Source organism: Pseudomonas sp. StFLB209, from assembly GCF_000829415.1.
In the GTDB taxonomy this organism is placed as follows: Bacteria; Pseudomonadota; Gammaproteobacteria; order Pseudomonadales; family Pseudomonadaceae; genus Aquipseudomonas.
Window position 1 is genome coordinate 4,305,801 of the sequence record NZ_AP014637.1, and the last position, 57,671, is coordinate 4,363,471.

The following is a 57,671-nucleotide window of genomic DNA, read 5'->3' on the forward strand; positions in this document are numbered from 1 at the left end:
TACCGAAGGCTATCTGACCATGGATACCCTGGGCGCTCTGGTATTCGGGATCGTGATCGTCAATGCCATCCGTTCTCGTGGTGTCGAGTCCCCGCAACTGATTACCCGCTATGCAATTATCGCCGGCCTGATCGCTGGGGTAGGGCTGGCGCTGGTGTATGTCAGCCTGTTCCGCCTGGGCTCGGGCAGTCATGTGATCGCCGCCGGCGCGAGTAACGGGGCAGCGGTGTTGCATGCCTACGTGCAATACACCTTTGGCTCACTGGGCAGTGGTTTTCTCGCGGTCCTGATTGCTCTGGCTTGCCTGGTCACGGCGGTGGGCCTGACCTGCGCTTGCGCGGAGTACTTCAGCCGTCTGCTGCCCCTGTCGTACCGCACCCTGGTGATCGGTCTGGCGGCCTTCTCGCTGCTGGTGTCCAATCTGGGGCTGACCCGCCTGATCGAGTTCTCGGTGCCGGTGCTGACCGGCATCTACCCGCCGTGCATCGTGCTGGTGGCGTTGAGCTTCTGTCAGGGGGCATGGCACAGCGCAACCAGAGTAGTCGCGCCGGTGATGCTGGTGTCGTTGCTGTTCGGCACTGTCGATGCGCTGAAAACGGCGGGTCTGACCGCCTGGCTGCCGGAGTCGCTGGCCAACCTGCCACTGAGCGCAGAGGGGCTGGCCTGGCTGGTGCCGTCGGTCATTACCCTGGCCGCTGCGGTCGTGGTCGATCGGATGATCGGCAAGCCGCGCGAAGTACTGGCATAACGATGAGTCATTTATAGGGAAGTGTAAGTTTTCGGCCTCCCCAACTGTAATGCTTACATGACGCTACAAATAAATAAGGCCCGCATTGAGCGGGCCTTATTTATTTAAGCCGGGTAATTAAGGCTTGGTGCCGGTTTCCGGAGTGGTGGCCGGTGCCGGAGTGGTCGGTACCTGGCTTGCGTTTTCCTCTGCACGTTGCTGAGCGGCCTCGCTGTTCTTCTGGGCCGCTTCCTGGCTTTCCTTGGCCGCGTCATTCACTTTTTCCTGAGCCTTCTGCATCGACTCCTGGGATTGTTCGGCGGCTTTGTTAGCCTCTTGCTGAGTGTTTTCTGATTTTTTGTCGCAAGCAGCCAGGCCTACAGTGGCAGCCAGCATCAAGGCATAAGCAAAAGATTTACGCATGAGGTGTTTCTCCTTATTGAATACCTAACGTGCCTAAGAACGCGGTGCCACAAGGGAAGTTCCGACGCATTGTCAGAATATTAAAATGCTATGATCGGGGAACTTTCTGGTGTTTCCATTACTTTACAAACGCCGAAAATAGCGTCGCGCTGACAGTGTCTGGAAGCTGGTGTGCGCGGCCCTGTGTGCCCAGCTGCAATCTGCCCCTTGAAATCCTGCGCACCGCCCCCACCTAGATGACAACCCGCTGCCAGCCGTGGTGCTTCCGGCAGCTCGTACCATCTGATTGGAGTTAGATGACATGAGTGTGGAAACTCAAAAGCAAACCCTGGGCTTCCAGACCGAGGTGAAGCAACTGCTGCACCTCATGATCCATTCGCTGTATTCCAACAAGGAAATCTTTCTGCGCGAATTGGTCTCCAACGCTTCCGACGCCGTCGATAAACTGCGTTTCGAAGCCCTGGCCCGCCCTGAGCTGCTCGAAGGTGGCGCCGAGCTGAAAATCCGTGTCAATTTTGATAGCGACGCCAAAACCGTCAGCATCGAAGACAACGGCATCGGCATGAGCCGTGACGACGTGATTGCCCACCTGGGCACCATCGCCAAGTCCGGTACTGCCGACTTCATGAGCAACCTCACCGGTGATCAGAAGAAGGACTCGCACCTGATCGGTCAGTTCGGTGTTGGTTTCTATTCGGCGTTTATCGTTGCCGACAAGGTTGATGTCTACAGCCGCCGTGCCGGTGCCCCGGCCAGCGAAGGCGTGCATTGGTCGTCCAAGGGTGAGGGTGACTTCGAAGTTGCGACCGTGGAAAAGGCCGAGCGTGGCACGCGCATCGTTCTGCACCTGAAAAGCGGTGAAGAAGAGTTTGCCGATGGCTGGCGTCTGCGCAACATCGTCAAGAAATACTCTGACCATATTGCCCTGCCGATCGAGCTGCCCAAGCAGCAGGCTGCTGCCGCTGAAGGCGAACAAGCGCCGAGCGAAGAATGGGAAACCGTCAACCGTGCCAGCGCGCTGTGGACCCGTCCGCGTACCGAAATCAAGGACGAGGAGTATCAGGAGTTCTATAAGCACATCGGCCATGATTTCGAGAACCCGCTGAGCTGGAGCCACAACAAGGTCGAAGGCAAGCTGGAATACAACTCGCTGCTGTACGTCCCGGCCCGTGCGCCGTTCGACCTGTACCAGCGCGAAGCGCCACGCGGCCTGAAGCTGTATGTACAGCGTGTGTTCATCATGGACCAGGCTGAGTCGTTCCTGCCGCTGTATCTGCGCTTCATCAAGGGTGTGGTCGATTCCAACGACCTGTCGCTGAACGTGTCCCGCGAGATCCTGCAGAAAGATCCGATCATCGACTCGATGAAGTCGGCGCTGACCAAGCGCGTGCTGGACATGCTTGAGAAACTGGCCAAGAACGAACCCGAGCAGTACAAGGGCTTCTGGAAAAACTTCGGTCAGGTCCTCAAGGAAGGTCCGGCCGAAGACTTCGCCAACAAGGAGAAGATCGCCGGTCTGTTGCGCTTCACCTCCACTGCAAGTGAGGGCGGCGAGCAAGAGGTGTCGCTGGCCGATTACCTGAGCCGCGCCAAGGAAGGTCAGGACAAGATCTACTACCTGACCGGCGAGTCTTATGCGCAGGTCCGTAACAGCCCGCACCTTGAAGTCTTCCGCAAAAAGGGCATCGAAGTACTGCTGCTCACTGACCGCATCGATGAGTGGCTGATGAGCTACCTCAGCGAATTCGACGGCAAAGGCTTCGTCGATGTCGCTCGTGGTGACCTGGACCTGGGCAAACTGGACTCCGAAGAGGACAAGAAGGCTCAGGAAGAGATCGCCAAAGACAAGGAAGGCCTGGTCGAGCGGCTGAAAACCGCACTGGGTGAATCGGTCAGTGAAGTGCGGGTTTCCCATCGTCTTACCGATTCGCCAGCGATCCTGGCCATCGGCGAGCAGGACCTGGGTCTGCAAATGCGCCAGATCCTCGAAGCCAGCGGTCAGAAAGTCCCTGACTCCAAGCCGATCTTCGAATTCAACCCGGCCCACCCGCTGATCGGCAAGCTCGATGGCGAGCCGGATGAAGACCGCTTTGTCGAGCTGTCGCACATCCTGTTCGACCAGGCGGCGCTGGCTGCCGGTGACAGTCTCAAAGACCCGGCCGCCTACGTGCGCCGTCTGAACAAGCTGCTGGTCGAACTGTCGGTTTGATGAGCGCTTAAAAAAACCCGCTTCGGCGGGTTTTTTTATGAATCCAGTAATCAGGAGTCAGTCATGAGCAAACTGAGTGTACGTTCCGTTATTTGGCACATCGAAGGCCAGGCATTTGAAGGGCGTCTGGTATATGACGCAGACGCCGCGCAACTGCAGCCGGGCCTGCTGATGGCGCCGAACTGGATGGGTGTCAGCCAGGGCGCTGAAGACATTGCCAGGCAGGTGGCCGGGCAGGGTTATGTGGTGTTGCTGGCCGACCTTTACGGGCAGGATGTGCGCCCGGCCAATGGCGATGAAGCCGGGGCGGCGATGATGCCGTTGAAGAATGATCGTGGGCTGTTGCGCCAGCGCATGCAGGCCGCGCTGGCGCAGTTGCTGGCCCAGCAGGATGTGCATCTGGACCCGCAGCGCATCGCCAGCTTCGGCTTCTGCTTCGGCGGCTGCTGCGCACTGGAGCTGGCCCGTAGCGGGGCCGATCTGAAGGCGGCGGTGTCGTTCCACGGCACGCTGGATACACCGAACCCGCAGGACGCCCAGAACATCAAAGGATCGGTGCTGGTGTTGCATGGCGCTGCCGACCCGTTGGTGCCCAACGAGCAGCTACCGGCGTTCGAGGCCGAGATGGACGCTGCCGGCGTCGATTGGCAACTGCTCAGCTACGGTGGCGCGGTGCATTCGTTTACTGACCCGGCGGCTAATGTGCCCGGCAAGATGATGTACGACGCCAGGACCTCGCGCCGGGCGTTTGCCAGCCTGTACAACCTGCTGGATGAAGTCTTCGCCCGCTGAGGCGCAGACTGGCGCAGGAATGGCTTGAGCCGCGAAGGCTCCCTGACGTTCGCAGCTAAAGCCAATACTGTTCAGTTAAGTACACAAATCTCGGTGGGAGGCAGCTCTGCTGGCGAAGACGGCGGCGCATTCGCTGCGGATGCTGGGACTTTACTGGCCTCTTCGCGAGCAGACCGGAGCGCCGGCCGGCTCTTCCCACCGGGTCCGCAGTGCTTATCTGAAAAGTATTGCAGCTAAAGCCGCTATCGGGGTAATTCGATCCGGCCGGTCTCGCCCGGCACCTGCGGCCAGTCTCCGGCGGCCCAGCGTTGCCGGGCGCGGTCGATCAGGGCGATGTCGCTGGCGACGAAGTTCCAGTTCATCCGGCGTGGCCCGTCCAGCGGCGCGCCACCGATCAGCACCGCATGGCAATCACTCTCGGCGCACAGGTTGATGATCTGGCCCGGTGGCAGGACTGCCAGGGTGCGTGGCAGCAACGCTTCGCCGTCCAGCGAGGCCTCGCCGGCCAGCAGATACACTGCGCGTTGTTCGTGTTCGCAAGGGATGGCCAGTGTGGTGGCGGTGCCCAGATGCAGTTCGGCGTACAGCGTGGGTGACAGCACCGGGACCGGGGAGCTCAGACCAAAGCCGTGGCCGGCGATCAGTCGAACGCGAATGCCCATGGCGTCGCTGACCGGCAGTTCGGTAGCCCGGTGATGGCTGTAATGGCCGGCACCTTGTTCATGCTCTTTGGGCGATGCCAGCCATACCTGCAGCCCGTGCAGCCGTGAGCCGCTGTGCAGGAGTGCCGGCGGGGTACGTTCGACATGGGCGATGGCTGCGCCGGCAGTCATCCAGCTGACCTCGCCAGGCCCCACCGGCTGGTCGCTGCCCAGGCTGTCCTTGTGCTGCAGCTGGCCCTCGAACAGGTAGGTGAGGGTCGACAGGCCGATATGCGGATGCTGCAAGATGTCCATGCCGCTGCCTGGTGCATAGACGTGGGGCAGCATGTGATCGAAAAACACAAACGGGCCGACACTGCGGCATCCTGCTGACGGCAGCGGACGCAGGATGGGCTGGCCTTCGACGGTTTCAGGGCGTGGGGTTACGATCAGCATGGCGGCTTATCCGTACGGTTGAACATCGCCTGATTTCAGTAGGCCAGCGCTACTTCCACACCGGCCGGGGCCGCGTACTCGGCCATGCGTCGGCGTGACAGTTCGAAGTGGGCGCGCACCACCTGGGCGGCGGTGTCCGGGTCGCGCTGCTCGATGGCCTCGATCATCTGGTCGTGCTGGGCACAGGCCAGTTCCAGGTCCTGCTGCATGTCACGGGTAGTGGGGTGGCGGTAAAACGTCTTGCCCAGCCGTGCGTGATCGATCAGCAGGCGGCGCAGGCTCGGCATCAAGTAATCGTTGTGCGCCATCTTGCCGATTTCAAGGTGAAATTCATCGTTGTAGATGATGCGGTTTTCCACGTCCTTGTCTTCGATCGCCTGACGGAAATTTTCCTGGATGGTACGTAGCCGGGTGATCTCGGCAGGTGTGGCATGCAGTGCAGCCAGTTGGGTGGTGGCGATGTAGATCAGCGGCGCAGACAGGAAAAAACTGTGCAGTGACTCGTGGCTCATGGCCGCCACGCGAGGCGCGCGGTTGGCCTCCAGCTCGATATAGCCCTCGGCCGCGATCTGGCGCAGCAATTCACGCACGGGCGGGCGCGACAGGCCGAACTCGTCGCACAGAGCCAGTTCATCGACCACCGCGCCGGGGGCCAGCTCCATGCTCAAGATGCGCCGACGCAATGTATCGCCCAGTACCACTTTACGGTCCGGAGAAATGTCGCTGCCTGCGGGTTCGGCATCGGCCTGGGCTTTGATCGCGGGTTTTTTGCTTGCCATGGTTTATTGTCTACTTTTTGTATTACGGATATTGAGAGCTGCCGGGTTGCCTGTCTAGCGTTTTTTAAAGCGCATCCGGCCATCGTCGTCCGGGCGAGCAGGGCGATATTTGAGCATATTCCGGCGATTGGTCGGGCGGGCTCATTGCAATGCCGGGTGTTTCAGATATCAAGGCCAGAAAAAGCATAAATAGATGTTGGTGAAAGCGACTGGATCATATCCATTAGCGACATGCCCGAGGCGGTTTTTTTCCACCCTAACGCCTTGAAAGCCATGAAAAATACAGCTTCTGATGTATTTGTGTTGAATTTAATAGGTATACACAAAGAATACATTCCCATTGACCGGCGTCGGTGCGCATGCGAGTCTCATCGCATCCGCCATCGGCAACGGCCTCCCGCAGCGCTCCACAGCATGCCCGCGCCTTGCCCATAGATGGCTGCGGCACCACGACAACAGGGTTGTGTTCTCTACACCGATCGTTGCTTCTCTGGGCGCTGATAATCGGGCGTAAGCCTTCGAGCAGAACAACAAGAATATGCAGAGCTGCGGCACCCGCGGGTCTGTTTTTGAAGAGCAGGGCTTAACGCATAAAAGCCCGGACAGCAGTGTGTCAACCAGAGGATGAACCATGAAACGTTTATTGAAGACGCTTTGTGCAATGACGGTCGTCGGCATGACGGTAACCACCGTTCAGGCCGAAGAAAAAGTCATCAACATGGGCACGATTTCTTATGAGGACGTGACCCCGATCACCGGGATTACCAAGAAGGTTCTGGAAGACTCTGGTTACACGGTCAAGGTCACCACCTTTTCCGAATGGGGCATTGCCTACGCGGCCCTGAGCAAGGGTGATATCCAGATCCTCGCTTCGCAGATCGACTACGTGGCCCAGGACTACTGGAACAAGAACAAGAACCGTCTGGAGAAAATCTCCCCGGTTTCCCACGGCCTGTACCAGGGTGTGGCCGTGCCGGCCTACGTTCCGGTCGACTCGCTGGAGCAGCTCAACGATAACGCGAACAAGTTCAATAACCGGATTGTCGGCATCGAGCCGGGTTCGGGTCTGATGAACGAGGCGAGCACTGCGGTCAAAGAATACGGCATCAAGCTCAACCTGATCGAAGGCAGCAGCTCGGCGATGAGCGCGGCGCTCAAGTCGGCTGTCGACCGCAAGGAATGGGTCGCCGTGACCGTCTGGGAGCCGTCGTGGATGGCCCAGAAATATGAACTTAAATTCCTTAAAGATCCCAAGGGTATTTTCGCCCCGCCACAAAGTTACTACTGGATTGGTCGCAAGGGCTTCTCGGCCGAGAACCCGCAGGCGCGTGAAACCCTGGCCGGTATCTATGTACCCCTGTCGGTGATCACCGCCATCAATGGCGAGGTCAAGGACGGCAAGACCATGGACCAGGCCGTTAAAGACTGGACTGACAAAAACGCCGACCTGATCAAGCGTTGGGAGAATATCAAGAAGTACTGACTGCGCCTTGCGCCTTGGCCTCTAGCTTTTTAGAGGCCTCTTAATCTGCCGAACTCGCTATCAATAATTAGACCAGAAGCTTCTGGTTCGACGGGTGTGAAATGAATACAGTCAAAAATGACACTGATGAGGTGTTGGTCAGCTGTCAGTCGGTCTGGAAAGTGTTTGGCGACAATGCCCAGACCGCCATGCAGGCATATATAGAGCGTGGCTTGAGCAAGAAGCAGATCCTCCAGGACTTTGGCTGCGTGGTGGGTGTTTCCGATGTCAACATCCAACTGCGGCGTGGCGAGATCTTCTGCATCATGGGCTTGTCCGGCAGTGGCAAATCCACGCTGATCCGCATGCTCAACAAACTGATCGCACCCACTAGCGGACAGATTCTGGTCAAGGGCAAAGACCTGGCCAAACTTGATGGCGCCGAACTGCGCGACATCCGTGCCCGGCACATCGGTATGGTGTTCCAGAGCGTGGCGCTGCTGCCGCACCGCACGGTGCTGGAAAACGCCGCCTTCGGTCTGGAGGTGCGTGGGGTTGCCAAGGCAGAGCGGCACAAGGTCGCCGAGCAGGCGCTGGCCAAGGTCGGTCTGTCTGACTGGGTCAACCGTTACCCCTCTGAATTATCGGGCGGCATGCAGCAGCGTGTCGGCCTGGCGCGGGCGATCACCTCCGACCCTGAGGTGATTCTCATGGACGAGCCGTTCAGCGCCCTTGACCCGTTGATCCGTCGCCAGTTGCAGGATGAGTTCCGCGAGCTCACCAAGTCGCTGGGCAAATCAGCGGTGTTCATTACCCATGATCTGGAAGAGGCGATCCGTATCGGTGACCGCATCGCGATCATGAAAGACGGCATGATCATTCAGGAAGGTACGGCTGAAGAGATCGTCCTGCACCCGGCCGACGATTACGTGGCCGAATTCGTGGCGGGTATTTCGCGGCTGCACTTGGTCAAGGCCGAAGCGGTCATGACCCCTATTGCCGTGTGGCGCGCCGCGCATCCGCAAACCGATGTCAGCAGCCTGCCGGTAGCGGACATCCAGGCTGACCTTGATGATCTGATCAACCTGCTGATTCGCAGCGATTGCGAAGCCCTGGCGGTGCTTGACGGTGGCGTCGTGCAGGGTGTCGTCAGCCAGCGTGATCTGCTGCGCGGGGTACAGGGCAGCGCCAACGAGTTCCAGGACCTCGCTCATGGCACGGTTGTGGAGTCGACGCCATGAATCCCGCCGATTTTGCCTCGGCTTTCGATGCGAAAGTCGACGCCGCCCTGGAATGGACGGCGGATAACTGGTCGACCGCATTCGATGCCCTCAACGATGCCTTGAAAAGCTTGTATCAGGCGGTCTACTGGGCGCTGGCGGTGGCCCCCTTCTATGTGGTTGCAGCGCTGATCGGCGCGCTGGCCTGGCGTCTGACCGGCAGTTGGAAATTTGCCGTCGGCACGGCGCTGAGCCTGTGCTTCTGCGAGCTGATGGGCCTGTGGCCGGAAACCATGAGCACCCTGGCACTGGTCTTGACGGCCACCAGCCTGGCGCTGCTGGTCGGGGTGCCGGCGGGGGTGGCCGCTGGTTTGATGCCAGCGCTGGATCGGGTGACCGAACCGACCCTTGACCTGCTGCAGACCTTGCCGCCCTACATCTATCTGTTGCCGGCCATCGCCTTGTTGGGCTACGGCTCGGGCACCGCACTGGTGGCGACTTTCATCGTGGCCGTGCCGCCGGTGTTGCGCCTGACGTGCCTGGGTATCCGGATGACGCCCCGCCAGTTCATTGAGCTGGGCGAAGCCAGCGGCACGACGGGCTGGCAGCAGTTCTTCAAGATCCGCTTGCCGTTTGCCTTGCCGAGCATCATGGCCGGGGTCAACCAGAGCCTGATGATGGCGTTCGGCATGGTGGTGATTGCCGGCATCGTCGGTTCCGGCGGGCTGGGTGAAGCAATCTATGCGGCGATCCGGACCCTGGATATCGCCAAATCGATCAATGCGTCGATTGCCATTGTGGTTCTGACCCTGATTCTGGACCGCATGACCCAGAGTCTGATCCGTGGCGATGACGCTGGAGGCCGCCCATGAGCCTGTCCGATATCAGATTCTCTCCAGGTCAATACCTGGCACCGGTGGTGGACTGGCTGAATGCCAACCTGCACCCGCTGTTTGCTGCGATCAGCCGAGTGATCGAGTTCATTCTGGGTGGTTGCGAAGCCGCATTGCTGGCGCTGCCGGCCTGGCTGATCATGCTCGCCGTGGCCGGGCTTGCGTACTTTTTCATCAACCTGCGGGCGGCTTTGCTGGCGCTGGTGATGCTCGGCTTCTGCCTGATTTGCGGGCTCTGGACCGCGTCGATGCAGACCATCGCGCTGGTCACGGTGTCGGTGCTGATCTCGGTCAGCGTGGCGTTCCCGCTCGGCATTCTGGCGGCGCGCTACAAGCGCATGGACGCTGCGGTCGGCCCGTTGCTCAACGTCATGCAGACCGTACCACCTTGGGTCTACCTGATTCCGGCAGTCATGGTGTTCAGCCTGGGCAAGGTGCCGGCGATCATCGCCACCATCATCTACGGCGTGCCGCCGATGATGCGCCTGACCACGCTGGCCTTCAAACAGATCCCCAAGGACTTGCTGGAACTGGGCCAGGCCATGGGCGCGCCGCCCCGGGCGATCCTGTTCAAGATCGAGATTCCGGCGGCCATGCCGACCCTGCTGGTGGGGTTGAACCAGTGCATCCTGTTGTCGCTGGCGATGGTGGTACTGGCCGGCCTGGTCGGTGCCGGTGGCCTGGGGGCGGAAGTCACCCGTGGCCTGACCCGCATGGAAATGGGCCTGGGGCTGCGCGCCGGGCTTGCGATCGTGGCAGTGGCGCTGCTGCTTGATCGTCTATCACGCGGTGCGCTACAGCGTAGCAACATGTCGTCCGCAGACCAGTGAGTGTCGGCCAGCGGCGTATGATGCTGCGGGTCACGATCAAACAAAGCCGGGTAACCGGGCCAGTTGTGCCGGGCCCGGTTTTCATATGAATAACAAAAGTGTGTAGAGGCCGCGATTGGTCGAGAGAAGACAGTTCAGCGGAGGCATGCAAGGGCAGAACCTCCGCTACGTGGGCGAGAAGAGTGAAGCGCCACGCCAGGCTCGAATCGGTTTTCTGCTGCTTGAGCATTTCTCGTTACCGGCCTTCACCCAGGCGCTGGACACCCTGGTGACGGCCAACCTCATCAAGGCTGGCGTGTTCGCCACCCGAACCTTCAGCCTCGATGGAGAGTCAGTGACCAGCGATCTGGGCCTGGTGATCTGCCCGAACTCAATTGTCGACCCCGCCCAGGTGCAGGATCTGGACTTGCTGGTGGTGTGTTCCGGCTTGCGCACGCCATTGCGCGCCAATCCGCTGCTGACCCATGTGCTGCATTTGGCCCAGGACAAGGGCGTTGCCCTGGCCGGGCTATGGAGCGGCGCCTGGTTTCTGGGGCAGGCCGGGCTGCTCGATGGCTACAAATGCGCTATTCACCCTGAGCAGCGTGCTGCATTGGCCGAAACTGCCCGCGAGAGCCAGGTGACCAGCGAAAGCTACATGGTCGACCGCGACCGGCTCACCGCGGCCAGCCCCACCGGCGCCTTTAATATGGTGCTGGAATGGATCAATAAACTGCACGGCCGCGGTCTGGTGGATGCGGTCATCGATATCCTCGCCTTCGAAGAGTCGCGCTATCGCCGGGCGCGCCCGTCGCTGCACGAGAAAATGAGCGAGCCACTGCGCGAAGCGATCAACCTGATGAGCGCCAATATCGAAGAGCCGTTGAGTCAGGACCAGCTGTCGACCTATGTCGGACGTTCCAAACGCCAGATCGAGCGCTTGTTCAAGGAACAGCTCGGCACCACGCCGGTGCGTTACTACCTTGAGCTGCGCATCACCGAAAGCCGCCGCCTGCTGCAGCATTCCGATCTGCCGATCGTGGAAGTCGGAGTCGCCTGCGGGTTTGTTTCACCCAGCCACTTCAGCAAGTGCTACACCTCGTTCTACGGCTACCCGCCGTCACGCGAAGTGCGCTTTGGCAACGTCAGCGGCTTGCGCACCGCTCGGCAGCGGGCGCTGGCCAAACAGGCTCAGTAGCGCTTATGCCGATCGCTTGGCCGTAGGAGAAGCTTCAGCTGCGAAGCCTTTCGCGGCTAAAGCCGCTCCTACGCCGATCCCGTTGCCCTTGATTGTCGCCTGTGCCCGTCGTCAGGCCGCCGTATCCAGATAACGACCTACCGGTTTGCTGCCTTCGGTGTCGTAACGCTCACCGAGGGCGGCAATCATCCGGTTCAATGCCTGGGTGTCGAGCTGGCGGGTATTGCTGCTGTCAGCGTCGGCGGCCTGGTTTTGCGCGGGCGGCGGGCCGGCCGGTGGCTGCTGCGGTTGCAGGGCGGCGGTCAGCTCTTCAAGGCTGACTGTGCCGTCTTCGTTGCTGTCCAGGGCGCTGAACACTTTACTGCTGTCGGCGCTGCTGCCGGCATTGCTCAGCGCAGTGGTCAACTCATCGTTGCTGACCGCGCCGTCGGCATCACTGTCCAGTGTGCCCAGCAGGTCTGCGGCCAGGCTGGCGACATCGAAGCCTTTCTGGTCGGGTGGTGGCGGTGGGCTAAAGGCGGCCAGTTCTTCTGCGCTCAGGCTGTCGTCTTCGTCGCTGTCCAGCGAGCTGAAGGCCTGGCTCAGGCTGACACTGATACCGTCCTTGCTGTCGTTGCTCAGCGCGCTGCTGAGTTCTTCCTTGCTGACACTGCCGTCCTGGTCGGCATCGAGCTTGTTGAGCAGCATTTCCTGAAAGCGTTTGCTTTGGCTGCTGGCGGTCGTGCTGCTGGTGTAGCTTGAGTAGCTGCTGCTGATTGCATTGATCATCGGACTGACTCGCTCGGCTGATGGGCGCCGATAACCACTTATCGGCGCATACAGGCTCAGCGATCCAGGTGTCGCCGCGATGTAGGCTGTGTATCGACGCTGCTACAACCGGCCTCAGGCGCGCGGCAGGTTCAGCACGGCGGTCAGGCCGCCGCCCGGTGTCTGGCTCAACTGCAGGTCGCCGCCCATTCGCCAGGCCGCTTCGCGGGCAATGGTCATGCCCATGCCGACCCCGCCGGAATTGCGGTTGCGCGAGCCTTCAAGGCGATAGAACGGCTCGAATACGCTTTCAAAGAACTCCGGGGCGATACCGGGACCGTTATCGACCACCGCGATGCGTACCCGATCAGCCTCATCGAGGATGTCGACGTGGGCGCTGCCGGCATAGCGCAGCGCGTTGTCGATCAGATTGTGCAGGCACGAGCGCAGCGCCATCGGCTGGGTCTTCAGTGGGCGGCAGATGCCCTGATAGGTCACCTCGTCGCCGTTGTCCTGGGCGTTTTCGGCCAGCGACTCGATCAGTGCCTGCACATCGAACTGCTGCATGGCCTCGCTCTGGCGGTTCTGGTTGAAGTAGCTCAGGGTCGCATCGATCATGCCGATCATGTCGTTGAGGTCCTGGCTCATCTGATCATGCAGGCGCTGATCGTCGATTTGCTCGACGCGCAGCTTCAGGCGCGCCAGCGGGGTGCGCAGGTCGTGAGACACGGCGGCCAGCATGCGCGCGCGCTGCTGCAACTGTTCGCGGAGCTTTTCCTGCATCAGATTGAAGGTCTGCGCGGCCTGGCGCGCTTCGCGCGGCCCGGTGATGGCCAGTGGCGGGCTGTCGAGGTCGTCCGACAAACGCTCGGCCGCATCGCTCAGGCGCCTTACCGGGTTGGCCAGCGCTTTTGCGCCATACCAGGCAGCAATCACCAGGGTCACTAACTGAAAGACCAGCGGCACCACCGGCCCGCCAAACAGCGGCGGTTTGGGGCGTTCGGGCGGCTGCCTGGGGGTGCCATCGGCTTGCAGTTCGGCAACCGGCGCTGCGGGGTGCGGCGGTGGTGGCGGGCCGTAGTGGGTGAACCAGGCAAAGGCCAGCAGATGGGCCAGCAGGATCGCGGCCAGAGCACCGCCAAACAGCCGGGCAAACAGCGTGTCGGCCGAACGGATCAACTCAGCTCCCGAGCGTCGAACAGGTAGCCTTCACCGCGCACGGTCTTGATCAGTTGCGGATTCTTCGGGTCTTCACCGAGCTTCTGGCGCAGGCGCGAGACCAGCAGGTCAATACTGCGATCGAAGGCTTCAATGGAGCGCCCGCGTGCGGCATCGAGCAGTTGCTCGCGGCTCAGCACCCGGTGCGGGCGCTCAAGGAAGACCCGCAGCAGCCGAAACTCGGCGTTCGACAGCGGCACCACCAGGCCATCCGGCGCAATCAACTGGCGCAGCACGCTGTTCAGCCGCCAGGCGTCGAACCGTATGGTGGTGCGTTGATCACTGCGGTCATCACGAATGCGGCGCAGCACGGTCTGGATCCGTGCCACCAGCTCACGGGGTTCGAACGGCTTGGCCATGTAGTCGTCGGCGCCCAGTTCCAGGCCGATGATCCGGTCAGTCGGTTCGCAGCGTGCGGTGAGCATCAGAATCGGGATGTCAGAGCTGCTGCGCAGCCAGCGGCACAGCGACAGGCCGTCCTCGCCGGGCAGCATCAGGTCCAGCACCACCACATCGAAGCTGCCATCGGCCAAAGCCTGGCGCATTTGCACGCCGTCGGTCACGCCAGTGGCCTGAATATTGAACCGTGCCAGGTAATCGCACAGCAGTTCACGAATTGCCACGTCGTCATCGACGATCAGGGCGCGGGTAGTCCAGCGCTGTTCGTTGGCTGAGTCGTCGGCGAGGCTGTCGGAGAGTGCTTGCATATGCGTTTGCTGCCTGAAAGGGCGCCTGAACAGGCGGCGAGTCATGATCGAGCGGCTGGCCATTATGGTGCCAGCGAGCGGTGCGCAAGCTTGCCGTCGGGGAATGTCTGGCGAATGTCGCCAATGTATCAGGCCTGACACATTTTGCCATGCGCAGGCAGCGCTGTGTGCTGCGTCAAGCTGGCAGAACCGGCAGTGGGGCGCGCGGGCGCGGGCGGGTTAACTGTCAGGTCTGGCAGCCGCGGTGCTGCCTGGAAGCTTCGAAACCCATCAGCAACCGCCCAGGAGGCACTGCCCATGGACACGGAACAGAAACGCAACGCCCGCAAGACCCGGGAAAACTACCGGCGCAACCGGCCGCTGCTGGAACTCGATGTGGCGCATATCGTCGATGCCATTGCCGGTGATCCGGATGGTTTGATGCCGGTGGCCAAACTTGGCGAGGCGATCCAGCTTGAGTTGAGCAACTGGATGGACACGATTCCTCCTAACGGTCGTACCTATGGTTTGAGGTTGTGGTGGCGGGCCGAGGGCGCGCTTGATCCGGTACTGCTTCATGAAGAAATCCTGTCGGCGCCGGTGCAGTTCCCGGTCAAAGAGCAGATTCTGGAGGCACATTTCCGCGGTCGTGAGGGGCGCTTTACATTCTGGTACAGCGTACGCAACTGGAATGACACTCAATTCACCGATGCGCCACAGCAGTTCATCACCCTCGACCGCACGCCGATCTGGGGCCAGGATGACCCGCCTGCGGTGGAAGATCCAGGCCCGGTCAACGAGGCGGTGCTGGCCGCCGATGGCGGTGTGTGGCTGACCGTCCCGGCGTTCGAGGAAGCGAAAAAGGACAGCGTCAGGGTCTCGGTGGTCTGGACCAACGCCGTTCCGGACCCCGATCAGCCCATCAGCCCGTCGATTGTTGAACTGCTGCCGGAGCAAACCCGCCGCGTGCTGATGCCGCGCAGCGTCATTGATGCGCTGGGCTCGGGCGATCACTACGTTGCCTATGAGCTGTACGACAAGGCCGGCAACCGCAGCCGGGTGTCGCGGGTGCGTCCGGTCCAGGTGGTGCTGGGACCGGTGCCGGAAAACCTCAAGCCGCCTTTTGTGCCGCTGGCCCCTGGCGGTGGCGACACGCTGATCGACCTGGAGGACGCAAACCTGGGCGTCACGGTCGAGATCGCCGACTACACCGGCCACCTGCCCAATGACGATATCGTGGTCCAGTGGGGGATTGGCGAGTTGCCCGCGCAGCGGGTCGGTGGCGGTAACCCGTTCCCGGTATCCGTGCCGGTGCCCTGGAACCACCTTAAAGCCGAATACACCGACCACCCACTCGACCAGGTCACGCCGGTGACCTACACCATCCTGCGTGGCAGCGCGCCGTTTCCGTTGCCTGCGGCCGATGCCATCGAGGTCGATGTCAATTTTGCCTACACCGGGCCCGATAATCCCAACGAGCCAGACCCGGTCAATCCGGCGCTGGATCTGGTCGTGGTCAGGGGCGATTCCGGTCAGGACAATCACCTGGTTCCCGGCGATGCCAACCTGCCGGCAACGGCCAGCTTCACCCTCTACGACCCCGTAACTGCCGGGGATGTCATCACCCTGTTCTGGAAGGGTGTCGCGGTGCAGCACGTCATCACCTTGGTGGGCACTGAGGCGCCAGGTACCACCCTGACTTTCGACGTGCTGTGGAGTGAAATCGAGGCGGGCGGCACCGGGGTGGTCGAGGTGCATTACAGCTTGAGCAATCCTGCCTACCCCAACGATGTCCGTTCCACGCCTACTGATGTCACGGTGCATGCCATTCCGATATTACTCGATAAGCCGGACTTCCCGGATATCGTTGATGTCGGTGGCCTGCCGATTCTCAACTGCTCGGCGCTGCGCCGCCGCAGCAGCGACGGCGCCATCGGCTATCGGGTGCAGGTGCCGCCGTCTGCCTATCTGGTGGCCGGCGAGCAAATCAGCCTGCGCTGGGTGCTGTATGAGTATGGAACGTCCACTGAAGTACCCGGCACCGAGCTGCTTGCAGACCTGACGATTGCCGTCGGCGCGGAGGTCGATGGGGTGGAGTGGTTCGTGACCCCTTACGACCTGCACATTCTGCCGGCACGGGAGGACACGGCTGATGGATACGCGACAGGTCATCTGGCTTACACGCTGACCATCAATGCCGCCCCGGTTACTTCCGCAGCGGCTGAAGAACTTGTTTCACCAGAGCAACTGGGTACGCCGGATGGAACTTGTGATCTTGGTGTAGTGCCGGGCATGCCATGAAATAGCAAGTGCCACTAATGGCTAATTAGTTATCGATGAGGGGTTGTTTATTAATGGTCTCAACAGTAGGAATATTCCTACATTAGTTGCGGATTGATCTGATAGCTCGTGGAGCGGTGTCTTATTAGTCTTGGCGCCCCTTCGTAATTGGCCGGCTCGTTACAGTATCGAGCCGGCTCTTTCAATCTGGAGACGCCGTAATGTCCTTTCGCCCGCCCTTTCGCCGAGCGCCGCTTTCTGCCGCCCTGCAACTTTTACTCATGACGCCTATGCTGCCCGCGATGTTGGTCGCGCAACAGGCCCGCGCCGAAACAGTACGATTTGACAAGACCATTGACGCCTCGACACCAATTACCGATTACCGGGTCATTAATGGCGCCACTTTGACAAGCAATGGTGCCAGCACTTCTGCAATCAAGGTCGAGCGTGACTCGGCGCTGGTGTTGAACAACTCCAGTGTCACCAGCACGACGCAAGGTATCTATCTGTCTGCCGCCACTGCCAATGTGACTGGCAGCACCATCCGTGCCAGTGACACCGGCCTGTTCATGGGGCGTGACGCCATCGATGCCGAGGGCTCCACGGCCATTGTGCGCGCCAGCATCATCCAGGGTGGCGACACCGGCGTCAGAGTGGGCAGCAGAAACACGTTTACCGCCTTCGATACCCAGATCAGTGGTGGCGCCTACGGCCTGTGGATCAACAATGGCCAGGCTTCGGTGCAAGGCGGCTCGATTACCGGCGACATCGGGGTGCACTTCAATCCCGGCGAGGACCTGTCGCGGCCGGCCAGCCTGGTGCTCGATGGCGTGGCCGTGGAAGGCACCGGTGGCGCCGCCATCGACGTCGCTGACTATGGCCTGCCCTCCAATCCGGTGGAGATTCAGGTCAATAATGGTTCGACCCTCAAGGGGGCCAATGGTGTGCTGCTGAACGTCAACACCGGCGCCACTGCCAACCTGAATGTCAGCAACAGCCAATTGACCGGTGATGTCCACGTTGAGCAGGGCTCCACCGCCAACCTGAAACTGCACAATGCCGCCAGCCTGACCGGCAACCTTTACAACGTCGCCAGCCTGGCGGTCGACAGTGGCGCGCAATGGGTGATGGCCGGCGACAATCAGTTGGCCAGCTTGAGCCTGGACGGCGGCAGCGTACGTTTCGGCCAGCCAGGTGCGTTTCATACCCTGTCGCTGGGTGAACTGTCTGGCAATGGAACCTTTGCCATGCAGGCCGATTTCATACAGGGCCGCAACGACTTTCTCGATGTGACCGGTCATGCCAGTGGCAATCATCAGTTGGCGGTCACCGCCAGCGGTCAGGACCCGCTCAAGGACGCCAGCCTGCACATGGTACGGATTGCCGACGGTGACGCGCAGTTCAGCCTGCTGGGCGGGCCGGTCGACCTCGGCACCTGGTCTTATGACCTGCTGCGCCAGGGCAATGACTGGTATCTGGACACCACCACCAAAGTCATCAGCCCGGGTACGGCTTCCGTGCTGGCCCTGTTCAATGCCGCGCCCACGGTGTGGTATGGCGAACTGAGCAGCCTGCGCACGCGCATGGGCGAGCTGCGCCATAACCCCGGCCAGGCGGGCGGCTGGATGCGCGCCTATGGCAATAAATATGACGTCAGCACCGATGTGAGCTACCGGCAGACCCAGCAGGGCTTGAGCCTGGGGGCTGATGCGCCGCTGCCTTATGGTGACGGGCAATGGCTGGTCGGTGTACTGGCCGGTTACAGCCAGTCGGACCTTGACCTGCAAAAGGGCACCAGTGGCAGTGTCGACAGCTTCTACGTCGGTGGCTACGGCACCTGGCTCGATGCCCAGAGCGGTTACTATCTCGACGCGGTGGTCAAGTTCAACCACCTGCGCAACAAGGCCGATGTCGCCATGAGCGATGGCCAGCGCAGCAAGGGCAGCTACCACAACAATGGCCTGGGCGCGTCGCTGGAGTTTGGCCGCCATATCAAACTGGACGATGGCTACTTCATTGAGCCCTTTGGTCAGCTCTCGGCGCTGACCGTCAGTGGCAAGGATTACCGTCTGTCCAATGGTATGCGTGCCGAAGGCGAGCGCAGCGGCTCGGTGCTGGGCAAGCTCGGTGCCACCGCCGGGCGTGATTTCGATCTCGGCCAGGGCCGCACGGTACAGCCTTATGTGCGTGCCGCACTGGTGCATGAGTTCGCTGACGACAATCAGGTGCGGGTCAACGACAACCGCTTCAACAACGACCTGTCCGGCTCGCGGGGCGAGCTGGGTGTCGGCCTTGCCATGTCGTTCGCCGAGCAGTGGCAGGTGCATGCTGATTTCGACTACAGCAACGGCAAACGCATCGACCAGCCCTGGGGCGCCAACCTGGGGCTGCGCTACAACTGGTAAGCGGTTGCATTCGTACACAAGTCACTGGCAGCCAACCTGATGGTTCTGCCAGTGCCGCACCTCGGTGTACAGCGGTTAAATGGGCCTTAGCCACCCGCGCACCGAGGAGCGTCCAGCATGAGCCCGTCTGATCAAGCCCCGTCTGTGATCACCTTGCCGGTACCGGTGGTGCCGGCCTTGTTGCCCGATGACCCGCAATGGGATGAAACCGGCCTGCTGCCGGCGACCGATGCCTACGCACCGCTGCCGGTGGAGGTGCCGGCCTGGGAGCACACGCCCATTTCTGGCAGGAGCACCATCCTGCGCGTGTACTGGACCACCGGCGCCAGTCATCACCCGGTGTACGAGAAACAATGGCCCAGCGACGCCTATCCGGACATTCCGCCGCAAGATCTCCTGTTTCAAGTGCCGGTAGTGCGGCTTGCCCAGGGCGAGCATCAGCTCTGGTATGAACTGACCACCCCCAGCGAATTCTACCCCCACTCGCTGGAGCAGAAGGTCACCATTGACCTCACCGCGCCGGTACTGGGCAACAATAGCGGGCGGCTGATCTTCGACACCGACACCATTACCGAGCAGTACCTGATTGACCATGGCGACCAGCTACTGGGGCAGGTGCCGGTTTACCCGTTGGCGGCGCCGGGGGATGTGATTACCTGGTACTGGAGCCGCGATCCGCAGCAGGTTCTACCGGCCGATGAAGTGGCCAGCCGGCCCTTGCCGCGCGGCACCGTCCAGCCCATCAGCCTGGCGTTTGCCGGGCAGATGATCCGTGATCGCGGCGATGGTGAGCGCTATGCTTGCTATCAGCTCAAGGATCGGGCCGGCAATACCAGCCCATATTCCAACCCTGTGCGCCTGACCGTGCGGGCCCAACCCGTGGGGCGTGTATTGCCGCCGCCGACGGTGGCCGAGGCTGTCGGGTCAGGCAGTCAGAGTTCGCTCAATCCTGACTCCGCGCGCAGCGGGGCCACGGTGGTGATTGCGCCTGAAGCGGTGCTCAAACCTGGCGATGTCATCGAAGTGTTCTGGGCAACGCCCGGCACCCATGGCGCCTACCAGACGGATGATGCTGAAGCCGAACGCCGCTACAAGGTGCCCGCCGAGTATGTGCCAGCCCACATGGGCACGCAGATTGCGGTCTACTACCGGGTCAGTGGCAATGGTCCGGATGAAGAGTCGCAGCATCACACCCTAAGCGTGCAGCAAAAGGGCAGCGGTTGGCCGACCATCCAGTGCACCCGGCCGACTATCGCGTCAGGGCGCCTGAGCCTGGCCACGGTCATAGATCACGCCACCTTCCGGTTGCCAAAATGGATGTTCATGGCCGCCGAACAGCGGCTGACCATCAGCCTGCTCGCCAGCGGCGCCACCCGGGTGTTGCTCGATGACTATCGCATTACACAAGGCGATGTCGATGCTGCTCATGTATCCACCAATGCGCTCAAGAGCCTGCTGGAGGGCCTGCCGCTGGGGGCGCTGACGGTGCAGGCCAGGGTCAGCTTCGATGGTGGCAGCAGCACCGTTACCTTCCCGACCCTGAACCTGCAACTGGTGGCTTGAGCGGTCACTGGTAACTGATGGTGAAGCTCAGTGAGCCTTTGGCCTGGCCGGCCTTGACGCCATTGGCCTGAGCGGTCTGGTAGTAGCGGGCACTGAGGTCCAGTACGGTGTCGCCTGGGGTCAGGGTGGCGATCGGCACCTCTTGTTGCAAGGCAATCGGGGTGACGCCATCGCCGCGCAGAATCTGGACCGCGACGCCCTGGGCGGTGGAGTCGCTGGTCAGGGAAAAGGCCCCGTCCACTCCCGGCACCGGAGTCGAACCGTTGACGCCGTCCAGGCGCACCGTGGCCCAGGCGAGATTGTCATCATTGGGGTCGCTGTCACAGTTGCTCAAGCGAATGCTGAACGGCGTGGGGGTGGTGGTGGTGCCCGGTGCGCTGAACTGCGTGGCGCGCCATTCACCGAGCTTGACCGGGTCGTCACTGACGGCCGCAGCGTTGCACTGGGCCTGGATCACATTGGCGCGGATATGGAAGTCGATGGCGCGCGGCACCAGGCTGAACTGGCCATGAAACAGTGCGGTGTCGACCATGTGCGGCCCCGCCGCGATCGGGCCGGTCTTGACCAGTGTCACCTGGCCCTGCAATGGGGTGATCGGCAAGGCCGCAATATTCGCGCGCAGCAAGGCCATGAACGGCACCAGCGGCTCACCCTGCGGCTCAAAGGCGTCCGCTGCCAGGCCATCGAACGGATGGCCCAGGCGGATCACTGCACCGATGCCCGGCACACCGGTCTCGTACACCTTGCCATTGAAGTCCTGACCCAGCACCGGTGGCAGGTTGCCGGGGAAAATCGGTGCCAGCGAGCGGGTAATGAAGGTCAGTACCGACACGCCATCGTTCTGGCACTCTACATAGCGGCCCTCATTGGAGATCAGGCCAAATGGCTGCTCGAAAATGCCGATCACACTGCCTGCGACCGCGTCTCTGGGTACATACACCGCGCCCAGATTAAGGTCGTAGGTCATGCTCGGGTTGTTATCGGGCCTGATCCAGCAGGTACTTTGCGCTATGGCCGGCTGGATCTGTAACGCGCCGACCAGGGCAAAGGCGCCCAGGGCGCCTCGTGAAACAGGTTTCATAGGGGCAATCCTGTAGAGCGCCAGGCGGGCCTGGCGCAGGGTAAGAAAGTCAGGCACGGCAGGTCAGCGCTTGCAGGCGATAGCCCTGGCGCTGCTGCATGGTCGCCGGGTCCAGCAGCAACTGGCAGCGTTGCTGGTGCTGTTCACCCCAGCGTACCTGTAAGGTCTGCGGCTGCTCGTGACTGACCAGCAGCACCTGGCCGCCCTGGCCGGCGTTACCCAGCAGCGTGCCTTCGGCATCGAGCACCTGGGCGCCGAATGGCAACGGCTGGCCGTTTTCCAGGCTCAGGGTCAACACGAAGCGGTTGACCTGACGGGCGCTGAAGGTGTTTTTGATGACCGCACCCCGGCGCGGCACCACTTGCGCTGCACCGTTGTCGATTTCCACGTCGGCACCCAGTGCGTCGGTGTTCAGCGTCAACTGGTTGACCCGATAGGGGCGCAGGTGCGGCATCAGCGCGTAGCCTCGGGCATTGGTCTTGACCCCGGTCACGTTGTTCAGACCGACGCCGGGGATGTCCGGCACATGGACCAGCGCGACGGTTTCGCCCAGGTGCGGGCCCAGCTCGATACCACCGGCATGCAGCAACACCGAGCCGCTGGCGTTGACCGAGCTGCTGCGGTAATCGCGGCCCTGGGTGAAGCCGGCGCCCAGGCTGGCGAACGGTGCCTGCCAGGTGGCGGACAGCGAGCCGGACTGGCCGCTGTGCTGGTCATTACCCAGCGAGGTGGCGTAGTTCAGGCGCTGATCCATGGCGCTGCCGGTCAGCCGTGCGCTTTGGCTGTGACGGCCACCGCTGTCGAGGTAGCCCAGCGTGGCGCGGTTGGAGTGGCCCAGGTCCAGCGGGAACGACAGGGTAATGCCGAACTGACGGTCCTGGCCGGCGCGGCTGTCGTCCTGCAGGGCTTGCGAGGCGAACAGGTTGTAGCTGACCCCGCGATGCATATGGCTGAAGTTGAGCTGGAACTGGCGCTGCTGGTAGGTGCTGTGCCAGAAATCTTCCTGCGACAGGGTCAGGCTCAGGGTGCTGGCCTTGCCCAGATTCTGGAACACTGAAGCCTCCAGGCGGCTGCGGCGGCTGCCGCGCCAGGTACTCTCGTGGCTGCGCTCGCGCACCGCCTCGGCAAAATCGCGGTAGCCCTCGGTGGAGTAGCGGTAGCCAGCAAAGCGCAGGCTGGTATCGGTGGCAAACGCCTTGCCGTATTTGACCGCGTAGCTTTGGCCCGACACGCTAGTGGTGGTGCGGTTGTCGATGTCCGCCGCAGAATGGCTGACGTCCAGCGCCAGCGCGCCAAACTGACCCAGGTCGCGGGCCACGCCCAGGGTGGCGGCGCGATAGAACCCCGCACCTTGCAGGCCGCCGTACAGGGTCAGGTCCCAGGCGGTGCCCAGCGCCAGGCTGGCTTGTGCCAGCAGCGGCTCGTCGAGCCTGCCCGCCGGGTTGTAGCGGCCCAGCGCCAGGCCGTAGCGCCACACCCCCTCGCGCATCAGGTTGCCAAGGGTCGAGTAGGGCTGGGTAAAGCGCCGCACCTGGCCGTCGGCTTCGGTCAGCACCACTTCCAGCTCGCCACTGCCGCCGCCGATGCTCAGGTCGTCGATCAGGTAGGGGCCGGCGCTGACATAGGTGGTGTAGATCGGATAGCCGTTGTTGAACACCTCAAGCCTGGCGCGGCTGTTGGCCACCCCACGGATCAGCGGGGCGTAGCCTTGCAGCACGTCGGGCAGCATGGCCATGTCGGTGGCGATCACCAGGCCCTTGATCGGCAGGCTGCGGAACACCTCGCCGCCGGTCGAGGTCTCGCCCAGGGTCAGGTTGGCGTGGGTGCCCGGCAAGTCCCGCTGCGCGTAAGTGTAGGCGCGGGTCCATTGGCGCTGGCCCTGAGGGTTCTGCCGCAGGGCCTGGCTGCTGCGCAACCGCCACTGGCCGAGGTTGAAGCCGCCATTGAGGTACAGGTCGTCGCTGTTATGGCGTGCGCCGTTACGCCCGCTGCCCTGTTGCGCCGCCAACTGATAGTTGACGAACGCCGCATTGATGCCGCTGTCCCAGCGTGCCGGGTCGATCTGGCCGCTGACTTCGCGGCGCATCGCCACTTGCGGAATCGACAGCGCCATGCTCAGGCGCTGGCTGTCGAACCGGGCACTGGCCTGGGGAATCAGACGCGGCAGGTCGATACAGGTGTCGGCTGCGGGCAGCGGCTCGGCCAGCGCCGCCGGGTTAACGCCGATGTCTTGCAGCAACTGCGCTGGCAGGCAGGCGGTCAGTTGCCCGTTGACTTGATCGAGATGGAAATCCAGGCTGCGTGGCTCGAACGGCTTGAGGTTGACCGTCAGGCTGACCGGGTAGCGGCCCGGCGCCAGAGGGCTGTGTCCGCTCAGGTTCGACAGCGCCAGTTGTGCGGCGGCCGCACCCTCGGTGCCGGCCTGACGCATGAAACCGGCCTGGAACTGGGGTGGCGACCCGGCTTGCAATGGCGTCGCGGTGGCCATGAGGGGGGTGAAGTAAAGGCAACCGCCACTGGCGCCCAGCAGTAATGTCAGGCGCAAGCGGGCGGTCAGCCCTGTGGGGCCGATAAGCAAAAGCATGTGGGGATATTCCTGGCAGTACGGCTGGAAAGGCTCAGGGCCTGAACTGAAGTGCTGCGCTGTGATCGTCGCTGACACCGCCGTAGTCGTTGATGGCGGCGAACGTGACCTGCAGGCCGCTGGTGGCCTTGACACCCGGTAGCGGGTAGCTTTGCCGGCTCATGGGGGCGACCATGGGCGGGCTGTTCAGGCGCTGGGTTTGGCCATTGCCGCTGATGTCCATGCGGGTGAACGACACATGGAAGGGACCGGGGTTGTCGACCTGCAAGCGGGTCTGGCCGCCGACCTGCTGCACTGACCACTGCAGTTCTTTGAGCTGGCTGGTAGGCCCGCCCTTGAGCCCGGCAGGCCGGTAGAACAGCTTCAAACGGGTGCGCAGGGCGATGTTGAGCAGGTTTTGCGTGCCGGCGTCATGGGCCTGGGGAATTTCCTGAACATTGAAATAGAACAGCGACTCGCGGTCGGTGGGCAGTTCGTGAGGCAATTTGTTGATGATCAACTGTTGGTCCTGGCCGGGGTCGAGCCGAAACAGCGGCGGGGTGATCATGAAGGGCACGGCGGTGGTGGTGTCGTCGTCGGCGGTATTGACCCAGGTCTGCACCGCGAAGGGCTGCGCACTGGGGTTGGACACGATCAACGACACGCTGTTCTTGTCGCCGGGAAACACCACGCGGGTGCCACTGACCGTCAGCGCGGCGTGGCTGGCAGGAAACTGACCGAGCAACAAGGCGCCGGCCAGCAGGGCGGGGCGGCCCCTGGCCATGAAAGACAAAGACATGGAAATACCTGTGGAGGGCAAAAAGACCTGGAGGCAGGCGGCGCCCGGCGCTGGCACGCCGGGCGCGCCCGGGCATCAGTTGATGGCTACCGAGAAGCGTACGTCAGCCTTGGTGCCGCCAGCGGTGACCGTGGCGCTCTCGGAGCGGTGGGCGACATGGAACACCATGTCGGTGGGCAGCGTGTCGTCCAGGTCGAAGTCACGCGATGGCTGGCCGTTGAGCACCGGGTCACCCAGGTCGTCACGCAGGGCGGCCACCACGCCGCCTGCCGGGCTGTCGACCGGCATGAAGCGGAAGTAGTTGCCGGTGGTGTCCTTGGTGCCGGTGAAGGTCACGCTGGCGACGTCGCCCGGCGCCACGGTGCAGCCGCCACCCGGGGTCAGGCGCAGGCCGAAGCGGGCGTTGCCGATTTCCTGGCCGGCGCTGGTGAATTGGCTGGCCGAAACAATACCGATGTTCACATGGCTGCCGGTCGGGTTGCCGGTCACCGGGTCGATGATCTGGATCGGGCAGGTGGTGGCGGTGATGGCACCGTTGAAGTTGATGGTGCCGGTGTTGGCCAGGGCCGAGTTGGCGCTCACGCCCATCAGCAGAGTCAGCGGCAGGGCGAGTAATGCTTGTTTCATTGAATCTTCCTTTTGAGAGCTGAAACCAGAACGCTGCGAACTAACGAAGCGTCTGATTGCGCTTTGATATTGCGCGTGAATGCCTGTAAGCAAATTACCAAGCGGTTGTAAGTAACGTCCTACAGGGCGGCGCAAAGAATAGGCGTGGCGCGCGAAGGTCGATATAGGAAGGTTCCACGCGGAAGTAGGAAAAATTCCCGTAGTTTTGTAGGAGCTAGAAGGCTTGGCAAAAGGCCGTCAAGTAATCTATACATGTATAGTTCTAGCGGCCTGCTGCAAGAGTTCTCATTGCTAAATTAATCAGTTCGGTTTTCTGATTTCCGGGACCGTGAACTGATAGGTCGGATTGCCAGCTGTTGGAAGGCCCGTAGCATGTTTCAGCCCGCTAGCGCTCTGCACTGTTGGCCATTGCGCTGATGGGGGAATGGGTTTTCCAACTATCTTCGGCGCTGCCTGTACCGGGAGCGATGCTTCGCTTACAGCGCTGCTGCCAGAGCTTGAGATGCTCGTTTGCCGGCTGACTGCTGGCGACGACAAAGGCGACGTTTGCGGCCTTGGGTTGATAAGAAAATCTTCAGTCTGCGTTGCTTTACTCGGTCTGAAACGATTGTAGACCTGCATGTCCTGTATCAGGGGTTGCTGGTCAGCGGAGCTCCCCATGAACTTGTACTTTGTTTGCCAGAGCTCTTCGGCATTGCCTCGCCAGTCACGTTTCAACGGCAGGGCCGCAGTTTTTTTCACCAACCACTTGCCCATGCCCTTGGCCATGAACGCTAAGCCGAAAAGCATCTCCAGGCGATGAGCGGCTGCACCGATTTCACTCTGTTGCTGGGCCTTTTTCGGGTCGCGTTGCAGCATCGCGGCGGTGGTGTAGCCGGTGCCGATCACGCCGGCGCCGGCGCCGGCGATGCTGATGGCCATGATGAACGGCGTGGCCGAGCCCAAAGTGCCGATGGCAAGACCTGTGAAGACCGCGCTGATCAGCAGATTCAAGGCGATGCCGCCGACGTTGGGTTTGAACCGGCTGTATTCGAGCTGGCCGACGCTGTGGCCGCTGGGGTCCTGGAAGGCCACCGGGTTGCCCAGGCAGTAGGCATAGGGGTTCAGCCCGCCGGCGCCGAATGGGCTCAGGCTGTCGGGGCTGTGAAACCGCATCAGCGCCGGGTTGTAGGCGCGGTAACCCTGGCCCAGCAGGTAGCAGCCGGTCAGCGTGTCGTGCGGTTCGCCATTGAAGCCGGCGGTGCTGAGCAGCGGCTGGTCTTGCCCGCTGCTGCGTTGCCCCCAGGCGTTATACAACGCATGGTGGTACTGCTGATCCCGCAACTCGGCCACCACACTGTTTGCCGCGTTGCAGGCCAGCAACAGCGCCGGCTCGCCGTCGTTGCGCTGCTGCGCCAGCGGCGTGCCGCTCTCGCTGAGGTAATGGGTGTGGGTTTGCGCCTGGACGGTGCTGCCCAGCCCCTGCTCATCAAAGAAATGCCAGCGCGGCTCGGCGTTGTCTTCGGTGACGCTCAGCAGGTTGTTGTGACCGTCATAGCGGTACTGCCCCAAGGGTTCGCCGGCGGGGCCGTGCAGGTCCAGCAAGCGGCCCTGGCTATCGTAGTGCAGGCGGCGGCCGTGCTGGTCATTGAGCTGGTTGCCGTCCGCGTCGTAGGCGAAGTCGATGTAGGCTGGGTAGCTGGCGTGGGTGTGGGTGATCTGCTGCAAGCGGCAGGAGTCGTCGGCCGCGTAGCTGTAGGTTGCACGGTCAGAGGTCGCGTCGGCAAACCGGCTGATGCTCAGGGTCAGGTTATCCAGCGCATCGAAGCGAAACAGCTGCTGCTCGATGCGGTTGCCCTGTTCGTCGGCAGGCAACTGGCTGCCATCGCAGCGGTAGTCGATCAGCCGGCCACGGTCGTCATAGTTGAATGTTTCATGCACCAGGCTGTTGCTGCCTTGCTGCAGATGGCGCTCAAGCAACTGGTCATCATTGCGCCAGCTCTGGCTCAGGGTCAGTACCGATTGGCCTGCGGGGTAAAGAGTGCGCAGCACCTCGCGCGAGTGCTCGTCGTATTCCAGGCGGGTGTCCAGGCAGTTGTCCGGGCTGCTGGTGACAATCCGGCTGCGCCGGCCCAGCGCGTCGTATTCGAACGCGACCTGAACAGTACCTTGGGTCAGTGATTGCAGCCGGCCTTGCGCATCATAGCGCTGGTCAGTGTGCAAACCGTCGATGCCGCTGTTGTGCAACGCCCGGCCCAGCAGCGAGTGCTGGTACTCGGATGTCCAATTGCCTTGTGCGGTGTGCCAAGTGGCTTCACGCAGTTGCCCGGTGCTGTCGTAACGGTAATGGCGGCTGCCCTGGCTGTTACTGGCGCTGAGCAACTGCGCACTGAGCCGGTCGTAGTCGAAGCTCACCTGCTCGTCGGGGGCTTCGGTGCTCAGCGGCTCGGCGGTCAGCCCCGGTGCGTAACGGTAGTGAATCGACGCACCGGCAGCGCTGATCCGCTCGCTGGCCTGAGCCTGGCCGGGCGCGTAGCGATACTGTTCGGTGCGCGTACCGGTCTTGAGCCGCACCACCCGCCCCAGGCTGTCGTAGTCCTGCTCGCCCACGTTAATCGCTGCCAGGCGTGCATTGGCCGGCAGCACTTGAAGCTGACTGGGCAGCTCGGCGCTGCTGTGCGCGGTGAACTGGCGCAGCGCCTGGTCGCCATTGGGCAAGGTGGTGCACAGTAGCCGGTCAAAGACGTCGTAGCGGTAGGACGTGGCGTGGCCCTGCAGGTCGAGGCTTTGCACACAGCGGCCCAGGCCGTCATAGAAGTTCAGTTGCTGGCCCAGGCTGTGGCCGTCCAGATCGAAACGTTCAATGCTGTGTGGCTTGCCAAAGGCATTAAGCTGGCTGATGGTCAGACCAAAGCGTTCATTGGTGGCGGCATTGGGTTGTTGCCAACTGAGCTGGGCCGGCATATAGGCGCCCTGCGGGTCCAGCCAGCCAAAGGGCTCGTTCAGGCTGAAGTTGAGCACCCCATCGGGGCCGGTTTCGCTGACCGCCTGGCCCCAGTCGTCGTATCCCAACCGGCGGGTCAGGGCCAGGTTACGGCTGCCCAGCCAATCGTATTCGGTCTCGCTGGCCAGCCGACCGCGGGCGTCGTACTGCGCGGTATAGGTACGCCGCAGGGCGTTGTCGCCATCGACGTCCTGGCGTTGTTCTTCGATGACCCGGCTCAGGCCGTCCAGCTCGCTACGCCGGGTCAGCCCCTTGACGTCGGTGACTTCCTGCCAGGCCGTTTGCCCGCCAGCGCCCACCAGCCCATAGCGGTATTGGCGGCTCGCCTGGTACTGCGGGTCATCCGGGGCCACGGTCTCCAGCGTCACCCGTTGCAGGGCATCGTACTGGTAGCGGATCTGCACATCGTTGTCGGCCTCATGGGTCAACAGCAGCAAGCCACTGAGCAACGAATGCTCCAGGCTGATCAGCTTGCGCTCGGCATCCAGGCTGCTGCTGAGCGTCTGCTCGGTGTGCAGCACGTGCCGCTCCGGGTTAGTGCTGTAGCGGTAATCGGTGAGGTGGGTCACGCCATTGAGGGTCAGGCGCTCCTGCTGCAGGCGGCCATGCCCGAAGCGGTCAGCCGGTGCGTCGAGGTAGCTTGACTCAATGCGTTGCAGCAGCGTCTCATGGCTTTGCTGCACTTGCAGCAACTCTTCTTCGCTCATCACCAGCCAGGGCTGGCCGGCGTCGGCAACGCTGGCCAGGGCCTGGTAGCGATAGCGATGGCGCAGCACCGGGGCGGCCTCACCATGGCTGGCCGACGCAGGGGTCACGGTGCTGCTGGCCAACTGACGCACGAAGCCCTCAGGGTCAGCCGGGCACTGGCCGGGCTCACCGGTTGCCGGGTACCAGGTGCGGGTTTCGCTGAGGCCGCTGGCTTTGATTTCTTCGAGCAGATTGCCAAAGCCGTCATAGCGGGTTTTCACCGTTTCGCTGCGCACCCGGTTGGGGTCGTCAAGGTCGTACCAACTGTCGGTCACGGTGTCGGGCAACTGGAAAAAGGCAGGCTGCTGGTCGAAATCCAGATCGTCGCCTGCGTGGTAGCGCGTGGCGCTGCGGCGTACCTTGCGGCCTTGGGTGGTGAGTTGTTCGGTCAGCAGATGGAAGCGGTTGAAGGTGCGCTCGATGGTGCGCACCGGCTGGCCGCCCTCCAGCAGGATTTCGCTGCTGCCGTACAGGTAGCTGCCGGTGATTCTGTACAGGTTGTCCAGGCCGTTGTCTTCCCACACCAGCCCCGGAGCGTTGAAACCCAGAAAATTCTGCATCGCCGGCACGTCACGGTTGCCATAGCTGTAACCCACTTCGATGGGGGGCTGGCCCCGGCCGGGGTCGGTACTGTGCCGGGTCACCCGACGCAGGTTGGGCCGCCCGGTGGCGCCAGGGAAGGCATGCCCGGCATCGTCGTAGCGCAGGCTTTCGTGGGCACCGCTGGGGGTCCAGACTTCGCTGACGTGCAGCAGGCCGCCCAATGCCTGGTATTGCAGGCGCCAGCCGGCCTGCTCAACGGTGGGCAAGCTGATGCGTTCGACCCGGTTGTCCGCGCCGCCCAGAGTAAAGCTGAACAGCGCAGCACTGTGGTCCGGGTCCAGGCTCAGCAGCACCTGAGTGCTGTTGCGTTGCAGCGTCAGCAGGCGGCGCTGGCGGTCACGCACCTCGGCCAGCAGTGGCTGGCCGTTGAAATACTCGTAGCTCAGGGTCACCTGGCGGCCATCGGCCGACTGGATCTTTACTGGCAGCGCAACCGGGCGCTCATCGCTGCCCATTTCCTGCAGGGTCTCGACCAGCCCGGACTTGTGAGCGATGCGGTACTGATTACCGACCAGCTCGGCAGCATGAAAGCTGTCGAGCTTTTTCTCTTTCATCAGCATTTGTCCGCGGCCATCGACCTCGGTGACTTTGAAGGCTTCGCCGGTGCTCAGCGACAGGATCCGCGTATCGCGGTTGTAGCGGCTCAGTTGCAGACTCCAGCCCAGGCCCAGGCCGGTGTCTTCGTTATTCAGTGGGCTGAAGCCCAGCGCCAGCGGCACGGCGGGGCCGGCCAGGTCATCGCTGTGCAGTTCCGGCAGGTTGACGCTGAAGGTATACAGCCCGGTGCGTGGGTCGACACCTCCCTCGATGAAACTCATGAAGTTCAGGGCGTTGGAGTGCAGGGCAGTGGCCATGGCGGGCACCTCGCGGTAGGGGGCGGCTCAGGGCCGGGGCAAAGGAACGGAGGGCACCGGTGCATCGACCTCGATCTTGACGCAGGAGGTGCGGCGTTTCGGTGTGCTACCGGCTGGGTTCTGGTAGTAGTCGATCACTTGCACCCCGGGCGCGACCACCGAGCCTCGAGGGGTGGCAATGATGTCGTCGAGATCGATGGGCGGCACGCTGACGTCTTCCTTGATGGTGCGCAGCATGATCCAGAAGTAATTGCCGGGGTTATCGGTGGTACAACCCGGCGTGCCGCTGACGGCATCGTCGTCGGTGAGCAGAATGTTCGAGGCCGACGGCGCATGCTCCAGCTCGATGCCCACCGCCTCGTCGTTCTTGCACGGGTCACCGTCTTCGAAGCGGTACTCGGCAGTTTTGAATTCCAGGGTGCAGTGGTTGGCGCCGTTGGCGCCTGCGAGGGTCAGCTTGGGCTCGGCGAGCGTGGCAGCCTGCTCGGGAGAAACGTCAATTATAAGCTGGGTGATCGACTGCGAAGGTGCACTGGGCGCCGACCAGTAATGGGTGAATCTAACGCCCGGCGCCGCAACTCTCCCAGGGGGAAGTGTGCGCAGATCGGCAATAACGATTTTGTCCGTTGTGGTGGGTTCTTTGATGGTCAGTATTTCCGTAGTGGCGTACACAGTGCCACTGGAAATGCGGTTTTTGAACGTTATACGCGTCGCCGACGGAGCATTTCTGAGCTGAAAAGTGCTGCCGTCGGCCAGCGACCTACAGTTTTGATCATAGAAGAGATGCTCGCCGGTAGCGATGGGGTAGGAGCACTGGGCGCTGCCATCCGGGTAGTAGAAGGCGATGGTTCCGGTTGTTCGGGGTGATGGGGCTGCTGCGCTGGTATGGCATGCCAGCCACGACATCCCGACGATGACGCCGGTGCTCAATAAGCGTTTCAAGTTCATGTTCATGGTCAGGGTCGTCCTGCGGGTGGTCTGCGATTGACGCTTGTATTGCCACTCTATGCGCTGTACCGCCGCGCCGAACCTGCCAGCTCTGAGAGGTGGGCTGCGGGTGCACAGCGGTATATACCTTCAGCGCAACAGACCGATCCGTCGTCAAGAGGCCCGCATAGCATGGACAGCACACTGCCTGTAGCCCAGTTGAAGGAATCCCACGACCTGCACCTGGACCCGGACCTGCCCGGCGCCAGCTTCACCCTGGCCATCGCCCCCTACCCAGGCATGAGCAGCGGCGACCGGGTGACCCTGAGCTGGCAAGGCTACGCCGACGATGGCTGGGCGGATGATCCCTGGCAGCACAGCTTTACGGTGACGCAGCCCGGCCAGGTATTGAGCACCGGGTTGGACAGCACTCACGTGATCTTCATTGCCGGTGGCCATGCCGAGCTGGGCTACCGGGTGCAATATGCCAACGCTCCAGACGGTAACGGGCAGCGCGCCGAGGACCAGGCACCGATGCAGCGGCTCGCTATCAGCGCGCCGGCTGCGCCGCTGTTGCCCGCCGCGAGCATCGACGGCCATACCGGCCCGGCCCTGGACCCGGACGATTTTCCGCAGGGCCTGGTGTTGCGAGTGGCGGCCTGGAATGGCATGCAACCTGGCGATCAGGCATTGCTCTACGCCACCAGTAGCCGGGCCGGGCAGAGCCGGATCCTGGCGCAACGGGTCGGCCAGGAGCAGATCGATGCCGGCGCATTGCTGTTCAGCCTGGCGCCCGACTGGCTGACGGCGCAGCTCGATGCCAGCCTGAGCTTCACCTGGCAATACGCCAGGCCCGGCGCGGCCGGCTCCTCGCACACCTTGCAGGTGGCGGTACGCGCCGCCTGGCGGCCGGCTGCGCCGATCGTTGTCAACGCGCTGCCGGAACTGAACGACCCCCAACCGGGGCGTGGCTATATCGAAGCCATGTCGCTGCGCAGCGGCGCCAAGGTGCGCATTGCCAATGACGTTGAACTGGAGGCTGGCGACCAGTTGCAGGTGCACTGGCAGGGCTTTGGCAGCACGGGCGATTACCTCGCCGAGCAGGCCGATGCCAGCGACCCGCGGCAGTTCAGTATTCCTGCCAGTGCGGTGCCGGCCAACATGGGCAAACGCCTGAATGTGCTGTACCGCGTGAGCCGTGCCGGCCAGCCGCCGGCCACCTCACGGCCCTTCGACCTGCGGGTGGTGGCGGTGCCCAGAACGCAGTTCAGCACCGTGCAGTGCGCCTGCGTCAGCGCCGGGCAACTGAGCCTGGCCTGTGTGCCGGCCGCTGGCGTGCAGGTCACCCTCAATCGCTGGATGTTCATGGCGCCTGGCCAGCAGGTCACGATCCTGGCTGAGAGCAGCCGCAACGAGACGGTGCTGGACGCCGCCGTGGTGACCGACGCGCACCTGCAGGCGGGCAAAGTTCTGGCCACCCTGTCGCGCGCCTATCTGCTGGGGTTGGGTAACGGTGCACGGTTGACCCTGCGCGTGTGGGTCAGCTTCGACGAAGGCCATTCCGAGCTTGAATTCCCCAGCCTGGTGTTGACCACGGCCGCCTGAGCCACCATCACACCTGCAATCAACAGGAGGCTGCAATGACCAGCCCGTCGACAAGCCGTCTGCTGGACCTGATGGGTACCGGCCCGCAAACCCGGGGTTGGGGCGCCATCCTGGCGTTCAGCCGCCACGACCTTGACAGGCTGCTTGAGCAAAGCCAGCTGGCGCGCTACGGCCGGGCACTGCACCTTGCGCCGTTCGAGGGGTTTATCGGCGATCGCCAAATCGCCGGGCAGTACTTCGACGCCTGCACTTTCGGTGCTGCGCATGTGTCGTTAGAGGGCGCTGATCTGCAGCAGGACGCGCCGGGCCTGCGGCTGAGCATGCAACTGACCGGCGGCCGCCAACTGACCCTCGAACAGGTTCAGGGGCACCTTGAGGTGACCGGCCTGTGGCTGTTCGATGCGCTGCACGGGCTGCAGTTGAGTCTTGAGCTGGCGCTGCACAATGCCCCGCCTGATGCCAACCGTGCCGGGCAGGTGCTGCTCGACCTGCGTGAGGGCGGTGCGTTCAAGTTCGGCTTCAGCGGCCTGCCGCAGGAGCGGTTTATCGACACCGAACCCTTTGATCGCTTGTTCAAAAGCCTGAGCGACGCGCAAGGCAGCTTGCCGTTGGTCACTATCAGTCAGGCCGTCGGGCAGGTGATTGAACCTGCCAGCGTGAGCATTCGTACCCAGCCTGCGCCGCAGCCCCAGGTGCACGAGGGCGACGGGGCGTTGCTGCTGTTGGTTGCCATGCACGGGCAGCCCGAGGGCGAGCCACCGGGTGCCGATTTTCCCTGGCTGCTGGCCGATGCAGCGGGCGCGCCGCGGGGCACCAGCCTGGTGTTGAGTAACCGGCTGCTGATCGACACCCTGGTGGGCGCGCAATGGCTGGCCGCGACCAACGGTCAGGCCCGTTGGCAAGTGCTCAACCAGGCCTCGGGGTTTGTGCGTCTGCAGCCGACTGCGGGGTACTTCATGCTGCGGCCGGTGTTCTATCACGACCCGGTCGAAACGATGTGGGCAACCCCCGTGGTGTACCTGGATGCAGGTGCCCAGGCCTGGGCCGAGGTGTCTGAAGAGCAACTGTGCTTTGAGCTGATCGGTAATGTCACCCAGGCAGATACTTCGCTGAACCTGAAAAGCAATCAGCGTCTGTACGCGGCCCTGATTGCCGATTGGCACCTGCGGCTGCGCAGCGGGCTGGCCGTGGACCCGGTGCAGCGCACGCTTGAACCGGTCTACCCGGCGGCGCCGCAGGTCGAACTCACTTGGCAGCTTGACCCCTGCCATCCCCACGACCCGCAGGCATTGCAGGCTGTAGCGCCCAGCGCGGCAGACCGCGATGAGCGGCTGCGTGAATTTCTGGCTTCGATTTGCACCCAGACCCTTACCGTAGGCCCGGCACTGGAGAGGTTTATCGGGCAAGTGCCGGCGTTTGACGCGCCGGCAGCATTGCTGGCCCAAGAGGTGCTGTTGCCCGGTGACCTGCTCATACGTGCCCAGGTCGGGCCGCCCCGGGCGTGCTTCTGGCTTGATCCGCCGCAGTCACTGCTGGGGCTCGGCGAAAGCCTGCAACTGCGCACCACAACGCCGGGCTTAAGCGGCTTGAACTGGACCGCACACAACCTATTCGATAGCCGCGATGCATGCGGCAGTATTTCCCCGGACGGCCTCTACACCGCCCCTGACCACCTTGAGGGCTCCGGCCTGTCGGTCTGCGTCACGGCCCAGACCGATGGCCACAGCGCCTCGGCGCTGATTCAACTGGTGGCCAACACCATCACCATCAACCCGGTGGTGCAGATCGTTCAGCGCGGCCAGCGCTGCCTGTTGGCGGCGGCGGCAACAACGCCCGGGCCACTCACCTGGTCGCTGGCTGATGACCGCACTGGCGGCCGACTGATACCCGGGCCAGAGGGTGTTTGTGCCTATCAGGCCTCCGACCGCTACCAGCTGCCGGAGTACGGCGTCGACCAGATCATTGTCCGCGACGAACTGAGCGGGCACAGCCAGTCGGCCTGGGTCATGACCCTGTTTGCATCAATGACCCATAGCATCGTGCCCGACTACACGTTTCAGCTTGCACCCGGCCAGCTCAAGCTACAGGTGCTGCACGGTGGCAACAGCCTGGTACCCAGCCACCAACTGAGCTGGCAAGTGCTGGCCGGCGACGGTGAGGGCGTGGTGGTGGATGCCGACGGTATTTATACCCAGCCGCCGGTGCTGCGCCATAACTTCGTGTTGCTGCTGGCCACCCAGCGTCAACCCGGGCGGGTGTTCAACGGCTGTCTGCTGCTGCCATTGCCGTTGCTCAATCAGCAGCAGACCTCTTCACCCGGTTTGAGATTCAAGGCGGTTTGAACCGGCCTTAACTTTATCTGCAACACGAGGACCGCCAACATGGCCGGCTTATCCAAAACCCAACTGATCGACTGGCTCAAAGAGGGACCCAAGACCCTGGACTGGGGCGCGATTCTGGCGTTCAACCGCACTGACACCAATACCGTGCTGCTGCAGGAGTACATCCAGCGCTTCAGCACCAACAACTACCTGCCACCGGTGCAGGGCTACATCGGCGACAGCGACACCGTCGGCCAGTACATCAGCGACTACACCCTGGACTTTCCGCGGCTGTCGTTCGAGATCGCCAACGTCGACAAGGACAGCGCCGATGCCAAGCTGACCATGCAGGTGGTCGGTGGCACCCATGTCACCTTCAAGGCTGTGCCCGGTGGCCGGGAGGCGACCCGCGTCGAAGTGGTCGACCCGCTCAACGGCCCTGAGCTGAGCCTGGACCTGCAACTGGTGGATGTACCGGGTACGGTGACCCGCGCAGGGCAAGTGGTGCTGGACCTCAAGCGCAGCAGCAATTTCAGCTTGAGCTATTCGGACCACCTGCGTGAGCAGCGGCTGGGCGGCGAATTTTTCCAGCAGTTGTTCGAAGCGTTGCCCGATGCCAAACGGGTGATGGTGATCAGTGAAATCAGTAAACCGGCCAACAGCACCATCAAGCCAGACAGCATCAAGTTGCGCACCCAGGCCGCCCCCGGCGCCAAGCTGCGCAATGCCGATAACTACGGCGACGGCGCGGTGCTGGTGTTTGTGGCCATGCAAGGGCAGACCAGCGGTGGCAATCCTGATGCCAGCTTCAAGTACCTGATTCCCAATGACCGTGACAAGAACTACAGCGCCACCCTGTTGCTGGGCAACAGGTTTCTTCTCGATACGCTGGCCGAGGAGCTACTGGGCCGCGACTACATTGGCACAGGCGCATGGACCTACAGCATCAGCAATGAAACGCGGTTCTGGGCAATGAACCCTGACGGCGGCAGGTTGCCGGCCAGCAGCTATACCTTCCGCTGGGGAGAGCACAGCTATAACTCGGGTTCGTTCGACCCGCCGTTCAACTGGCAGCGAGATCAAGGGCAGTACGTCCATTTCCAGATCAAGGATGGCGCGATTCGTGTTGATTACCAGCGCAATTCCACCAACTACTGCTGTGTCGCTCGCTGCTGGGCCGATGCCGGGCCCATGGATGCGGGAGTGTATGCCGTTATCGATGCCAAGGTTTCCAGAGCTTACCGACTCAATACGACCTCTCAGGTGATCGAGCCAGACCCCGCCGTAGCAACGCCTGGCCAGCTTCAACTCGGTATCGCTTCGGACTTTTCCAACCATAATCAGGCCGTCACCCTCTTCAACCAGGAGCGAGCAGCTTATACGGCGCAGAACCTCGAGGATTTACAGTTTTATTTTCCCAAGTTCCTCAGCTACGTGCCGCCCATCGACACCTTTGCGTTGCATTCGTTGCTGTTTCGCAATACCGATGCCGTGGTCCTGGACGATATCGCCCTGCCTGGCGATATGGCCTTGTTCGGCTGGGTGGGCCCGTCGCTGACCAAATTCAAGGTCAAGCCGTTGCAACCGCTGGTGGGTACTGGCGAAAGTCTGGAGTTCAGTATCGAGCCGCTGGGCGCGCCGCAGGTGACCTGGAGCGTGCACAACATTCTGGGCAGCGATGAAAACCCCGGCAATATCAGCAGCGCCGGCCGTTACACCGCACCGGCCACGATCAAGGGGGCGTTTCTGCGGGTCAGGGTTACCGCCACCGCCGGCAGCTACAGTAGCTCGGCGCTGGTGTCGGTGGTGGTCAATGACATCACCGTCAGCCCGCTGGTGCAAACCTGCGACGGCGGGCATAGCCGCACCCTGGCGGCCGGCACCCGCTCAGGCACCCTGAGCTGGTCGCTCAAGACCCCGGCCAACGGCGGCCGGCTTGAGGCCCTGGAGGATGGCAAATACAAGTACACCGCGCCCACCGCGGTAGGTGACAAGGAATTCATCGTCGAAGAGCTGGTGGTGCTCAACCAGGCGACCGGCAAGACCAAGTCGGCCTGGATCATGGTGCCGCTGGTCAATCTGCCGCTGGCCGTCCAGCGCGACAGCTCAGTGTCACTGCCTGCCAACCAGACCAGGCTGCTGCTCAAGTCCGGGGCTCACACGATTCCCGACGCTGAGGTGCAGTGGCAAGTCGTGGCGGGTGTGGGCTCGATCAGCAATGGCATCTTCACCACCCCGGCCACGCTGGCCCAGCGTTTTGCCTTGGTGCTCGGCTCTGCCACGGCCTGGGGGCAAACCCAGTATGGCTTTACCCTGCTGCCGCTACCGCTGTTCGACTACCCGCAAACCCGCAGCTCCGGCCTTGTATTCATGGACGTTTGAGCCCTGTGCGCCGCTTGATTGGAGAGATCAAAGATGAGCAATTCCAGGCAACAATTACTGGCCTACATGCAGCAGGGTGAAACTACTCAGGGCTGGGGCGCGATTTCGGTGTTCGGCCGGACCCGGCTCAACCGCCTGCTCGAGCAGCAGTTCGTGGCTGGCTTCGATGAGTTCAGTTTCCTGCCGCCGTTCAGCATGGAGAAAATCTACCTCAGCGACGACCAGAGCGAATGGATGCAATTGCACGCGGTGGTGCTCAGCAAGCCGCTACTGTCGTTCGAAACCGCCTCGCTGGACAACTCCCGCGCCACCCTGACGCTGGGGATCATGGCCGGTACGGTCAGCACTTATTCCAAGCCCGTCGGCAAGCCCGTTACCCTGGTGTCCAGTTACACCCTGGCCGAGCAGCAAGGCTATCGCCTGGTCATGAGCATCAACCTGTCGATGGTGGTCGGCGAGGTCGACCACCGTGGCCGGGTGACCCTCGACCTGCGCAACAGCCTGTCGTTCAACTGCAACCTGGCCGAGCAACTCAATGCGCAGAACCGTATCGGGGTTGCCTTCGAGGGCTTTATCAAGGCGTTGCCACGCCACAAGCGGGTGTTCGAGCTGGGCACCCTGGACCTCAAGGGCTACAACCCCTTGACCCCCACCACCTTTTACATCCGCACTCAGGCGGCGCCGGGAGCGAAGGATGCCAGGGCGGCGAACTATGGTGAAGGCGGGGTGCTGATTTTCATCGCCCTGCGCGGCAAGCCTTCGCCTGGCGGCTTTCCGGGTGAAGGCAGTGGTTTTCCGTATTTCATTCCGGATGACCGCGACGGCCAGGGCAATGATCAATATTCCGCAGCCCTGGTGCTGTCGCAGGACATGATCGAACATGTCGAGCAAGAGCGCCTCGATATCCTCAACAGCTTGCTGTTCCCTGGGGAAAACGTCTTCGTTGAAAGCTCGCGCCACGATCCCCACGACCTGATCGTGTTCGGCAATATCGACCCGGCCCTGACCAGCATCACCCTGGAGCCGTTGTTCAAGGTGCTGCACGCCGGTAGCCGCCAGACATTCACCGTACGCCAGGCATCGCGCAGCCTTGATGCGGCCAGTGTGCAATGGAGCGTGCGCAGCCTGAACACCTTGAACGCGGCCGGCAGCATCGCCAATGGTGCCTACACCGCCGTCGGGCCTCAGCAAATGGGGCGGCAAACCGTGCGCAATGTGGTGACCGCCGAGTATCGCGACCCGCAAACCGGTGAGCAGCGTCGGGCCAGTGCCTTGGTGTCCGTGGTATTCGACGCGATCAGCCTGGCCCCCCAGGCTTCGATCCACTATGTGACGGGCGCACCCAGGCCGTTGCGTCTGGCGGCGGTCAGCCTGGGCGGCGGCGAGTTGTCCTGGACCCTGCTTGAACCCCGCCATGGCAGCCTCAGTGGCAGCGGTAACCAGGTGACCTACACCCCGCCCACCGAGCTGCCGGGGGCCGAGGGCCTGGCCGTGCAACGGATCGAGGTCAAGGACGCTGCCACCGGGCAGACAACCGAAGCCACCGTGTTGTTGCTGGCGTTTAACCAGTCACTGGCCGTCGATCCCCCGCATGTGAGCGGCGTGGGGCGCAGCGCCCAGGTGCAACTGAGCGCGCCGGCCAACATACCGCCCGAGGCCTTGCGCTGGAGTATCGCCAGCGGCCCGGGCAGTGTGAGCCCGCAAGGGCTGTTCAGTGCGCCTGCGCAAGTGTCGGCGCCGACCAGCGTGGTGCGCTGCGAGGCGCTTAACAACGGCATCGTCTGGATGAGCGGCTACAGCATCATCAGCCTCAGCGACTTCGTCCAGGCGCAGTCGTGGCAGCGCCTGAAAAACTTTCAGCTCACCGCCGCCGCCAATCAGGTCCGCGCCACGGCCAACGGCTACCAGCAGATTGCCGTGGATGTGGAGATCGAAACCGAACCGGTCGACGGTGTCGACTATCCAGTCACCGAAGAAGAGCTGAGCAGCCTGACCCTCGTTCACCGTGACAGCGGCCAGGCGCTGGACTACCTGCCGCTGACCCAGGAAGGCATTGAAGGTGATGTGAGTTACAAGTGGGCGGTCAGTACCCAGCCCAATCGTTTCAATCGGCTCGACGCCATGGCAAGCGCCCAGGCTTGTGCCAGTTACCAGGCGCAGGGCGCCATTTCCCGGCGGCGAGTGTTCGTGCACACCAAAGACAGCGACCCGCAAGTGTTGCATGCCCGTTTCGTCGATGAATGGTTCGCCGAGCACAATTCCAACCAGCGCAGCAATCAGGTGCCCTACGTCATCGAGTTGGTGCCGGTGACCCCGCCGGCATTCGAAGCCCGTGACTATGCCTTTGCGGCCAAACGGGTCGCCGGTGGTGGCAACAACCCGCCGCAGCCGGAAGACTATGACTATTTCTTGACCACCACCGACTACTGGTACCTGGAGTTCACCGGCAAGGATGGCAAGACCGTGCGCTTCATGCGCTGCGAGTTCGAAGCCAACCAGTCGCTGATTCAGTGGGAGAGCCGCCGGGTTAACGAAACCATGTTCAGCTACACCGGCTACCTGTTCAACGACGAGCAAGACCAGCAAGACCCACGGCAGATTCAGTACGACGCGCGTCTGGCCAGGGTGATGCCCGGCAAGACCCTGGACCAGAACCTCATCGCTGGTGAAGAGGTGGGTGAAGGCCAGTTGCTGGTCAGTCTGTTGCGCACTGACGACGTGCGCTACACCGGTTCGGCCGACGCCAGTGCCCTGGAGCAGTCGCTAAAGGTCGACCTGCTGGACAAGAACGGCAACGCGCACCGGCTGGCCATTGCCTTTGCCCCGATGGAAGTCGCCGACAGCCGCAATACCCTGTTGCTTAGTGTTTTGTAACCCCATAAGGGCGCGGCCATGCAGTGGGGCTGCGTCATCGGCCATTGCTTTTGACCCGAGGTGCAGCATGACTGCCTCTACATCACTGCATTCCAATGCATTCAACTTCATGAGTTTCATCAATGGCGGCGTCGACCCACGTACCGGTTTGTACACGCTGTCGATCAGCCTGCCGGAGCTGCAAAGCGACGAGCTGGCCGGCCCTGCGCTGCCGCTGACGCTGGTCTTCAATCCGCTCAACAATCAGGACTCCGGCTACGGCCACGGCTGGAACCTGCAACTGTCGCAGTACCACCCGGCTTCGCAGATGCTCTCACTCAGCAGTGGCGAGAGTTTCAAAGTAACCGGGCACGCCAACGGTCAGATGCTGATGAAGGAGAAAAAGCTCGACAGCTTTCATGCTGCCGAACTGGTCGGCAATCAGTACCGCATCGCTCACAAGTCAGGCCAGCTGGAAATTCTGCAGGCCATGGGGGGCGACAGCCCGGCCTTGCCAGTGGAAATCCGCGCCGCCAACGGGCGTCGCATCAGCCTCAGCTACAGCTACTTCAATGGCCAGGCGCTGCTGGCCGAGGTGCGCGATAGCCAGCGCCGTTTGCTGACCCTGGAGCGCTCCGCCAGCGAGGTGGTGTTGACTCTGGACCCTGACCAGTCAGCCGCGAAATTCACCTTTACCTTGAGCGGTCACGATAACCGGGTGTCGCGTATTACCTTGCCCACTGCCGAGCAGGCCGGCTGGCGCCTGGAGTATCAGGCGCTTGATGGCCTGTTGCATGTGACCGAGGTATGGACCCCTTCCGGCGCCCACGAGACCCTGCGCTACGATGACGCCGGGCATGCCTTCCCAGGCCAGAGCAGCCGCCCCAATCTGCGTCGGGTGACGCGGCACATCATCGACCCCAGCCCTGTCTCCGGGGCTGATCAGGCGCAGCAGGAAAACGCCCAGGCCACGCGCCAGCCGCCCATCGAGGTGGGCTACAGCTATGGCACTGGCACGGTCAACCCGACGCATAACTTTCTGGGCCACAACGCCTCGGGCCTGGTGTGGGAGGACAACGGCGAGGACAACCTGTACAAGATCACCGGCAGCTATCTGTACGGCAGCACCGAGACCCTGTTCGACGCCGGCCAGGCGCTGCGGACCACCGAGCGCATCTTCAACCGCTTCCATCTGCTGACCGAACAACTGATCATCCAGCGCCGCAAGGCGCAGCGCAGTGCAACCGTTTACCACGCCGATGACCGGCTGAACTTCGACCAGCAGCCGGCGTATTTTCAGTTGCCCGACACCGTGACCGACAGCTGGTACGACCTCGACGACCCCAACCGTGTGCGCAGCGAAACGGTGAAAACCCGCTATGACGGCTTTGGCAACCTGCTCGAAGAAATCAAAGCCAGCGGCATCACTGAAACCCGCAGCTGGTACCCGGCTGCCGGTGAGCCCGGCCAGTGCCCAGCCGACCCTGAAGGCTTCGTGCGCCAATTGGCCAGCAGCACTGTGACCCCAACAGCGTCCAGCCACGGCGAGGCCGCCCCGGTGCTGCGCCAGCGCTACCGCCATGAGGCCCTGCCAGCGGTGGGCGGCACTGGCCAGCCGTGGCTGGTGCAAACCGAAGAACGTCTGCTACAGGTGCACGGCAGCACTGAAACCTTGCTGCAAACCGGCGCGTCACGCTATTACAACGCACCGGCCGACACCTTTAACCACGGCCGGTTGCTGCAACAGAGCGTCACCCTCAACGGCATCAGCAACCTGACCGACTACAGCTACCGGGTCAGCACCGGCCGCGCCGGCGGCACGGTGCTGCACACCACCGAGACCCGCAGCAGCAGCCTGGATGCTGAGCGTAAGGTGATCGAGCTTGAGCAGTCGCTGGTCAATGGCCTGGCGCTGCTGACCCGTGACGACACCGACGTAGAGATTCGCTACCGCTACGATGCGCTGCAGCGGGTGCTGAGCGAAACCGTGGCGCCGGACACCGACTATCAAGCTGCCCGGCAGTATGCCTATGGGCTGGTGGCCGAGACCGGCCAGAGAGCCTGGCAGCAGGTCACGGATGTCAAAGGCGTGGCTGTACGCAGCGAGCTTGATGGCTTGAATCGGGTGGTGGCCGAACAGCGCCAGGATGCTGATGCCGATAATGCCTGGCGGCGCATCTATGCCGCGCAGTATGACAGCCGTGGGCAATTGAGCAGCGAAACCCTGTACGACTGGCTGGGCAGTGACGAGCGCAGCCTGACCACCACATTCACTTACGACGACTGGCAGCAGTCACTGAGCCAGACCGGCCCGGACGGGGTGCTGAGTTTCGAGCAGACCGACCAGGCCGCCAGCCCCATTGGGCCGCTCAAACGCCAGTGGCGACAGATATCGGCCGACGACAACAGGCGCTATGAGTTGACCGAAACCCAGTTGAACCTGTTCGAAGAACCTGACTATGTACAGCGCGATACCCACGACGGGCAAAGCCTGGGCCGGCATCTTTACCACTACGACGGATTGGGGCGGCTGGCCGAAGAAGTCGACGCGCTGAGCCATGTCACCGGTTACCGCTATGACGCTTTTGATCGTCAGGTCGGGTTGCTCCTGCCCGACCAGGCCGAGGTGCGCCGCAGCTACGCCGCACACAGCCGCGCGGACTTGCCGGTGAGCATCGCTGTCAATGACGTGGAGCTGGGCCAGCAGGCATTCGACAGCCTGGAGCGCCGCTACCTGTTCACCGTCGGTGGCCGTCAGCAGTCGTACAGCTTCGAGCCGGGCCAAACCCGGCCGGCCTCGGTGGTGACCGCCAGCCGCCAGCGGATCGAATACCTCTATGTACCGGCCTTGGGTGAAGACCCGCTGGTGCGGCGTATTCCGGCCAGTAACGTCAACGCCAGCTACGAATATGACCTGCAAAACGCCCGGTTGCTCGATTGCAGCGAACAAGGCCAGACGCTGAAGCGTACTTACTACAGCACCGGCGAACTCAAGAGCGAGCAGCGCATCGATGACAGCGGCGAGTATCAGATGCAGTACCGCTACAGCCTGCAGGGCCTGCTGCTGGAATACATCGATGTACTGGGCCAGACCCAGAGCCTCAGCTACGACGCCCATGCCCGCCTGCAGAACACCCGGCTGGGCCAGACCACCGCGACCTTCAGCTACGACGAGCTGGGCCGGCTGGCGCGCATCGATACCGTCGACGACCAACAGCGGCTGGGCACCGGCCTGGACTACGACGACCATGGCCGGGAGATCAGCCGTGAATTTGACCTCAACGGCGTGATCCAGACCCTGACCCAAGTGTATGACGACACCGACCAGCTCAAGCAGCGCACCCTCAAGCAGGGCGATACGCTGCTGCGTGACGAAATCTACGGCTACGACGAACGCAGTCGCCTGACCAGTTACCGCTGCAGCGGCAGCCAGTGCCCGGTAGACCCGTACGGCAAAATCATCGCAACCCAGCTGTTTCGCTTCGATCCGCTGGATAACCTGACCCTGGTACGCACCACCTTCACAGGCGGCAACAACAACGCCGATTATTACTATGAGGGCGATGACCCGGTACAGCTGAGCCGCGTCACCAACAGCCACGCCGATTATCCGCCTGAGATCCTGCTCAGCTACGACGATGACGGCAACCTGATCCGCGACGAACAGGGCCGTACCCTGAGCTACGACGCCCTCAATCGCTTGTTGCAGGTCAGCGGTCCTGCGGGTGACGGGCACTACCGCTATGATCCGCTGGACACCCTCAGTGCCCAGGATGACCAGCAGCGTTTTTACTGCGCCGGGCAACTGAGCACCGTCACCGATGGTCAGCAGGGGCAACACTGGTTGTGGGGCGACGACAGGCTATTGGCCCAGGCCGGGCAAGGCCCGCTGGCCACCGACACCGCCAACAGCGTGCTGCAGGAAACCGACGCCAGCGGGGCGACAGCCAGTGCCTATACCCCCTACGGCCACCGGAGCCTGCGCCCCCAGGCTGAAGGCGGGCCGGCGTTCAACGGACAGTACGCCGAGCCCGCCACAGGATGGCAACTGCTGGGTAATGGTTACCGGGCCTTCAACCCGGTGCTGATGCGCTTTCACAGCCCCGATAGCCTCAGCCCGTTTGCTCAGGGTGGGGTGAATGCGTATGCGTATTGCGAGGGCGACCCGGTGAATGCGAGTGATCCGACGGGGCATATAGGTCATATAGGTAATGTGAAGTTTCTTCTCGCCAAACGGAGCGCCATCAACATTGCAGCTCAAAATAAAAACGCTACGACAAGGCTTTTGATGCAGGCTGATGAGGGAAATGCCCTGATGGGCAACGTAAGCTCGCCGAGGCGCTTGGCCGAATTTTTGGACATGCCCGAGCCACAGACAGCGCTGCTGCTGAAACGTGAGCGCTGGGGAAACACTTTTACTCTCCTGGGGGCCAAGCCCAAGCCAACACTCGCTGTTCCGAAAACCCCGCTTAAAGCTGCCGCTTTAGAGTCTCCACGAGGCGTTAGTACGCCGCAGCAGAAGGAAGCGTTGGCCGCTTTGCAAAGCTACAGCGTTGATGTTCGGTTGATGCGCCGGGCCCGGCTCAACAAAGCAAATGAAACGCAGGTAACGGCAAGCGATCTCAGGCGGAAACCGAAAGCACCTAGGCTGGACTTGTGACGGGCAGGATGTCAGTCCTTGACTGCAAACCATTGATGAACAGGCTTTGATGCCTGTTCATGAAGAGGCGTATCCATGAATGCAAAACAAGAGACAACCGGGGCAAACAGTGACCTGTCGGAGCCAGGTTTTAATGGTCAGTGCCACGAGTCGGGTCTGGGCTGGCAACTCCTTGGCAATGGTTACCGGGCGTATAGCCCGGTACTGATGCGCTTTCACAGCCCCGATAACCAGAGCCCGTTCGGGGTCGGCGGGGTCAATGCCTATGGGTATTGCCGGGGCGACCCGGTTAACCGAAGTGACTCGACCGGGCATGCACCCATGTTGGGCTTTTTCAAGGGCAAGACTTTTAGGTTTACCCAGCTTCTGGACGGCGACGCACCTGGGTCCGCGCTTTTTTCATTGAGTTCAAAACAGGGTGTCGGTAATGAGTGGGTGCTGATGAGTCGACAGGATCAGCAAGGGTTACTGATGCTGGAGTCTTACACCCGTGACAGTGCACAGGCACTCAACCGGTCAATGAAGGAGATGGCGGAACAAGGCGCAACGAATCGCGGGCTCTATAAGTACAAACAAGACTTCATGGTCGATGCCCAAAAACGGCTGGGTATCTATAAAGAGGCAGCTCAGGCGCTTGGCTCGACAGATAGCCCCTTACAGATCACTGCTCAAGCACGCCACCATTTGCAACATCACGCGGCAGTGATTGAGCGCCGATATGCTCTGGCAGGCTATATGGGTAAACCCGACCCCAGCTTGGGCCAACTGAGGCACAGACAGGTCAGCCATGGGCCAACCCGCAGTGCTGATCTTCAGGTTGACAGCATCCGGGCAGCGCCTTATCGCAAGCTGAAAGTCCTTTAAGGTCTGGTGCAGGGCGGTATCGATGATGCCGCTCTGCTGGGGCCGATGTAACGTTCAGCCCAACGATACAATCCCCATCTCGATCGCCTTCACCAGTGCCGTACGCATATTGCACACGCCGAACTTGCGGCGAATGTTGCCCTGATGAAAGTTGATCACCGCTTCGCTACGCCCCAGGATCCGGGCGATTTCCCAGGCGGTCTTGCCGCGTATCACCCAGTGCAGGGTCTCCAGTTCCTTGTGGGTCAGCCTGACGGGGAGGGGGGTGTCGCTAGCGCAGCCGTTTGGCGGTTGCTGATTACGGTTCATCGCAAGGTCCTCATCCATGGAAACCTGCGGCCCAGCATAGCGCTGATCATTGCATCTGAAACCTGACAGAAATGACACTGCCTGGCGTGCCAGCCGGTCCGCGGCGAAGGCGCTGGCGGGCGCGCTCGCCGCGCAGCAATCAGCCAGCCACAGCCTGCGCGAGCGGGCTCGCCGCGACCGATTGTGCCGCCGCCACTTCGCCAATCACCAGCACTGCCGGGCTTTGCAGGGCAAATGCCAATGCATCGCGCTGCATGTTGCCCAGGGTGCTGCGGCACTCGCGCTGGTGCGGCAATGAGGCGTTTTCGATCATCGCCACCGGCATGTCGGCACGCATGCCGCCGGCCAGCAACCCCGCGCAAATCCCGCTCAGGCGGGCCACGCCCATATACACCACCAGCGTGGTGCCGCCCTGCGCCAGCGCCTGCCAGTTCAACTCACTGTCATCCTGGGTATGCGCCGTCACCAGCGTTACGCCACGGCTGATGCCGCGCAGGGTCAGCGGGATATCGCATTGGGTGGCCCCGGCAAGGCCGGCGGTGATGCCGTTGACCAGCTCTGCTTCAACGCCGCGTTCACGCAGCCACTGCGCCTCTTCGCCGCCACGGCCAAAAATGCACGGGTCACCGCCCTTGAGCCGTACCACGCACTTGCCCTGCCGGGCATAGCGCAGCATCAGCCGGTGAATGAACGCCTGCGGCGTCGAGCGGCAGCCGCCACGCTTGCCGACCTTGATCACCCGGGCCGCCGGGCAGTGCTCGAGCACCGCCGGGTTGACCAGATCATCGATCATCACCACATCGGCGCAGCCCAGCGCCCGCACCGCCTTGAGGGTCAGCAATTCAGGATCGCCAGGGCCTGCGCCCACCAGCCAGACTTTTGCGCTCATCAGGTATTCCTCATTCAGGGTACGGCGACCAGATTGATCAGGCGTTTTATTTCCGGCACACAAGACCCGCATTGAGTCCCGCAGCCTAATTGTTGTTTGAGTTCATCGAGCCCCAGCCCGCGTTCGATCCCGGCGCTGATCGCGCTCTGGCTGACGTTCATGCAGTTACACAGAACCTTGTCGCGGATCTGGAACGCGCTTTTGCCAGGCTCGCTGCTTAGCGGAGCGAGCATCCAGCGCCGCAGCGGCTGGTCGGCCCGGCCTTCGAGCCACAGGTTCTGCAGCCAGTGCTGAGCCAGGGTTTCGCCGGCCAGGCGCAGCGAGGTTATCCGGTTGTGCTCGATACGGACCCGTTTGCCGACGCCATGTTTGGGGTCGTCGTAGGCAATCACCGGGCCGTGGTCCAGGTTCAGCAGTTGATCGATCTGCGCCAGCAGCGCGGCATCTGGCGGCGCCGGATGCGCGGCGCGGATCACCAGCGCCGCGCACTCGCGGCCGATCAGGCTCAGGCTGGCGTAGCCGAACGCCTCACACAGCGGGCGCAGCGCCTGCAAATGGCGCTGCACATCACCCTCGATCAGGGCGAACAAGCGCCACGGCAGGTTGGCTCGCTCCAGGCGCACGCCGGCGTGTTTCAGTTCCGGCTGTTTGGACAACGGGTCATAGGCGGGCTGGGTCAACTGGTTGACGCCGCCTTTGAGGAACCGGTCGCCCCAGTGCATCGGCAGGTAGACGTGCCCGGCCCGCAGACTGTCGTCGGCGCTGATGGGCACCACCAGGCTGCCGCGCCGGCTATGCAGTTGCACCAGGTCGCCGTCCTGCAAGCGTTGGCGTTGCATGTCGTCGGGGTTGACGCTCAGTACCGCTTCACTGACATGGCCGAACAGCCGCGCTGCGGTGCCGGTGCGGCTCATGCCGTGCCAGTGGTCGCGCAACCGGCCGGTGTTGAGGGTCAGCGGAAACCGGGCGTCGCGGCGCTCGACCGGGGCTGCATAGGCGTCGCTGACAAAACGCGCCCGGCCTGTCGCGGTCGGGAATAGCCCATCGGCATACAGGCGCGCGGTGCCTGCCGTGGCGCCTTCGGGAAATGGCCATTGCTGCGGCCCGAGCCTGTCGATCAGGTCGCGGCTGATACCTGACTGGTCCAGATCGCGGCCACGGGTCAGTTGCTTGTATTCGTCAAACAGCGACTCGGGGGTCGGGAAGTCAAACAGCGTCGCACTGCCGGGCAGCAGCCGCGCTTGCAGACGGCGGGCGAAGTCGACAGTGATCGACCAGTCGGCCCGTGCTTCGCCTGGCGCGGCAATCGCTTTGCGCACGTTGGAGATGCGCCGTTCGGAGTTGGTCACCGTGCCTTGCTTCTCACCCCAACTGGCGGCCGGCAACAGCAGGTCGGCATAGTGTGCGGTTTCGGTGGTATGGAAAGCTTCCTGCAACACCACGAACGGGCAACTGGTGAGGGCCTGGCGAATCGCGGTCTGGTCCGGCATTGATTGCGCAGGATTAGTGCAGGCGATCCACAGCGCCTTGATTGTGCCGTTGCGCACCTGCTCGAACAGGTCCACCGCCGACAGCCCAGGGTTGGCCGGTAGCGCGTCGACGCCCCAGTACTCGGCGACTTCCCGGCGATGCTCGGGGTTGCCGGCTTCGCGGTGGCCTGGCAGCAGGTTGGACAGGCTGCCGGTCTCACGCCCGCCCATGGCGTTGGGCTGGCCGGTCAGCGAGAAGGGGCCGGCGCCGGGGCGGCCGATTTGCCCGGTGGCCAGATGCAGATTGATCAGCGCGCTGTTTTTGGCGCTGCCAGCAGTGGACTGATTAAGCCCCATGCACCACAGCGACAGGAACGCTGGCGCCTGGCCGATCAGCCGGGCGCAGGTGTGCAAGTCCTCGATGCTGATATCGCACAGGCGTGCCACCTGCTCAGGCGTGTAGTCGCGCACCAGGGCCTTGAGTTCGGCAAAGCCTTCGGTGTGCGCCTCGATATAGTCGCGGTCGATCTGCTCGTCCCAGATCAACAGGTGCAGGATGCCGTGAAACAGCGCCACGTCACTGCCACCCTGAATCGCCAGGTGCAGGTCGGCCAGTTCACAGGTGTCGGTGCGCCGTGGGTCGACGACGATGATCTTCATGTCCGGGCGCTGGCTTTTCGCTTGCTCCAGACGCCGGAACAGGATCGGGTGGGCGTAAGCCATGTTGCTGCCGACGATCAGCAGCGTGTCGGCCAGCTCGATGTCCTGATAGTTGCACGGCGGCGCATCGGCACCCAGGCTGCGTTTGTAGCCGACCACGGCCGACGACATGCACAGCCGCGAATTGCTGTCGATATTGTTGGTGCCGACCAGTGCGCGGGCCAGTTTGTTGAAGGCGTAATAGTCTTCGGTCAGCAGCTGCCCGGAAATGTAAAACGCCACGCTGTCCGGGCCGTACTCATGCAGGGTACGGGCAAACACCTGTGCGGCATGATCCAGTGCGCTGTCCCAGTCGGTGCGGCTGCGCGGCAAGCTTTTACCCAGGCGCAGCTCAGGGTACAGCGCCCGGGCCGACAGGTCGCCGGTCAGGTGCAGGCTCGAACCTTTGCTGCACAGCCGGCCGAAATTGGCCGGGTGCGCAGGATCGCCCGTTACACCGTAAATACGTTGGTCATCGTGCTCGATCAACACCCCGCAACCCACGCCGCAGTAACAGCAGGTCGAGGCGGTGGTGCGCACCGGCAGGCTGAGGTCGGTCATGGCTGCATCGCCTGTTCACCAAACATCAGGTGCTGACGGATCGACTCGATCCGGCTGTTGGTACGGATCTGCTCCATGTACCAACTGCCATCGCAGGTGTCGCCGTACAGGCAGGCACCGACCAGCATGTCGTCCTTGATCACCAGCTTTTTGTAGACCCCGCTGATCGGGTCTGAGTAGGTGATGCTTTCGGTGCCTTCGCCACCGAGAAAGTCGCCGGCGGAAAACAGGTCAATGCCCGTCACCTTGAGTTTGGCTGAAGTCACCGAACCCTGATAGCGGGCAAAACCCAGCTGGGCCAGATGATTGGCGCAGACCCTGGCCTGTTCGAACAGCGGTGCGACCAGGCCGTAGGCGATACCGCGATGGCTGACGCATTCGCCGATGGCGTAAATGCGCGGGTCGAAGGTCTGCAAGGTGTCATTGACCAGAATCCCGCGGTCACACGGCAGCCCGGCCTGTTCGGCCAGCGATGTTTCCGGGCGGATGCCGGCGGCCATCACCACCAGATCGGCTGCCACCCGGCTGCCATCGGTGAAGCACACTTCACGAACCCGTCCCTGCTCGTCGCCCAGCAACTCGGCGGTGTGGGCGTTGAGGCAGAAGGTCAGGTTGCGTTGCTCCAGCGCTTTTTGCAGCAAGTCGCCGCTGGTCTTGTCCAGTTGCCGCTCCAGCAGGCTCTTGCCGTGGTGCACGACGGTCACCTGCATGCCGCGCATGGCCAGGCCATTGGCCGCTTCCAGGCCCAGCAGGCCGCCACCGATGATCACCGCGCGGCGATGGGTATTGGCAGTGTCGATCATCTGCTGAGTGTCGGCGATATCGCGATAGCCGATCACCCCGTCCAGCTCGTTGCCAGGAATCGGCAGCCGGTAGGGCCGGGAGCCGGTGGCGATCAGCAACCGGTCATAAGCGGCTTCAGTGCCGTCGTCGGCAATCACCCGGCGCTTGACCCGGTCGATCTTCACCACCCGCCGGCCCAACAGCAGGTTGATGCCGTGACGGCTGTACCAGTCCAGGTCATTGAGCACGATGTCGGTGAAGTCCTGCTCGCCGGCCAGCACCGGTGACAGCATGATGCGGTTGTAATTGGGATGCGGCTCGGCGCCGAAGACCGTGATGTCATACAGCTCGTCACTGAGCTTGAGCAGTTCCTCAAGCGTCCGAACCCCGGCCATGCCATTACCGATCATCACCAGTTTGAGTTTTTTCATCGGGCCTCCGGGTTACCGCCTGAATGCGTATGAATCCATCGCAAACAAAAAAGCGCCCTCGCCAGTAGCCTGACGAGGACGCCTTTGTCCGCTCCCGTAAACCGGGAAATGCCGCCTTCGCCATTGAAGACCGCACGTAATGTGTGTGTTGTTCAGGTTAATGCAGGGGGCGTGCCATGTGTGCGTTGGCCGGTAAATCGGGGGCTTTCTGGAGTATTGGTCTGTATGGCTGCACCGGCTTGAGGCGCTGTGCACGGATGCGGGGCGTCTTTGGATCTTTGAGTGCTCTCTGTTGGTTTCTGTGGTGTTCATCAGGCCGCCCTGTTTCGTCCTGGCGGACGACCCCCTTTGTTTCGCCGTTGCCGTTGATTTTGATCTTCGAACCGAGATGGCACAGACGACGCGAATCGCGACTTGGGCGCTGGCCGAGGGTAGGTGTCGATTCGGGGTAGAAACCGACATGGATGTCGCTGCTCTTGATATCAGGAGCAGGTGCGCTGGGCAGGGATGCCCATCGCGCCGGCCCCCGAATCGATGCCGGACGGAGGGAAGTTCGCCCGCAGGGCGGACCCAAGCCAGGAGCAATTGCCTTTGCCTACTTTGGGCAAAACCAAAGTAGGTCGCCCGTCGGGGCGAAACCCGCAGTCCAGACAACCGCGGCAATGATCTGTGTACAAAACGAAAGGCCTTCACGGCTGAAGCCGCGAAGGCCAAACCCCTCACCCATGCAACAGCACAATCGCCGCCACCAGATTGCCCAACAGCGACACCAGCGCCAGGGTCCGCCACACCTTCAACGGCTCGCGCTCCAGCAGCGGTCGGGGCCGTACCGTCATCACCTGCTGCTCACCCTGTTCCAGCTCCAGCAACCACTGCTCAGCCGTCTCATAACGCTGCTGCGGATCCGCCGCCAGTGCCTTGCCCAGATTGCGCTCCAGCCAATCCGGCACATCCGGCCGATACCGGCTGGCCGGCACCGGACTGGCAAAACGCGGCTGCTGAAACGCCTCCACCTCACCATAGGGATACTGCCCGGTCAGCAAGTAATACAGCGTCACCCCCACCGCATACAGATCCTGACGCGCTGAGGGCGCTGCGCCCTGAAACGCCTCCGGCGCCAGAAAACTCGGCGTGCCCGGCAACTCACCGGGCACCTGCGTGGACAGCCCCGGACAAAACGCCAGGCCGAAATCCAGCAGCCGCAACTCACCGTCATCATCGAGCAGCAGATTGTCCGGCTTGATATCCCGATGAATAATGTTGCGCCGGTGCAACAACCCGCTGGCGCGCAACAGCCGTAGCGCCAGATCCTGCCACTGGCCCAAGGGCAGCGGGCCGGTCACGCTGAACAACTGCGCAAGCGTGCGCCCCGGATAACGGCGCATCAGGTAGTACAAATGCTGGCGCTGCGGTAATGGTGCCACTTCCGGGAAATGCCGGCCGGCCACCCGCCGCAGGAACCACTCCTCCAGCAGCAGCGCCTGACCGGCACCGTCTTCGTCTGCACGGCTGGCGGGCAGCGTCTTGAGCAACCAGGGCTGACCGTTTTCATCCAGCACCTGATAAAGCAGCGACTGCTGCGAACGGGCCAGGAGCCTGTCGACCTGCCAGCCCTCGAACGACTGACCAGGCTTGAGCTGCGGCGGCAGCGGCCATTGCTGCAACTGGCGCAAGGTGTCGCCAAGGTCGTCATGGCCCAGGCTGTCGACTTGAATCAGCAAGGCGCTGGCATTGTCCTGGCTGCCGGCCAGATGGGCACTGTTGACCAGCGCGGTGACGCACGCCTGCAATGGCTCCTGATCGGCCAGGATCGAACGGATTCCGTTGTCGCCCAGGGTCGCCCACACGCCATCGCTGACCAGTAACAGGCGCTCGCCCTCGCGCAGTTCGCCTTCCAGATAATCCATCACCAGGTACTGGTCCAGACCCAGTGCACGTTTGAGCACGTGGTTCATGTCCGGCTGTTCCCAGACATGCTCTTCGCTGATGCGTTGCAGCGTCCCCGCGTGCCAGCGATAGACCCGGCAGTCGCCGACGTGGGCCAGGGTAAAGCGCCGGCCGCGCAACACCAGCGCGCTCAGTGTGGTCAGCAGGCCATTGGCCAACAGCCAGCGGTTCTGCGCCAGCAGCAGACGGTCCAGCGATTGGGTGATGCCCCAGGTCTCCGGCGTTGAATAATAGTCCAGGGCCAGTGCCTGAAGCGTGGATTGAGCCGCCAGCGCACCATCGGCGCACTGGCTGACCCCGTCGGCCAAGGCAAACAAATGGCCCTTGCTGGCCGCCAGCGCCGGCACTGGCGTTACCAGGCGCAAAGCGTCCTGGTTTTCGCTGCGCGGGCCGCTGGCGCTGAACTGCGCACAACTCAATTGCAAGGGCATGGCGTGGCTTATACCCGCGCGGCTGTCACAGCGGCCGAACCCCAGGTGGTGCGCCAGCGGCGCTTGACATTGAGCAGACCAAACCAGGCCAGCACGGCAAGCCCGGCGAACAGCCACAGCCCCAGTTGGTATTCGCCGGTGTTCTGTTTGATGCTGCCAAGGCCGGCCGCCAGGAAGAAACCGCCGATCCCGCCGGCCATGCCGATCAGGCCGGTCATTACGCCGATTTCCTTGCGAAAGCGCTGCGGCACCAGTTGGAACACCGCGCCATTACCGGCGCCCAGGCCAAGCATGGCGGTAACGAACAGCGCCAGCGCCGCGACCGAACTGGGCAGGTTGAAGCCCACTGCCGCAATGCCGATCGCCGCGACCATGTACATCGCCGTCAGCGTGCGGATGCCACCGAAACGGTCGGCCAGCGCACCGCCCAATGGGCGCATCAGGCTGCCGCCGAACACGCAGGCGGCGGTGTAGTAGCCGGCGGTGATCGGGTCCAGGCCGTACTGGTCGTTGAAGTAGCCGGGCAGGGCGCTGGCCAGGCCGATGAAGCCGCCAAAGGTCACGCTGTAGAAGAACATGAACCACCAGCTGTCACGGTCGCCGAGGGCCTTGAAGTAGTCGGCCATCGACTTGGCTTTGGCGCGTTCCGGGGCGTTGCGGGCCATCAGGCTGAAGGCGATCAGGGTCAGCACCAGTGGAATCAGCGCCAGGCCGAACACGTTACCCCAGCCGAAACTGGCGGCCAGCACCGGCGCGATCAGCGCGGCCAGTACCGTGCCAGAGTTACCGGCACCGGCAATGCCCATGGCTTTGCCCTGATGCTGCGGCGGATACCATTGCGAGGCCAGCGGCAGCGCGACGGCAAACGATGCACCGGCCATGCCCAGGAACAGGCCCAGTAACAGCGCGTGCTCATAGGTATGAATGCCCAGTTGCCAGGCACACAACAGCGCGACGATCACGATCACCTGGCCGATGATCCCGGCGGTCTTGGGCGACAGTTGATCGGCCAGCATTCCCATTACGAAGCGCAGCACCGCACCCGCCAGAATCGGCGTGGCGACCATCAGGCCGCGTTGCTGGGTGGTCAGTTGCAGGTCAGTGGCGATCTGCACCGCCAGCGGGCCGAGCAGGTACCAGACCATGAAGCTCAGGTCGAAGTACAGAAAGGCTGCGAAAAGGGTCGGTTTATGTCCGGCCTTCCAGAAACTTGTATCCATTGCACACCTCATCATCTGCCAGAAGGAGTTCGTCGCTGGTCGTGGCCGCGACGTGGAAGTTGTCAGGGGTGAGTGCGCGATTAGCCGGCGGCTCACCCGGCCCCGTCACCGGGGCCTGAAGGGCACCTCTAAAAACTACCTGCGTTGCCATCGCGTTGTTGAAATCAGGCTGGAACGCCAGCCCGGTCAAAATGCTCATTTACAAACTGTAAAGTCGTGCGCGACTCCGACCGTTTCTCGCCTGATTTCGCCTAGCGCTGACTGCCTCGCCTACGTTTTTAAAGGCACCCTGAACGCAAAAGACGCCGCATCTCGGTTCGCTGCGTAGCGAAGGGAGAGGGCGACGTCTTTGTCGTATGTAAGGGGGCAACCGCCGTTGGCTACCTGCACAGAGGTATTAGCAAGACCTGGGCCAAATCCATGAGCGCCCGGTAGGGGCGACTTGAGCCGCGAATAACGCTGTCTGTGACCTTTATTCGCGGCTCAAGCCGCTCCTACGGATGCTTAAACGCTCCATTGCAGCGCGTCGGGCGGGTGGTATGGTGCATTTCGGGTCGTAACTGCTCTTAGCCCAGCATCTCGCTCATGGCGATGATCTGTTCGGCGACCTGAATCAGCTTTTGCTGGCGGCTCATGGCCTGACGGCGCATCAGGGTGTAGGCATCTTCTTCGTTGCAGTGCTTCATTTTCATCAGCAGACCCTTGGCCTGTTCGATGCGTTTGCGTTCGGCCATCTGCTGGTCGCGGGCCAGTAGCTGGGCGCGCAGTGCCTGGTCGCTTTCGAAGCGGGCCATGGCCACGTCGAGGATCGGTTGCAGGCGCGGGGCATCAATGCCCTCGACGATATAGGCACTGACCCCGGACTTGATCGCCTGACGCATGACGCCTGGGTCGTGTTCGTCGGTGAACATCACGATCGGCCTCGGCTGATCGCGGCTGACCAGCACCACTTGTTCCATGACGTCGCGGCCGGGGGATTCAGTGTCGATCAGAATCACGTCCGGGCGTAATGCGTCGACCCGCGCCGGCAGGTCGATGCTCAGGCCGGACTCATCGATCACTTCGAAACCGGCCTCACTCAGCGCGGCCTTGAGGCGGCCGACTTTTTTGGCTGTGTCATTGATCAGCAGGATACGCAACATGCTCGGCTGCCTCTCAGTAAGCGGCGACGGCAGGGCTGCCATCGACCCTGGCGTGGAGGGCAAAGCTGCGGGCATAAGCGGCCGGGTCGCTGCCGTCCCAGATCCGCCCGTCGATCAACTGGCTGCTGCGCATCTGCGTGTTCGGCACGGCAATGTCCAGCGCTTCGGCGGCCTGACGGTAGAGGTCAAGGCGGTGAACCTGGCGGGCGATGGCCAGGTAGTCGGGGTCCTCGCGCAGCAGGCCCCAGCGGCGGAACTGGGTCATGAACCACATGCCATCGGACAGCCAGGGGAAGGTCACCTGGCCATTACCGAACAGCTTCAGCGGGTGGCTGTCTTGCCAGCTGTTGCCCAGGCCATCTTCATAATGACCGAGCAAGCGCGGCTCGATGCAATCTACCGGGGTATCCAGGTAGTCAGCATCGCTGAGCAACTGCGCGGTGCTGCGGCGATTCTCGACGCTCTGCTCGATGAAGCGGCTGGCTTCCAGCACCGCCATGGTCAGGGCGCGAGCGGTGTTGGGGTTACGCTCGGCGAATTCCTGGGTGCAACCCAGCACTTTGCCGGGATGGTCGGGCCAGATTGACTGGCTGGTGGCCAGGGTGAAGCCCAACTGTTGTTTGATCGCGCTGGCGCCCCACGGCTCACCGACACAACAGCCGTCAATCCGCCCTGCCTTGAGGTGCTCGACCATCTGCGCCGGTGGCACCACCACACTGTCGACGTCTGCCAGTGGATGAATGCCTTGGCTTGCCAGCCAGTAATAAAGCCACATGGCATGGTTGCCGGTGGGGAAGGTTTGGGCGAAGGTCATGCGCGCGCCATTATGGTGCGCGCGTTGTTCCAGTGCTTCAGGACTGGTCACGCCAGCCTGCTGCAACGCGCTGGACAGGTTGATGCACTGGCCGTTCTGGTTCAGCCCCATCAGGATCGCCATGTCGGCACTCGCGCCGCCGCTGATCCCCAGTTGCATGGCATATACCAGGCCGTAAAGGCTGTGGGCGGCCTGCAACTGGCCGCTGAGCAACCGGTCGCGCAGGCTTGCCCAGGACGGTTGGCGGTGCAGGTTGAGGGTCAGCCCGTAAGGCTGGGCGAACCCTTGGGTCGCGGCCACGACCAGCGAAGCGCAGTCGGTCAGGGCCATGAAGCCTATGTCGATGCTGTTCATTTCCGGGGCATCGCTGCCCGCCACCCAGTCCAGGGCGTTGCTTGCTCGAGGGATCATCGGTCTTGCCTGCTCACACTTGCTTCCATCAAAAAAAGCCGCCGCCTTGCATGTGGCGTGATCCGAAGAGGGGTGCAAGGCATGTGCCAGCGCCCGGCGATGCGGATTTCTCGCCTGCCGGGCACTCTGACGGCTATAATCGCCGGCTGATTTCAGCCGCCTGTGAGCCCGCCCGCCCATGTACAACC

37 protein-coding genes and 2 pseudogenes (2 of these 39 cut by a window edge) are annotated in these 57,671 nt (G+C 62.5%); 18 read left to right on the forward strand and 21 right to left on the reverse strand.

Annotated elements, in window-relative coordinates; genetic code table 11:
• Positions 1 to 748: the 3' portion of a branched-chain amino acid transport system II carrier protein gene (gene brnQ / locus PSCI_RS19385; protein WP_045490155.1), read on the forward strand. It extends 566 nt beyond the left edge of the window; 748 of the gene's 1,314 nt are visible here — the last part of the coding sequence; its start codon lies beyond the left edge, outside the window; the stop codon is at positions 746 to 748.
• Positions 749 to 865: 117 nt separating this feature from the next.
• Here brnQ and PSCI_RS19390 read toward each other — a convergent pair whose 3' ends face one another.
• Positions 866 to 1,150 (reverse strand): hypothetical protein, encoded by a 285-nt coding sequence (locus PSCI_RS19390; RefSeq protein WP_045490157.1) that lies wholly within the window; start codon positions 1,148 to 1,150, stop codon positions 866 to 868.
• A 301-nt stretch (positions 1,151 to 1,451) separates the two neighbouring features.
• On the opposite strand from PSCI_RS19390, the gene htpG reads away from it, so the two are divergent.
• Together htpG and PSCI_RS19400 are read left to right on the forward strand one after the other, a co-directional pair.
• A complete protein-coding gene (gene htpG, locus PSCI_RS19395; protein WP_045490159.1) occupies positions 1,452 to 3,359 on the forward strand; it encodes a molecular chaperone HtpG in 1,908 nt (635 codons plus the stop codon).
• A 63-nt stretch (positions 3,360 to 3,422) separates the two neighbouring features.
• Positions 3,423 to 4,151: a dienelactone hydrolase family protein gene (locus tag PSCI_RS19400; protein WP_045490162.1), complete on the forward strand. Its 729-nt coding sequence runs from the start codon at positions 3,423 to 3,425 to the stop codon at positions 4,149 to 4,151.
• Between the two features lie 242 nt (positions 4,152 to 4,393).
• On the opposite strand, the gene PSCI_RS19405 is transcribed toward PSCI_RS19400, so the two are convergent.
• Together PSCI_RS19405 and PSCI_RS19410 are read right to left on the reverse strand one after the other, a co-directional pair.
• Positions 4,394 to 5,248: a pirin family protein gene (locus PSCI_RS19405; protein WP_045490164.1), complete on the reverse strand. Its 855-nt coding sequence runs from the start codon at positions 5,246 to 5,248 to the stop codon at positions 4,394 to 4,396.
• A gap of 35 nt (positions 5,249 to 5,283) precedes the next feature.
• Positions 5,284 to 6,006, reverse strand: coding sequence for a GntR family transcriptional regulator (locus tag PSCI_RS19410; RefSeq protein WP_084710252.1), 723 nt, complete (start codon positions 6,004 to 6,006; stop codon positions 5,284 to 5,286).
• A gap of 652 nt (positions 6,007 to 6,658) precedes the next feature.
• Here PSCI_RS19410 and PSCI_RS19415 point away from each other — a divergent pair.
• From PSCI_RS19415 to PSCI_RS19435, 5 genes are all read left to right on the forward strand, one after another.
• Entirely contained in the window at positions 6,659 to 7,510 is an 852-nt protein-coding gene (locus tag PSCI_RS19415) for a glycine betaine ABC transporter substrate-binding protein (protein ID WP_045490169.1), read from the forward strand.
• Positions 7,511 to 7,611: 101 nt separating this feature from the next.
• Positions 7,612 to 8,730, forward strand: a complete 1,119-nt coding sequence (locus PSCI_RS19420; protein WP_045490172.1) for a quaternary amine ABC transporter ATP-binding protein — start codon at positions 7,612 to 7,614, stop codon at positions 8,728 to 8,730.
• Positions 8,727 to 9,581: an ABC transporter permease gene (locus PSCI_RS19425; RefSeq protein ID WP_045490174.1), complete on the forward strand. Its 855-nt coding sequence runs from the start codon at positions 8,727 to 8,729 to the stop codon at positions 9,579 to 9,581. The genes PSCI_RS19420 and PSCI_RS19425 overlap by 4 nt, the downstream gene beginning before the upstream one ends.
• Positions 9,578 to 10,432: an ABC transporter permease gene (locus PSCI_RS19430; RefSeq protein WP_045490178.1), complete on the forward strand. Its 855-nt coding sequence runs from the start codon at positions 9,578 to 9,580 to the stop codon at positions 10,430 to 10,432. The genes PSCI_RS19425 and PSCI_RS19430 overlap by 4 nt, the downstream gene beginning before the upstream one ends.
• Positions 10,433 to 10,577: 145 nt before the next feature.
• Entirely contained in the window at positions 10,578 to 11,609 is a 1,032-nt protein-coding gene (locus PSCI_RS19435) for a GlxA family transcriptional regulator (RefSeq protein WP_231906445.1), read from the forward strand.
• A gap of 111 nt (positions 11,610 to 11,720) precedes the next feature.
• On the opposite strand, the gene xopAW is transcribed toward PSCI_RS19435, so the two are convergent.
• From xopAW to PSCI_RS19450, 3 genes are all read right to left on the reverse strand, one after another.
• A complete protein-coding gene (xopAW, locus tag PSCI_RS19440; protein ID WP_045490184.1) occupies positions 11,721 to 12,377 on the reverse strand; it encodes a XopAW family type III secretion system calcium-binding effector in 657 nt (218 codons plus the stop codon).
• 114 nt (positions 12,378 to 12,491) lie between these two features.
• Positions 12,492 to 13,535, reverse strand: coding sequence for a HAMP domain-containing sensor histidine kinase (locus tag PSCI_RS19445; protein WP_045490186.1), 1,044 nt, complete (start codon positions 13,533 to 13,535; stop codon positions 12,492 to 12,494).
• On the reverse strand, positions 13,532 to 14,281 hold the full coding sequence (locus PSCI_RS19450; protein WP_045494595.1) for a response regulator: 750 nt from the start codon (positions 14,279 to 14,281) through the stop codon (positions 13,532 to 13,534). The genes PSCI_RS19445 and PSCI_RS19450 overlap by 4 nt, the downstream gene beginning before the upstream one ends.
• Positions 14,282 to 14,578: 297 nt before the next feature.
• Between PSCI_RS19450 and PSCI_RS19455 the strand changes: the two genes are divergently transcribed.
• The 3 genes from PSCI_RS19455 to PSCI_RS19465 all read left to right on the forward strand — a co-directional run bounded on the left by PSCI_RS19455 (position 14,579) and on the right by PSCI_RS19465 (position 20,508).
• Entirely contained in the window at positions 14,579 to 16,561 is a 1,983-nt protein-coding gene (locus PSCI_RS19455; protein WP_144403283.1) for a hypothetical protein, read from the forward strand.
• Between the two features lie 260 nt (positions 16,562 to 16,821).
• Positions 16,822 to 18,945 (forward strand): autotransporter outer membrane beta-barrel domain-containing protein, encoded by a 2,124-nt coding sequence (locus PSCI_RS19460; protein WP_231906446.1) that lies wholly within the window; start codon positions 16,822 to 16,824, stop codon positions 18,943 to 18,945.
• A 117-nt stretch (positions 18,946 to 19,062) separates the two neighbouring features.
• The gene (locus tag PSCI_RS19465) at positions 19,063 to 20,508 is read left to right on the forward strand and encodes a hypothetical protein (protein ID WP_045490190.1); all 1,446 of its coding nucleotides are present in this window, start codon (positions 19,063 to 19,065) and stop codon (positions 20,506 to 20,508) included.
• 4 nt (positions 20,509 to 20,512) lie between these two features.
• Here PSCI_RS19465 and PSCI_RS19470 read toward each other — a convergent pair whose 3' ends face one another.
• From PSCI_RS19470 to PSCI_RS19495, 6 genes are all read right to left on the reverse strand, one after another.
• Positions 20,513 to 21,589, reverse strand: a complete 1,077-nt coding sequence (locus PSCI_RS19470) for a fimbrial protein (protein ID WP_052483438.1) — start codon at positions 21,587 to 21,589, stop codon at positions 20,513 to 20,515.
• Positions 21,590 to 21,638: 49 nt separating this feature from the next.
• Positions 21,639 to 24,173, reverse strand: a complete 2,535-nt coding sequence (locus PSCI_RS19475; RefSeq protein WP_084710029.1) for a fimbria/pilus outer membrane usher protein — start codon at positions 24,171 to 24,173, stop codon at positions 21,639 to 21,641.
• Between the two features lie 34 nt (positions 24,174 to 24,207).
• The gene (locus PSCI_RS19480; protein WP_084710030.1) at positions 24,208 to 24,951 is read right to left on the reverse strand and encodes a fimbrial biogenesis chaperone; all 744 of its coding nucleotides are present in this window, start codon (positions 24,949 to 24,951) and stop codon (positions 24,208 to 24,210) included.
• A gap of 75 nt (positions 24,952 to 25,026) precedes the next feature.
• On the reverse strand, positions 25,027 to 25,578 hold the full coding sequence (locus PSCI_RS19485; protein WP_045490192.1) for a fimbrial protein: 552 nt from the start codon (positions 25,576 to 25,578) through the stop codon (positions 25,027 to 25,029).
• Positions 25,579 to 25,878: 300 nt separating this feature from the next.
• Positions 25,879 to 30,765 (reverse strand): RHS repeat domain-containing protein, encoded by a 4,887-nt coding sequence (locus PSCI_RS19490; protein ID WP_052483439.1) that lies wholly within the window; start codon positions 30,763 to 30,765, stop codon positions 25,879 to 25,881.
• A gap of 27 nt (positions 30,766 to 30,792) precedes the next feature.
• Positions 30,793 to 31,719: a hypothetical protein gene (locus PSCI_RS19495; protein WP_045490195.1), complete on the reverse strand. Its 927-nt coding sequence runs from the start codon at positions 31,717 to 31,719 to the stop codon at positions 30,793 to 30,795.
• Between the two features lie 165 nt (positions 31,720 to 31,884).
• Here PSCI_RS19495 and PSCI_RS19500 point away from each other — a divergent pair, with 165 nt between their 5' ends.
• The 6 genes and pseudogenes from PSCI_RS19500 to PSCI_RS30245 form a co-directional block, all read left to right on the forward strand.
• A complete protein-coding gene (locus PSCI_RS19500) occupies positions 31,885 to 33,297 on the forward strand; it encodes a hypothetical protein (protein WP_045490197.1) in 1,413 nt (470 codons plus the stop codon).
• Between the two features lie 35 nt (positions 33,298 to 33,332).
• Positions 33,333 to 35,639 (forward strand): hypothetical protein, encoded by a 2,307-nt coding sequence (locus PSCI_RS19505; protein ID WP_045490199.1) that lies wholly within the window; start codon positions 33,333 to 33,335, stop codon positions 35,637 to 35,639.
• Between the two features lie 39 nt (positions 35,640 to 35,678).
• Complete coding sequence (locus tag PSCI_RS19510; RefSeq protein ID WP_045490201.1) at positions 35,679 to 38,000, forward strand: hypothetical protein; 2,322 nt, start codon at positions 35,679 to 35,681, stop codon at positions 37,998 to 38,000.
• Between the two features lie 33 nt (positions 38,001 to 38,033).
• Positions 38,034 to 40,874 carry a hypothetical protein gene (locus PSCI_RS19515; RefSeq protein WP_045490203.1) on the forward strand — a complete coding sequence of 947 codons (2,841 nt, stop codon included), beginning with the start codon at positions 38,034 to 38,036 and terminating at the stop codon, positions 40,872 to 40,874.
• Between the two features lie 67 nt (positions 40,875 to 40,941).
• Positions 40,942 to 45,513 carry an RHS repeat domain-containing protein gene (locus PSCI_RS19520; RefSeq protein WP_084710032.1) on the forward strand — a complete coding sequence of 1,524 codons (4,572 nt, stop codon included), beginning with the start codon at positions 40,942 to 40,944 and terminating at the stop codon, positions 45,511 to 45,513.
• 120 nt (positions 45,514 to 45,633) lie between these two features.
• Positions 45,634 to 46,377: pseudogene (locus PSCI_RS30245) on the forward strand (RHS repeat-associated core domain-containing protein); the annotation flags it as partial.
• Positions 46,378 to 46,431: 54 nt separating this feature from the next.
• Here PSCI_RS30245 and PSCI_RS19530 read toward each other — a convergent pair.
• From PSCI_RS19530 to PSCI_RS19570, 9 genes and pseudogenes are all read right to left on the reverse strand, one after another.
• Positions 46,432 to 46,686, reverse strand: coding sequence for a helix-turn-helix domain-containing protein (locus PSCI_RS19530; protein WP_052483597.1), 255 nt, complete (start codon positions 46,684 to 46,686; stop codon positions 46,432 to 46,434).
• Positions 46,687 to 46,825: 139 nt separating this feature from the next.
• Positions 46,826 to 47,575, reverse strand: coding sequence for a uroporphyrinogen-III C-methyltransferase (gene cobA, locus PSCI_RS19535; RefSeq protein ID WP_045490210.1), 750 nt, complete (start codon positions 47,573 to 47,575; stop codon positions 46,826 to 46,828).
• Positions 47,576 to 47,589: 14 nt separating this feature from the next.
• Positions 47,590 to 50,304, reverse strand: a complete 2,715-nt coding sequence (locus PSCI_RS19540) for a nitrate reductase (RefSeq protein WP_045490212.1) — start codon at positions 50,302 to 50,304, stop codon at positions 47,590 to 47,592.
• Positions 50,305 to 50,309: 5 nt separating this feature from the next.
• Positions 50,310 to 51,518 (reverse strand): annotated as a pseudogene (locus PSCI_RS19545) (NAD(P)/FAD-dependent oxidoreductase); the annotation flags it as partial.
• Positions 51,519 to 52,237: 719 nt separating this feature from the next.
• Positions 52,238 to 53,896, reverse strand: coding sequence for a bifunctional protein-serine/threonine kinase/phosphatase (locus PSCI_RS19550; protein ID WP_045490214.1), 1,659 nt, complete (start codon positions 53,894 to 53,896; stop codon positions 52,238 to 52,240).
• Between the two features lie 8 nt (positions 53,897 to 53,904).
• Positions 53,905 to 55,116, reverse strand: coding sequence for a nitrate/nitrite transporter (locus PSCI_RS19555; protein ID WP_045490216.1), 1,212 nt, complete (start codon positions 55,114 to 55,116; stop codon positions 53,905 to 53,907).
• A complete protein-coding gene (locus PSCI_RS19560) occupies positions 55,085 to 55,315 on the reverse strand; it encodes a hypothetical protein (RefSeq protein ID WP_045490218.1) in 231 nt (76 codons plus the stop codon). The genes PSCI_RS19555 and PSCI_RS19560 overlap by 32 nt, the downstream gene beginning before the upstream one ends.
• 367 nt (positions 55,316 to 55,682) lie before the next feature.
• On the reverse strand, positions 55,683 to 56,258 hold the full coding sequence (locus PSCI_RS19565; protein WP_045490221.1) for an ANTAR domain-containing response regulator: 576 nt from the start codon (positions 56,256 to 56,258) through the stop codon (positions 55,683 to 55,685).
• Positions 56,259 to 56,271: 13 nt separating this feature from the next.
• Entirely contained in the window at positions 56,272 to 57,483 is a 1,212-nt protein-coding gene (locus PSCI_RS19570; protein ID WP_045490224.1) for a CmpA/NrtA family ABC transporter substrate-binding protein, read from the reverse strand.
• Between the two features lie 178 nt (positions 57,484 to 57,661).
• Here PSCI_RS19570 and PSCI_RS19575 point away from each other — a divergent pair, with 178 nt between their 5' ends.
• A protein-coding gene (locus tag PSCI_RS19575; RefSeq protein WP_045490226.1) for a quinone-dependent dihydroorotate dehydrogenase crosses the window boundary here: on the forward strand, positions 57,662 to 57,671 show its 5' portion. Its footprint extends 1,016 nt past the window's final position; 10 of the gene's 1,026 nt are visible here — the first part of the coding sequence; the start codon lies at positions 57,662 to 57,664; its stop codon lies off the right edge, out of view.

Excerpts from the sequence above, each read along its gene's own strand:
- PSCI_RS19390 (WP_045490157.1), bottom strand. The coding sequence starts at position 1,150 with ATGCGTAAATCTTTTGCTTATGCCTTGATGCTGGCTGCCACTGTAGGC.
- htpG (WP_045490159.1), top strand. The coding sequence starts at position 1,452 with ATGAGTGTGGAAACTCAAAAGCAAACCCTGGGCTTCCAGACCGAGGTG.
- PSCI_RS19400 (WP_045490162.1), top strand. The coding sequence starts at position 3,423 with ATGAGCAAACTGAGTGTACGTTCCGTTATTTGGCACATCGAAGGCCAG.
- PSCI_RS19405 (WP_045490164.1), bottom strand. The coding sequence starts at position 5,248 with ATGCTGATCGTAACCCCACGCCCTGAAACCGTCGAAGGCCAGCCCATC.
- PSCI_RS19415 (WP_045490169.1), top strand. The coding sequence starts at position 6,659 with ATGAAACGTTTATTGAAGACGCTTTGTGCAATGACGGTCGTCGGCATG.
- PSCI_RS19420 (WP_045490172.1), top strand. The coding sequence starts at position 7,612 with ATGAATACAGTCAAAAATGACACTGATGAGGTGTTGGTCAGCTGTCAG.
- PSCI_RS19425 (WP_045490174.1), top strand. The coding sequence starts at position 8,727 with ATGAATCCCGCCGATTTTGCCTCGGCTTTCGATGCGAAAGTCGACGCC.
- PSCI_RS19430 (WP_045490178.1), top strand. The coding sequence starts at position 9,578 with ATGAGCCTGTCCGATATCAGATTCTCTCCAGGTCAATACCTGGCACCG.
- PSCI_RS19435 (WP_231906445.1), top strand. The coding sequence starts at position 10,578 with ATGCAAGGGCAGAACCTCCGCTACGTGGGCGAGAAGAGTGAAGCGCCA.
- xopAW (WP_045490184.1), bottom strand. The coding sequence starts at position 12,377 with ATGATCAATGCAATCAGCAGCAGCTACTCAAGCTACACCAGCAGCACG.
- PSCI_RS19450 (WP_045494595.1), bottom strand. The coding sequence starts at position 14,281 with ATGCAAGCACTCTCCGACAGCCTCGCCGACGACTCAGCCAACGAACAG.
- PSCI_RS19455 (WP_144403283.1), top strand. The coding sequence starts at position 14,579 with ATGGACACGGAACAGAAACGCAACGCCCGCAAGACCCGGGAAAACTAC.
- PSCI_RS19460 (WP_231906446.1), top strand. The coding sequence starts at position 16,822 with ATGACGCCTATGCTGCCCGCGATGTTGGTCGCGCAACAGGCCCGCGCC.
- PSCI_RS19465 (WP_045490190.1), top strand. The coding sequence starts at position 19,063 with ATGAGCCCGTCTGATCAAGCCCCGTCTGTGATCACCTTGCCGGTACCG.
- PSCI_RS19470 (WP_052483438.1), bottom strand. The coding sequence starts at position 21,589 with ATGAAACCTGTTTCACGAGGCGCCCTGGGCGCCTTTGCCCTGGTCGGC.
- PSCI_RS19475 (WP_084710029.1), bottom strand. The coding sequence starts at position 24,173 with ATGCTTTTGCTTATCGGCCCCACAGGGCTGACCGCCCGCTTGCGCCTG.
- PSCI_RS19480 (WP_084710030.1), bottom strand. The coding sequence starts at position 24,951 with ATGTCTTTGTCTTTCATGGCCAGGGGCCGCCCCGCCCTGCTGGCCGGC.
- PSCI_RS19485 (WP_045490192.1), bottom strand. The coding sequence starts at position 25,578 with ATGAAACAAGCATTACTCGCCCTGCCGCTGACTCTGCTGATGGGCGTG.
- PSCI_RS19490 (WP_052483439.1), bottom strand. The coding sequence starts at position 30,765 with ATGGCCACTGCCCTGCACTCCAACGCCCTGAACTTCATGAGTTTCATC.
- PSCI_RS19495 (WP_045490195.1), bottom strand. The coding sequence starts at position 31,719 with ATGAACATGAACTTGAAACGCTTATTGAGCACCGGCGTCATCGTCGGG.
- PSCI_RS19500 (WP_045490197.1), top strand. The coding sequence starts at position 31,885 with ATGGACAGCACACTGCCTGTAGCCCAGTTGAAGGAATCCCACGACCTG.
- PSCI_RS19505 (WP_045490199.1), top strand. The coding sequence starts at position 33,333 with ATGACCAGCCCGTCGACAAGCCGTCTGCTGGACCTGATGGGTACCGGC.
- PSCI_RS19510 (WP_045490201.1), top strand. The coding sequence starts at position 35,679 with ATGGCCGGCTTATCCAAAACCCAACTGATCGACTGGCTCAAAGAGGGA.
- PSCI_RS19515 (WP_045490203.1), top strand. The coding sequence starts at position 38,034 with ATGAGCAATTCCAGGCAACAATTACTGGCCTACATGCAGCAGGGTGAA.
- PSCI_RS19520 (WP_084710032.1), top strand. The coding sequence starts at position 40,942 with ATGACTGCCTCTACATCACTGCATTCCAATGCATTCAACTTCATGAGT.
- PSCI_RS19530 (WP_052483597.1), bottom strand. The coding sequence starts at position 46,686 with ATGAACCGTAATCAGCAACCGCCAAACGGCTGCGCTAGCGACACCCCC.
- cobA (WP_045490210.1), bottom strand. The coding sequence starts at position 47,575 with ATGAGCGCAAAAGTCTGGCTGGTGGGCGCAGGCCCTGGCGATCCTGAA.
- PSCI_RS19540 (WP_045490212.1), bottom strand. The coding sequence starts at position 50,304 with ATGACCGACCTCAGCCTGCCGGTGCGCACCACCGCCTCGACCTGCTGT.
- PSCI_RS19550 (WP_045490214.1), bottom strand. The coding sequence starts at position 53,896 with ATGCCCTTGCAATTGAGTTGTGCGCAGTTCAGCGCCAGCGGCCCGCGC.
- PSCI_RS19555 (WP_045490216.1), bottom strand. The coding sequence starts at position 55,116 with ATGGATACAAGTTTCTGGAAGGCCGGACATAAACCGACCCTTTTCGCA.
- PSCI_RS19560 (WP_045490218.1), bottom strand. The coding sequence starts at position 55,315 with ATGAGCATTTTGACCGGGCTGGCGTTCCAGCCTGATTTCAACAACGCG.
- PSCI_RS19565 (WP_045490221.1), bottom strand. The coding sequence starts at position 56,258 with ATGTTGCGTATCCTGCTGATCAATGACACAGCCAAAAAAGTCGGCCGC.
- PSCI_RS19570 (WP_045490224.1), bottom strand. The coding sequence starts at position 57,483 with ATGATCCCTCGAGCAAGCAACGCCCTGGACTGGGTGGCGGGCAGCGAT.